At 62.3% G+C, this 52,938-nt stretch carries 67 protein-coding genes and 1 tRNA gene (2 of these 68 running past the window's edge); 26 read left to right on the top strand and 42 right to left on the bottom strand.

Annotated elements, in window-relative coordinates; genetic code table 11:
* The 11 genes from ribD to NKI21_RS25225 all read left to right on the top strand — a co-directional run.
* A protein-coding gene (gene ribD / locus NKI21_RS25275) for a bifunctional diaminohydroxyphosphoribosylaminopyrimidine deaminase/5-amino-6-(5-phosphoribosylamino)uracil reductase RibD (RefSeq protein WP_352611702.1) crosses the window boundary here: on the top strand, positions 1–1,015 show its 3' portion. Its footprint begins 101 nt before the window's first position; 1,015 of the gene's 1,116 nt are visible here — the last part of the coding sequence; its start codon lies off the left edge, out of view; its stop codon occupies positions 1,013–1,015.
* The gene (locus tag NKI21_RS25270) at positions 1,015–1,632 is read left to right on the top strand and encodes a riboflavin synthase (protein ID WP_352611703.1); all 618 of its coding nucleotides are present in this window, start codon (positions 1,015–1,017) and stop codon (positions 1,630–1,632) included. The genes ribD and NKI21_RS25270 overlap by 1 nt, the downstream gene beginning before the upstream one ends.
* Positions 1,632–1,835 (top strand): type II toxin -antitoxin system TacA 1-like antitoxin, encoded by a 204-nt coding sequence (locus NKI21_RS25265; RefSeq protein WP_023810230.1) that lies wholly within the window; start codon positions 1,632–1,634, stop codon positions 1,833–1,835. The genes NKI21_RS25270 and NKI21_RS25265 overlap by 1 nt, the downstream gene beginning before the upstream one ends.
* A 107-nt stretch (positions 1,836–1,942) precedes the next feature.
* Positions 1,943–2,437: a 6,7-dimethyl-8-ribityllumazine synthase gene (gene ribH / locus NKI21_RS25260; protein WP_352611704.1), complete on the top strand. Its 495-nt coding sequence runs from the start codon at positions 1,943–1,945 to the stop codon at positions 2,435–2,437.
* Complete coding sequence (gene nusB / locus NKI21_RS25255) at positions 2,434–2,934, top strand: transcription antitermination factor NusB (protein ID WP_023798402.1); 501 nt, start codon at positions 2,434–2,436, stop codon at positions 2,932–2,934. The genes ribH and nusB overlap by 4 nt, the downstream gene beginning before the upstream one ends.
* On the top strand, positions 2,931–4,148 hold the full coding sequence (locus NKI21_RS25250; RefSeq protein WP_352611705.1) for an MFS transporter: 1,218 nt from the start codon (positions 2,931–2,933) through the stop codon (positions 4,146–4,148). Before nusB ends, NKI21_RS25250 begins: the two co-directional genes overlap by 4 nt.
* Positions 4,149–4,325: 177 nt before the next feature.
* Entirely contained in the window at positions 4,326–5,237 is a 912-nt protein-coding gene (osmF, locus tag NKI21_RS25245; protein WP_352629789.1) for a glycine betaine ABC transporter substrate-binding protein OsmF, read from the top strand.
* Between the two features lie 302 nt (positions 5,238–5,539).
* Positions 5,540–6,703 carry an ABC transporter permease gene (locus tag NKI21_RS25240; protein WP_023810234.1) on the top strand — a complete coding sequence of 388 codons (1,164 nt, stop codon included), beginning with the start codon at positions 5,540–5,542 and terminating at the stop codon, positions 6,701–6,703.
* The gene (locus tag NKI21_RS25235) at positions 6,700–7,638 is read left to right on the top strand and encodes an ABC transporter ATP-binding protein (protein ID WP_352867926.1); all 939 of its coding nucleotides are present in this window, start codon (positions 6,700–6,702) and stop codon (positions 7,636–7,638) included. The genes NKI21_RS25240 and NKI21_RS25235 overlap by 4 nt, the downstream gene beginning before the upstream one ends.
* Positions 7,635–8,384 (top strand): ABC transporter permease, encoded by a 750-nt coding sequence (locus tag NKI21_RS25230; RefSeq protein ID WP_352867924.1) that lies wholly within the window; start codon positions 7,635–7,637, stop codon positions 8,382–8,384. Before NKI21_RS25235 ends, NKI21_RS25230 begins: the two co-directional genes overlap by 4 nt.
* Positions 8,385–8,623: 239 nt before the next feature.
* Entirely contained in the window at positions 8,624–10,765 is a 2,142-nt protein-coding gene (locus NKI21_RS25225; RefSeq protein WP_128305721.1) for a sodium-translocating pyrophosphatase, read from the top strand.
* A gap of 267 nt (positions 10,766–11,032) precedes the next feature.
* Here the strand turns inward: NKI21_RS25225 and NKI21_RS25220 are convergent, their stop codons facing one another.
* Entirely contained in the window at positions 11,033–11,545 is a 513-nt protein-coding gene (locus NKI21_RS25220) for an outer membrane protein assembly factor BamE (RefSeq protein ID WP_023810238.1), read from the bottom strand.
* A gap of 114 nt (positions 11,546–11,659) precedes the next feature.
* Between NKI21_RS25220 and NKI21_RS25215 the strand changes: the two genes are divergently transcribed.
* The 8 genes from NKI21_RS25215 to NKI21_RS25180 all read left to right on the top strand — a co-directional run bounded on the left by NKI21_RS25215 (position 11,660) and on the right by NKI21_RS25180 (position 16,640).
* A complete protein-coding gene (locus NKI21_RS25215; protein WP_127412986.1) occupies positions 11,660–12,208 on the top strand; it encodes a ubiquinol-cytochrome C chaperone family protein in 549 nt (182 codons plus the stop codon).
* Positions 12,205–12,753, top strand: coding sequence for a YceD family protein (locus tag NKI21_RS25210; RefSeq protein WP_023810240.1), 549 nt, complete (start codon positions 12,205–12,207; stop codon positions 12,751–12,753). Before NKI21_RS25215 ends, NKI21_RS25210 begins: the two co-directional genes overlap by 4 nt.
* A gap of 113 nt (positions 12,754–12,866) precedes the next feature.
* Positions 12,867–13,937: a phosphate acyltransferase PlsX gene (plsX, locus tag NKI21_RS25205; protein ID WP_023810241.1), complete on the top strand. Its 1,071-nt coding sequence runs from the start codon at positions 12,867–12,869 to the stop codon at positions 13,935–13,937.
* A gap of 9 nt (positions 13,938–13,946) precedes the next feature.
* Positions 13,947–14,918 (top strand): beta-ketoacyl-ACP synthase III, encoded by a 972-nt coding sequence (locus tag NKI21_RS25200; protein WP_023810242.1) that lies wholly within the window; start codon positions 13,947–13,949, stop codon positions 14,916–14,918.
* A gap of 103 nt (positions 14,919–15,021) precedes the next feature.
* On the top strand, positions 15,022–15,345 hold the full coding sequence (locus tag NKI21_RS25195; RefSeq protein ID WP_013532231.1) for an integration host factor subunit alpha: 324 nt from the start codon (positions 15,022–15,024) through the stop codon (positions 15,343–15,345).
* A 124-nt stretch (positions 15,346–15,469) separates the two neighbouring features.
* On the top strand, positions 15,470–16,009 hold the full coding sequence (locus NKI21_RS25190) for a MerR family transcriptional regulator (protein WP_023810244.1): 540 nt from the start codon (positions 15,470–15,472) through the stop codon (positions 16,007–16,009).
* A gap of 92 nt (positions 16,010–16,101) precedes the next feature.
* Positions 16,102–16,404, top strand: coding sequence for a hypothetical protein (locus tag NKI21_RS25185; RefSeq protein ID WP_352867921.1), 303 nt, complete (start codon positions 16,102–16,104; stop codon positions 16,402–16,404).
* A gap of 86 nt (positions 16,405–16,490) precedes the next feature.
* Positions 16,491–16,640: a hypothetical protein gene (locus NKI21_RS25180; protein WP_164893064.1), complete on the top strand. Its 150-nt coding sequence runs from the start codon at positions 16,491–16,493 to the stop codon at positions 16,638–16,640.
* A gap of 528 nt (positions 16,641–17,168) precedes the next feature.
* On the opposite strand, the gene NKI21_RS25175 is transcribed toward NKI21_RS25180, so the two are convergent.
* The gene (locus NKI21_RS25175; RefSeq protein WP_128305466.1) at positions 17,169–17,783 is read right to left on the bottom strand and encodes a hypothetical protein; all 615 of its coding nucleotides are present in this window, start codon (positions 17,781–17,783) and stop codon (positions 17,169–17,171) included.
* 283 nt (positions 17,784–18,066) lie between these two features.
* On the opposite strand from NKI21_RS25175, the gene NKI21_RS25170 reads away from it, so the two are divergent.
* Positions 18,067–18,351 (top strand): helix-turn-helix domain-containing protein, encoded by a 285-nt coding sequence (locus NKI21_RS25170; RefSeq protein ID WP_127320647.1) that lies wholly within the window; start codon positions 18,067–18,069, stop codon positions 18,349–18,351.
* 178 nt (positions 18,352–18,529) lie between these two features.
* Complete coding sequence (locus NKI21_RS25165; RefSeq protein ID WP_128305465.1) at positions 18,530–18,991, top strand: YbaK/EbsC family protein; 462 nt, start codon at positions 18,530–18,532, stop codon at positions 18,989–18,991.
* Positions 18,992–19,110: 119 nt separating this feature from the next.
* Here the strand turns inward: NKI21_RS25165 and NKI21_RS25160 are convergent.
* Positions 19,111–19,187, bottom strand: a tRNA-Pro gene (locus NKI21_RS25160).
* 279 nt (positions 19,188–19,466) lie between these two features.
* On the opposite strand from NKI21_RS25160, the gene NKI21_RS25155 reads away from it, so the two are divergent.
* Positions 19,467–20,252: a DUF4145 domain-containing protein gene (locus tag NKI21_RS25155; protein ID WP_352867919.1), complete on the top strand. Its 786-nt coding sequence runs from the start codon at positions 19,467–19,469 to the stop codon at positions 20,250–20,252.
* Complete coding sequence (locus NKI21_RS25150) at positions 20,249–20,863, top strand: hypothetical protein (RefSeq protein ID WP_352867916.1); 615 nt, start codon at positions 20,249–20,251, stop codon at positions 20,861–20,863. Before NKI21_RS25155 ends, NKI21_RS25150 begins: the two co-directional genes overlap by 4 nt.
* A 251-nt stretch (positions 20,864–21,114) precedes the next feature.
* Here the strand turns inward: NKI21_RS25150 and NKI21_RS25145 are convergent, their stop codons facing one another.
* The gene (locus NKI21_RS25145; protein ID WP_352867913.1) at positions 21,115–21,393 is read right to left on the bottom strand and encodes a hypothetical protein; all 279 of its coding nucleotides are present in this window, start codon (positions 21,391–21,393) and stop codon (positions 21,115–21,117) included.
* 315 nt (positions 21,394–21,708) lie between these two features.
* On the bottom strand, positions 21,709–22,596 hold the full coding sequence (locus NKI21_RS25140) for an ATP-dependent DNA ligase (RefSeq protein ID WP_352867910.1): 888 nt from the start codon (positions 22,594–22,596) through the stop codon (positions 21,709–21,711).
* A 68-nt stretch (positions 22,597–22,664) separates the two neighbouring features.
* On the opposite strand from NKI21_RS25140, the gene NKI21_RS25135 reads away from it, so the two are divergent.
* Entirely contained in the window at positions 22,665–22,904 is a 240-nt protein-coding gene (locus tag NKI21_RS25135; RefSeq protein WP_352867906.1) for a hypothetical protein, read from the top strand.
* A gap of 71 nt (positions 22,905–22,975) precedes the next feature.
* Here NKI21_RS25135 and NKI21_RS25130 read toward each other — a convergent pair whose 3' ends face one another.
* From NKI21_RS25130 to NKI21_RS25115, 4 genes are read right to left on the bottom strand one after another with little or no spacing between them, the layout of a single operon-like run.
* The gene (locus tag NKI21_RS25130; RefSeq protein ID WP_352867903.1) at positions 22,976–23,374 is read right to left on the bottom strand and encodes a hypothetical protein; all 399 of its coding nucleotides are present in this window, start codon (positions 23,372–23,374) and stop codon (positions 22,976–22,978) included.
* 44 nt (positions 23,375–23,418) lie between these two features.
* Complete coding sequence (locus NKI21_RS25125; protein ID WP_352867900.1) at positions 23,419–23,598, bottom strand: hypothetical protein; 180 nt, start codon at positions 23,596–23,598, stop codon at positions 23,419–23,421.
* Positions 23,570–23,863 carry a hypothetical protein gene (locus tag NKI21_RS25120; protein ID WP_352867898.1) on the bottom strand — a complete coding sequence of 98 codons (294 nt, stop codon included), beginning with the start codon at positions 23,861–23,863 and terminating at the stop codon, positions 23,570–23,572. Before NKI21_RS25120 ends, NKI21_RS25125 begins: the two co-directional genes overlap by 29 nt.
* Positions 23,860–24,711, bottom strand: coding sequence for a glycoside hydrolase family 108 protein (locus NKI21_RS25115; RefSeq protein WP_352867895.1), 852 nt, complete (start codon positions 24,709–24,711; stop codon positions 23,860–23,862). Before NKI21_RS25115 ends, NKI21_RS25120 begins: the two co-directional genes overlap by 4 nt.
* Before the next feature lie 290 nt (positions 24,712–25,001).
* Here NKI21_RS25115 and NKI21_RS25110 point away from each other — a divergent pair, with 290 nt between their 5' ends.
* Complete coding sequence (locus tag NKI21_RS25110; RefSeq protein ID WP_352867894.1) at positions 25,002–26,534, top strand: hypothetical protein; 1,533 nt, start codon at positions 25,002–25,004, stop codon at positions 26,532–26,534.
* A gap of 202 nt (positions 26,535–26,736) precedes the next feature.
* Here the strand turns inward: NKI21_RS25110 and NKI21_RS25105 are convergent, their stop codons facing one another.
* Genes NKI21_RS25105 through NKI21_RS25070 form a run of 8 tightly spaced genes read right to left on the bottom strand, consistent with a single transcriptional unit; the run spans position 26,737 to position 36,106 of the window.
* Positions 26,737–27,069: a hypothetical protein gene (locus NKI21_RS25105; RefSeq protein ID WP_352867891.1), complete on the bottom strand. Its 333-nt coding sequence runs from the start codon at positions 27,067–27,069 to the stop codon at positions 26,737–26,739.
* An 11-nt stretch (positions 27,070–27,080) separates the two neighbouring features.
* On the bottom strand, positions 27,081–28,178 hold the full coding sequence (locus NKI21_RS25100; RefSeq protein ID WP_352867889.1) for a hypothetical protein: 1,098 nt from the start codon (positions 28,176–28,178) through the stop codon (positions 27,081–27,083).
* Between the two features lie 11 nt (positions 28,179–28,189).
* Positions 28,190–29,788 (bottom strand): hypothetical protein, encoded by a 1,599-nt coding sequence (locus NKI21_RS25095; RefSeq protein WP_352867886.1) that lies wholly within the window; start codon positions 29,786–29,788, stop codon positions 28,190–28,192.
* Positions 29,788–32,502 carry a phage tail protein gene (locus tag NKI21_RS25090; protein WP_352867883.1) on the bottom strand — a complete coding sequence of 905 codons (2,715 nt, stop codon included), beginning with the start codon at positions 32,500–32,502 and terminating at the stop codon, positions 29,788–29,790. Before NKI21_RS25090 ends, NKI21_RS25095 begins: the two co-directional genes overlap by 1 nt.
* A 3-nt stretch (positions 32,503–32,505) precedes the next feature.
* The gene (locus NKI21_RS25085; RefSeq protein WP_352867880.1) at positions 32,506–32,928 is read right to left on the bottom strand and encodes a DUF6950 family protein; all 423 of its coding nucleotides are present in this window, start codon (positions 32,926–32,928) and stop codon (positions 32,506–32,508) included.
* Between the two features lie 12 nt (positions 32,929–32,940).
* Positions 32,941–33,507 carry a hypothetical protein gene (locus tag NKI21_RS25080; protein WP_352867878.1) on the bottom strand — a complete coding sequence of 189 codons (567 nt, stop codon included), beginning with the start codon at positions 33,505–33,507 and terminating at the stop codon, positions 32,941–32,943.
* Entirely contained in the window at positions 33,504–34,115 is a 612-nt protein-coding gene (locus tag NKI21_RS25075; RefSeq protein WP_352867875.1) for a hypothetical protein, read from the bottom strand. Before NKI21_RS25075 ends, NKI21_RS25080 begins: the two co-directional genes overlap by 4 nt.
* Positions 34,112–36,106, bottom strand: coding sequence for a phage tail length tape measure family protein (locus tag NKI21_RS25070; protein WP_352867872.1), 1,995 nt, complete (start codon positions 36,104–36,106; stop codon positions 34,112–34,114). Before NKI21_RS25070 ends, NKI21_RS25075 begins: the two co-directional genes overlap by 4 nt.
* Before the next feature lie 11 nt (positions 36,107–36,117).
* Here NKI21_RS25070 and NKI21_RS25065 point away from each other — a divergent pair, with 11 nt between their 5' ends.
* On the top strand, positions 36,118–36,576 hold the full coding sequence (locus tag NKI21_RS25065) for a hypothetical protein (protein WP_352867870.1): 459 nt from the start codon (positions 36,118–36,120) through the stop codon (positions 36,574–36,576).
* A 148-nt stretch (positions 36,577–36,724) separates the two neighbouring features.
* On the opposite strand, the gene NKI21_RS25060 is transcribed toward NKI21_RS25065, so the two are convergent.
* The 25 genes from NKI21_RS25060 to NKI21_RS24940 form a co-directional block, all read right to left on the bottom strand.
* Positions 36,725–37,132 (bottom strand): gene transfer agent family protein, encoded by a 408-nt coding sequence (locus NKI21_RS25060; protein WP_352867867.1) that lies wholly within the window; start codon positions 37,130–37,132, stop codon positions 36,725–36,727.
* Complete coding sequence (locus NKI21_RS25055; protein WP_352867865.1) at positions 37,132–37,566, bottom strand: phage tail tube protein; 435 nt, start codon at positions 37,564–37,566, stop codon at positions 37,132–37,134. The genes NKI21_RS25060 and NKI21_RS25055 overlap by 1 nt, the downstream gene beginning before the upstream one ends.
* A gap of 36 nt (positions 37,567–37,602) precedes the next feature.
* Positions 37,603–37,992, bottom strand: a complete 390-nt coding sequence (locus NKI21_RS25050; protein WP_352867862.1) for a DUF3168 domain-containing protein — start codon at positions 37,990–37,992, stop codon at positions 37,603–37,605.
* Complete coding sequence (locus tag NKI21_RS25045; RefSeq protein ID WP_352867859.1) at positions 37,989–38,414, bottom strand: HK97-gp10 family putative phage morphogenesis protein; 426 nt, start codon at positions 38,412–38,414, stop codon at positions 37,989–37,991. Before NKI21_RS25045 ends, NKI21_RS25050 begins: the two co-directional genes overlap by 4 nt.
* Positions 38,414–38,758: a head-tail adaptor protein gene (locus tag NKI21_RS25040; RefSeq protein WP_352867856.1), complete on the bottom strand. Its 345-nt coding sequence runs from the start codon at positions 38,756–38,758 to the stop codon at positions 38,414–38,416. Before NKI21_RS25040 ends, NKI21_RS25045 begins: the two co-directional genes overlap by 1 nt.
* Positions 38,736–38,945 (bottom strand): hypothetical protein, encoded by a 210-nt coding sequence (locus NKI21_RS25035; protein ID WP_352867853.1) that lies wholly within the window; start codon positions 38,943–38,945, stop codon positions 38,736–38,738. The genes NKI21_RS25040 and NKI21_RS25035 overlap by 23 nt, the downstream gene beginning before the upstream one ends.
* Position 38,946: 1 nt before the next feature.
* Positions 38,947–39,357, bottom strand: coding sequence for a hypothetical protein (locus NKI21_RS25030; RefSeq protein WP_352867849.1), 411 nt, complete (start codon positions 39,355–39,357; stop codon positions 38,947–38,949).
* 25 nt (positions 39,358–39,382) lie between these two features.
* Positions 39,383–39,952: a head-tail connector protein gene (locus NKI21_RS25025; protein WP_352867846.1), complete on the bottom strand. Its 570-nt coding sequence runs from the start codon at positions 39,950–39,952 to the stop codon at positions 39,383–39,385.
* Positions 39,953–39,954: 2 nt separating this feature from the next.
* Complete coding sequence (locus tag NKI21_RS25020) at positions 39,955–40,329, bottom strand: hypothetical protein (protein ID WP_352867843.1); 375 nt, start codon at positions 40,327–40,329, stop codon at positions 39,955–39,957.
* Between the two features lie 48 nt (positions 40,330–40,377).
* Positions 40,378–40,608: a hypothetical protein gene (locus tag NKI21_RS25015; RefSeq protein WP_352867841.1), complete on the bottom strand. Its 231-nt coding sequence runs from the start codon at positions 40,606–40,608 to the stop codon at positions 40,378–40,380.
* A 68-nt stretch (positions 40,609–40,676) separates the two neighbouring features.
* Entirely contained in the window at positions 40,677–41,990 is a 1,314-nt protein-coding gene (locus tag NKI21_RS25010) for a phage major capsid protein (RefSeq protein WP_352867838.1), read from the bottom strand.
* A gap of 27 nt (positions 41,991–42,017) precedes the next feature.
* The gene (locus tag NKI21_RS25005) at positions 42,018–42,686 is read right to left on the bottom strand and encodes an HK97 family phage prohead protease (RefSeq protein ID WP_352867835.1); all 669 of its coding nucleotides are present in this window, start codon (positions 42,684–42,686) and stop codon (positions 42,018–42,020) included.
* Positions 42,683–43,888, bottom strand: a complete 1,206-nt coding sequence (locus NKI21_RS25000; RefSeq protein ID WP_352867832.1) for a phage portal protein — start codon at positions 43,886–43,888, stop codon at positions 42,683–42,685. The genes NKI21_RS25005 and NKI21_RS25000 overlap by 4 nt, the downstream gene beginning before the upstream one ends.
* Before the next feature lie 14 nt (positions 43,889–43,902).
* Positions 43,903–45,612, bottom strand: coding sequence for a terminase TerL endonuclease subunit (locus tag NKI21_RS24995; protein WP_352867828.1), 1,710 nt, complete (start codon positions 45,610–45,612; stop codon positions 43,903–43,905).
* The gene (locus NKI21_RS24990) at positions 45,599–46,084 is read right to left on the bottom strand and encodes an AraC family transcriptional regulator (protein WP_352867825.1); all 486 of its coding nucleotides are present in this window, start codon (positions 46,082–46,084) and stop codon (positions 45,599–45,601) included. Before NKI21_RS24990 ends, NKI21_RS24995 begins: the two co-directional genes overlap by 14 nt.
* 398 nt (positions 46,085–46,482) lie before the next feature.
* Positions 46,483–46,776, bottom strand: a complete 294-nt coding sequence (locus tag NKI21_RS24985) for an HNH endonuclease (RefSeq protein ID WP_352867823.1) — start codon at positions 46,774–46,776, stop codon at positions 46,483–46,485.
* 115 nt (positions 46,777–46,891) lie between these two features.
* A complete protein-coding gene (nusG, locus tag NKI21_RS24980; RefSeq protein ID WP_352867821.1) occupies positions 46,892–47,548 on the bottom strand; it encodes a transcription termination/antitermination protein NusG in 657 nt (218 codons plus the stop codon).
* The gene (locus NKI21_RS24975) at positions 47,517–48,650 is read right to left on the bottom strand and encodes a helix-turn-helix domain-containing protein (RefSeq protein WP_352867819.1); all 1,134 of its coding nucleotides are present in this window, start codon (positions 48,648–48,650) and stop codon (positions 47,517–47,519) included. Before NKI21_RS24975 ends, nusG begins: the two co-directional genes overlap by 32 nt.
* Positions 48,647–50,836 (bottom strand): DNA cytosine methyltransferase, encoded by a 2,190-nt coding sequence (locus tag NKI21_RS24970; protein WP_352867817.1) that lies wholly within the window; start codon positions 50,834–50,836, stop codon positions 48,647–48,649. Before NKI21_RS24970 ends, NKI21_RS24975 begins: the two co-directional genes overlap by 4 nt.
* Positions 50,833–51,387, bottom strand: coding sequence for a hypothetical protein (locus NKI21_RS24965; protein ID WP_352867814.1), 555 nt, complete (start codon positions 51,385–51,387; stop codon positions 50,833–50,835). Before NKI21_RS24965 ends, NKI21_RS24970 begins: the two co-directional genes overlap by 4 nt.
* A complete protein-coding gene (locus NKI21_RS24960) occupies positions 51,384–51,953 on the bottom strand; it encodes a helix-turn-helix domain-containing protein (protein WP_352867811.1) in 570 nt (189 codons plus the stop codon). Before NKI21_RS24960 ends, NKI21_RS24965 begins: the two co-directional genes overlap by 4 nt.
* Positions 51,946–52,242 carry a hypothetical protein gene (locus NKI21_RS24955; protein WP_352867807.1) on the bottom strand — a complete coding sequence of 99 codons (297 nt, stop codon included), beginning with the start codon at positions 52,240–52,242 and terminating at the stop codon, positions 51,946–51,948. Before NKI21_RS24955 ends, NKI21_RS24960 begins: the two co-directional genes overlap by 8 nt.
* Entirely contained in the window at positions 52,239–52,535 is a 297-nt protein-coding gene (locus NKI21_RS24950) for a hypothetical protein (RefSeq protein WP_352867805.1), read from the bottom strand. Before NKI21_RS24950 ends, NKI21_RS24955 begins: the two co-directional genes overlap by 4 nt.
* Before the next feature lies 1 nt (position 52,536).
* Positions 52,537–52,725, bottom strand: coding sequence for a hypothetical protein (locus NKI21_RS24945; RefSeq protein WP_352867802.1), 189 nt, complete (start codon positions 52,723–52,725; stop codon positions 52,537–52,539).
* A protein-coding gene (locus NKI21_RS24940) for a DNA methyltransferase (RefSeq protein WP_352867799.1) crosses the window boundary here: on the bottom strand, positions 52,722–52,938 show its final stretch. The gene runs 2,639 nt beyond the window's last position; 217 of the gene's 2,856 nt are visible here — the last part of the coding sequence; its start codon lies off the right edge, out of view; its stop codon occupies positions 52,722–52,724. Before NKI21_RS24940 ends, NKI21_RS24945 begins: the two co-directional genes overlap by 4 nt.

The following is a 52,938-nucleotide window of genomic DNA, read 5'->3' as shown; positions in this document are numbered from 1 at the left end:
CGGCACGCTGATCGTACGCGATGACGGCAATGGCCCGATGATCGTCGGCACCGGCGTCACCGCTGTCGGCGGCCGCCCGCATGCCGAGACCGAGGCCTTGGCCGAGGCCGGCGACCTCGCGCGCGGCGCCACCGCTTACGTCACGCTGGAGCCTTGCGCCCATCACGGCCGCACGCCGCCTTGCGCCAATGCGCTGGTCAATGCCGGTGTCGCACGCGTCGTCGGTGCGGCCAGCGATCCCGATTCGCGCGTATCCGGCAAGGGCTACGCGATCCTGCGTGCCGCCGGTGTCGAGGTGGTCGAGAAAGTGTTGGCCGAGCAAGCCGCCGAGCAGATGGCCGGCTATTTGATCCGATCATTGAGAAAACGCCCAGAAGTGATTCTCAAGCTTGCGCTTTCCAGCGACGGCAAGATCGGCAGGGAAGGCGGTGGGCAGGTGTCGATCACCGGAGATATCGCGCGCCGCGAAGTGTATCTGATGCGGGCCGAGGCGGATGGCATACTGGTTGGTATCGGGACGGCCCTTGAGGATGATCCGGCCCTGACGGTGCGTTTGCCGGGGCTGGAGAACCGTTCGCCTGCCCGCATCGTGCTCGACCGCCAGATCCGGTTGCCGGAGGCCTCGAAGCTGGTTTCGGGCGTCGACCGGGTGCCGCTCTATGTCGCCGCCTGCCTGGAGGCCGATCCGCTGCGGCGGGCAGCACTCGAACGCGCAGGCGTGCGCTTCATCGGCACTGAAACACATGAGGGCGGCATCGCTCTGCCGGAACTGCTCGAGGATCTGGCCGCGCTCGGCATGGGCAGCGTGCTGGTCGAGGGCGGCGCCAAGGTGGCGAGCGCCTTCCTGGCCGATGGGCTGGTCGACCGCATTGTGCTGTTCCAGGGGCCGGAAGCGATCGGCGACGACGGCATTGCATCGCCGATCGACGCCGACCATATCCCGGCAGGATTTCGCAAACTGCGCGACATGCGTTTCGGCGAAGACAGCTACGCCGAGTGGATAAGGGATATCTGATGTTTACCGGGATTGTCACCGATGTCGGCACTGTCGCTTCCGTCAAGCCGCTCAGGGAAGGGGTGGGGTTGCGCATCGACACCGCCTATGACCCGCAGACCATCGCCATCGGCGCCTCGATCTCCTGCGGCGGTGTTTGCCTGACAGTCACTGCCTTGCCCGACAGCGGCTCGAACGCGCGCTGGTTCGAGGTCGAGGCTTGGGAAGAGGCGCTGAGGCTGACGACGGCCTCGGGCTGGAAATCCGGCACCAAGGTCAATCTGGAGCGGGCGCTGAAGATCGGCGACGAACTCGGCGGCCACATCGTTTCGGGCCATGTCGACGGCATGGCCGAAATCGTCGAGCGCAAGGATGAGGGCGAGGCCGTGCGCTTCACGCTGGAGGCGCCGCGCGACCTGGCGAAGTTCATCGCGCCCAAGGGCTCCGTCGCGCTCGACGGCACCTCGCTCACCGTCAACAAGGTCGAAGGCACGCGCTTCGACGTGCTTTTGATCCACCATTCGCTGACCGTGACCACCTGGGGCGAGCGCAAGGTCGGCGACCGCGTCAACCTCGAGATCGACACCATGGCCCGCTATGCGGCGCGGCTGGTGGAGGCGACGAAAGAGGGGCTTTGATGACCAAGGACAGGGTGAATTCCACGCAGGAAGACAAGTTGATGCGTGAGGTGCAGGCCGATGTGAACACCGAAGAGCACTCGCAACTCGATCTGTCCGTCAACGACAGCAGAGTCTTCGTTGAAGCCTTGATCAATCCTCGATCGGTGAACGATCGTCTGCGCGATACCGTGCGTGGCTACCGTCACAATACAGGCGTATGAGCACTGGAAACCAATAAGTTCTGCGGACCTTCGGCAACGTGGACAATCTTCCGCTTGCGATGAACCCGGCTTCGGCCTAAGTCACCGGCAACTCCCCGGAGACTTTTATGGCTGGTACATCCCAACACGGCAAAGCCTTCATTCGTCCGAAGGCGAAGGCGCATCTGCTTATTGTCGAAGCGCGCTTTCACGACGACCTTGCCGACGCGCTGCTCGATGGCGCGACAAGCGCGCTCGATGAAGCGGGCGCGACTTATGATGTCGTCACCGTCCCAGGTTCGCTCGAAATCCCCGCGGTGATTACCTTCGCGTTGGACGGCGCGACGGAAGGCGGCACGAATTATGACGGCTTTGTTGCGCTCGGCTCCATCATTCGCGGCGACACCTATCATTTCGACATTGTCGCCAATGAATCCAGCCGTGCGCTCATGGATTTGAGCGTGCAGGACTCGGTCTGCATAGGCAATGGCATCCTCACCACCGAGAATGACGCCCAGGCTTGGACTCGCGCCAAGCGCTCGGAAGGCGACAAGGGCGGCTTTGCCGCGCGTGCGGCGCTGACCATGATTGCCCTCAAGGAACAATTGGGAGCGCGATCGTGAGCGAACCCGCTTCGCCCGGCCAGCCTGCGGTGCGCCACGCCAACAAGCGCGGTGCTGCCCGTCTGGCCGCCGTACAGGCGCTCTACCAGATGGATGTGGCCGGTAGCGGCGTCTTCGAGATCACCGCCGAATACGAGGCGTTTCGCCTTGGCAAGGAAGTCGACGGTGCGCTCTACCGCGAGGCCGATGCGCAATGGTTTCGCGCTATTCTGGCGGGTGTCGTCGAGAACCAGAAGACCATCGATCCGATCATCCGCCAGGCGCTGACCGAGGACTGGCCGCTGTCGCGGCTCGATTCGACGCTGCGCGCCATCCTGCGCGCCGGCGTCTACGAACTGATGAAGCGCGAGGATGTCCCCGTCGCCGTCATCGTCTCCGAATATGTCGACATCGCCAAGGCCTTCTACGAGGAAGACGAGCCGAAGCTGGTCAATGCCGTGCTCGACCGTGTGTCACGCCGGGTGCGTGGCGAGGGGCGCGGCAAGGACGCATCATGACGGCCATCGCCCTCGAGGCCGGTCAGGAGGCACGCCGCACGGCGCTGATCCTGGCCGCCTCGCAGGCGATCATCGGCTCGGCGGCCCCCATCGCTATCTCCGTGGGCGCGCTGGCCGGGCAATATCTGCTTGGTCCCGACAAGTCATTGGCGACAGCGCCGATCACCGGCTTCAACATCGGCGTGGCGCTCGGCGCGCTGCCTGCAGCGGCCATTATCCGCAGCATGGGCCAGCGCGGCGGCTTCATGACCGGCACGATCGTCACGGCGCTTGGCGGCCTGATCGCCACGCTTGCGCTTTTTCAAGGCAGCTTCTGGCTGTTTGCCTTCGGCTTGCTCACGATCGGTATCGGCGGCGCCTTCGTCCAGCAGTTCCGCTTTGCCGCCGCCGACAACGCACCGCCTGAATTCAAGGCGCGCGCCATCTCCTTCGTGCTGGCCGGCGGCGTCGTCACCGCCATCCTCGGGCCGCAGATCGTCATCTTCACCCGCGAATTGCTTGCGCCGGTCATGTTTGCCGGTTCGTTCATCTCCATCCTGCCGCTGGCCGCCGTCGGCGCCATCATCCTTTCGTTCCTGCGGCTGCCGGCGAAAGCATCCGGCAAGGTGGAGATCGCCGACAGCGACGCCAGGCCACTGGCTGAGATCGTCACGCAGCCGCGTTTCGTCGCCGCGCTTTTCTGCGCGGTCGGCAGCTATGCGCTGATGAGCTTCGTCATGACGGGCGCACCGCTGGCCATGGTCGGTTGCGGCCTGTCGGAGAACGACGCGACGCTCGGCATCTCCTGGCACGTCATGGCGATGTTCGCGCCAAGCTTCTTCACCGGCTCGCTGATCCATCGCTTCGGCGCCGAACGCATCGTGGCCACCGGCCTGATCCTGCTCATCGGCTGCGCCATTGTCGCTCTGTCGGGCCTGGCGCTGTGGCAGTTCTGGACGTCGCTGATCCTGCTAGGCCTTGGCTGGAACTTCGGCTTCATTGGCGCGACCGCGATGGTGGCCGCCACCTACCGGCCGTCGGAAAAGGGCAAGGTGCAAGGCTTCCACGACTTCGTCCTGTTCGGCTCCGTCGCCTGCGCCTCGCTGATGTCGGGCATGGTCTACAACGCCTGGGGCTGGGAGATGCTGAACTGGATAGTCTTTCCGGTCACCGTCCTGTGCTTCGTGGCGCTCGGCGCGCTCAAGCTGACGAGCCTGCGCAAAGCCGAAGCCTGATCCATCCGCCGTTTCACCTGACACGGCGCTGTCAGCACGATGTCGGTCGAATTTACCGCTCCGGAACAAAAATATTGCGTCTGTACCTATTGTTATGAAACCGTGTGCCCCGACTGGCCGTTGAAGCCATGCTCATATGCGGTCACCGCGTTTCGGTTCATAGCAAGGGGTTTCACAATGTTTTCAGTCAAGTTTCTGGCCAGCGCCGCATTGGCGCTCGGCGTCACGGTGGCTTCCGCCAATGCCCAAGTGGTTGTCTCTTCCAAGATAGACACCGAGGGCGGCGTGCTCGGCAACATCATCCAGCTCGTGCTCAACGCCAACAACATCAAGACATCCGACCGTATCCAGCTCGGTGGCACGCCGGTGGTGCGCAAGGCGATCACCGCCGGCGAGATCGACATCTATCCCGAATACACCGGCAACGCCGCTTTCTTCTTCGAAAAGGCCGACGACCCGGTCTGGAAAGACGCCGCCAAGGCCTATGAAACGGCCAAGAAGCTCGACTACGACGCCAACAAGATCGTCTGGCTGTCGCCGTCGCCCGCCAACAACACCTGGGCGATCGCGCTGCGCAAGGAAGTCGCCGAGACCAACAAACTTGCCACGCTCACCGACTTCGGCAAATATATCGCGGGCGGCGGTCAGGTGGTGCTGGCGGCTTCCGCCGAGTTCGTCAATTCGGCGGCTGCACTTCCGGCTTTCCAGACCACCTATGGCTTCACGCTGAAGCCGGACCAACTGATCACCCTTTCGGGCGGCGACACGGCAGCAACCATCGCCGCGGCCGCCAACCAGACCAACGGCGCCAATGCAGCCATGGTCTACGGCACCGATGGCGGCATCGCACCGTCCGGCCTCGTCGTGCTCGACGACGACAAGGGCGTGCAGCCGGTCTACCAGCCGGCGCCGATCATCCGCGAAGCGGTGCTGAAGGAACATCCCGAGATCGAGACGCTGCTGAAGCCGGTCTTCGCCAAGCTCGACCTCGTCACGCTGCAGGAACTGAACGGTCGCGTGCAGGTCGGCGGCGAGCCGGTCAAGGGCGTCGCCGAGGACTTTTTGAAGAAGAACGGGTTTTTGAAGTAGTCAGTGACACCGGTGCAAGGCACCCCCCTCTGGAAGCTGCTGATCTCCCCCCTTGCGGGGGAGATGTCCGGCAGGACAGAGGGGGGTGCTGTCCCGCCGACCTCCCAACCCGTCAAAGGTGCGTGCCTCGACAGGGTTGCTTCTGAACAAGCCGACACCCGAAAGTTGGCGATCCTTCACACCCCCCTCTGGCCTGCCGGCCATCTCCCCCGCAAGGGGGGAGATCGGATATCGCGTCGGTTTTCGCCAATCCCCAAAGAAAGCTGCGCGATGTGGCAAATCGCCCCTCATGAGGGGCAACCATGACTCCCCGCTTCGACAAGCTCGGCGTGGTCATCGCCGCGATATCAGCCTACGCGGCTTTTGCCGCGCCCTTTGCCACGTTCCGTGCCAACCGCATCGTCCCCGGCCAGGCGCGCTCGATTCTCGAGGCGCTGCCGGCAACGACCGGGACGCTGCTGCTCGCCATCATTGTCGCCGCAGCACTCATCGCGCTGTTCAAGACACCACTTGTGCTGCGCCTTGCCGCCAGCGTGATGGCGCTTGCCGCGCTCGCGCTGCTGATCGGTGTCGCCGGAACATTTCTCACGCCGGCGGGCAACACCTTCGCCAGAGTTTCGCCAGCCTCCGGTTTCTGGATTCTGATCTTTGCCTTCACGCTTTTGCTCGCCGACGTGCTGACAAGGCTGAACCTGTCGCCATTGGCGCGGGTTGGCGTGCTTGTGGTCGCGGCTTTGGCGATCGGGCTGCTGTTGATTTCGGGAAGCTGGGACAATCTGTCGATCCTGAAGGAATATTTCAACCGCGCCGACAGTTTCTGGGCGGAGGGCTCCAAGCATGTGACGCTGGCGCTCGGTTCGCTGGCCGCCGCGGTGATCGTCGGCCTGCCGCTCGGCATCCTGTGCCATCGCGTCGAAAATCTGCGGGCCGGGGTTCTCAACGTGCTCAACATCATCCAGACCATTCCCTCGATCGCGCTGTTCGGCCTGCTGATCGCGCCGCTCGGCTGGGTTGCCGCGCATGTGCCGGGGGCTGCCGCGCTCGGTATTCGCGGCATCGGCACCGCTCCCGCCTTCGTCGCGTTGTTCCTTTACTCGCTGCTACCGGTGGTGGCCAACACGGTGGTCGGTCTCGCCGGCGTGCCGCGCGCGGCCAACGACGCGGCGCGCGGCATGGGCATGACCGACAGGCAGCGCCTGTTCGGCATCGAGTTTCCGCTGGCTTTTCCTGTCATCCTCACCGGCATCCGTATCGTTTTGGTGCAGAACATCGGCCTCGCCACCATTGCCGCGCTGATCGGCGGCGGCGGTTTCGGCGTGTTCGTCTTCCAGGGTGTGGGTCAGACGGCAATGGACCTTGTGCTGCTCGGCGCCGTGCCGACGGTCGCGCTCGCCTTTGCCGCCGCCATCATCCTCGATGCGGTGATCGAAATGACCGCCACCAAGCGCAGGGTTGAAACGGCATGATCGAGATCGAAGGCATCACTAAGCGCTATGACGCGACGACCGTGGTCGATGACGTGTCGATGGTCATCGAGCCGCGCACCATCGCCGTCATTGTCGGCACGTCCGGTTCCGGCAAGACGACGCTGCTGCGCATGATCAACCGGCTGGTCGAGCCGACCTCGGGCATCATCAAGCTCGACGGCGCCGACAATCGTTCGCTGCCCGGTTACGAGCTGCGCCGCAGCATCGGCTACGCCATCCAGGGCCACGGCCTGTTTCCACATCGCACGGTGGCACAGAACATTGCCACCGTGCCGGTGCTGCTTGGCTGGGACAAGGACCGTATCAAGGCCCGGGTCGACGAGCTGATGACGCTCTATCAGCTCGATCCCGAAGCCTTCGGGCCGCGCTATCCGCACGAACTGTCCGGCGGCCAGCAGCAGCGCGTCGGCGTTGCCCGCGCACTCGCCGCCGAGCCCAACGTGCTGTTGATGGACGAACCGTTCGGCGCCCTTGACCCGATCATCCGCACCAAGGCGCAGGAGGATCTGCTGGCGATCCAGAAGCGCTTCGGCACCACCATCATCCTCGTCACCCACGACATGGAAGAGGCCGTGCATATGGGCGACAAGATCGCGGTCATGGATGCCGGCAAGCTGGTGCAATACGCCAAGCCAGCCGAGATCCTGGCAAAGCCGGCAAGCGCCTTCGTCGAGACCCTGGTTGGCGCCAGCGAGAGGCCGTTCCGGTTGCTGTCGCTCGGCCGGGTCCGCGATGCCGTGGAGAAGGGCTCCGCCGAAGGCGAGGCGATCCCCGGCGATGCCAGCCAGCGCGACGCGCTGGCCGAATTGCTGTGGTCGGGCCGGCCGGCGCTGCCGGTCTCAGGCACCGACGGCAAGCCGCTTGGCCGCGTCACCGTCGACGGGCTGGTGAAGCGCGCGGCGAGGCCGGCATGAAGGCCCGGCTTCCATCGCTGCTCAGGCTAGCCCTGGTGGTGCTGCTCGTTGCCTTCGTCACCAATCCCGGCTGGTTCGAGCCGCTACTGAAGCCGCTGACCGAAAACAATGCGCCGGTGATCTACAACCAGGGCAGCCTGCTGACCCTGACATTGCTGCATTTGCGCACGGTTCTGATCGCCACCGTGGCAGCAACCGTCGTCGCGATGGCGCTTGCCATCCTGGTCACCAGGCCGGCCGGCGCCGAATTCCTGCCGCTATCGCGCAGCCTGGTCAACATCGGCCAGACATTTCCGCCGGTGGCGGTGCTGGCGCTTGCGGTGCCGGCCGTCGGCTTCGGCGAGAAGCCGACGCTGATCGCCCTGTTTCTCTACGGCCTGCTGCCGATCTTCGAAAATGCGCTGACCGGCCTGACGACGCTGCCGGCCAATGTCGTCGAGGCGGCGCGCGGCGCCGGCATGACCGGTTGGCAAAGGCTCACCAAGGTTGAGCTGCCGCTCAGCGCCCCGATCATTCTCGGCGGCATCAGGCTGTCGGTGGTGATCAGTCTTGCCACCGCGACCATCGGTTCGACCGTGGCAGCCAAAACGCTGGGCGAAGTGATCATCGCCGGGCTGTTGTCCAACAATCTCGCCTTCGTCCTGCAGGGCGGCCTGATCGTGGCAGCCCTTGCCGTGCTGATCTATGACGGTCTATCGGCGATCGAGCGCTACACGGCGCGCCGCATGGGCCGGGAGACCGAGTAGCCGCGTCTTGCGTCAAGGCCAATTTCAATCGATCTAATAGGAGAGTGCTAACGGCAGCCGCCGCTTGGCCCCAACCATTTAGGCGAAAGCCGGGCAAAAACCGAACAATATCTTGACGTTCGCAGCCCTGTTTCGCATACACCGCTGCGAAGAGGCGGATTCCGTGCACGGAATCCGGTCTTTGTCTCAACGGCCCAGGGAGGGGTTCTTTTGGGCCATCAATCGAGGAAAATCCGGCAATGACAATTATTTCCGCCGTCATCGCCTGCGGCCTGCTTTCAATCCTTTACGCCATCTGGGCGACACGTTCGGTCCTTGCGGCCGATCAGGGCAATGCACGCATGCAGGAAATCTCCGCGGCTATCCGCGAGGGCGCACAGGCCTATCTGGCGCGTCAGTACACCACCATCGCCATCGTTGGCGTCGTCGTCCTCGTGCTCGCCTGGTGGCTGCTGTCCATCACCGCCGCAATCGGCTTCCTGATCGGTGCAGTGCTTTCAGGCGCCGCCGGCTTCATCGGCATGCATGTCTCCGTTCGCGCGAATGTTCGTACGGCGCAGGCCGCATCGAACAGCCTCGCTGCCGGCCTCGACATCGCGTTCAAATCGGGCGCCATCACCGGCATGCTGGTTGCTGGCCTGGCCTTGCTCGGCGTTTCGATCTACTACCTCATCCTGACCCACTTCATGGGCCTCCAGCCCAATGATCGCATCGTCATCGACTCGCTGGTCTCGCTCGGCTTCGGCGCATCGCTGATCTCGATCTTCGCCCGTCTCGGCGGCGGCATCTTCACCAAGGGCGCCGACGTCGGCGGCGATCTCGTCGGCAAGGTCGAAGCCGGTATTCCCGAAGACGATCCGCGCAACCCGGCCACCATCGCCGACAATGTCGGCGACAATGTCGGCGACTGCGCCGGCATGGCCGCTGACCTGTTCGAAACCTATGCGGTGACCGTTGTCGCCACCATGGTTCTGGCTGCCATCTTCTTTGGCGGTACCGCCGTTCTGGGTGCAGCCATGCTTTATCCGCTCGCTATCTGCGGCGCCTGCATCCTGACCTCGATCGTCGGCACCTTCTTCGTCAAGCTCGGTTCCAACGGCTCGATCATGGGCGCACTCTACAAGGGCCTGATCGTCACCGGCCTGCTGTCCATCGTCGGCCTCGGCGTCGCCACCCATGTCACCCTCGGCTGGGGCGAGATCGGCACCGTCGCCGGCATGGTCATCACCGGCAAGAACCTGTTCATATGCGGCCTGGTCGGCCTCGTGGTGACCGGTCTCATCGTGGTCATTACCGAATACTACACCGGCACCAACAAGCGCCCGGTCAACTCTATCGCCCAGGCGTCGGTCACCGGTCACGGCACCAACGTCATCCAGGGCCTTGCGGTCTCGCTGGAATCGACGGCGCTGCCGGCGATCGTCATTGTCGGCGGCATCATCTCGACCTATCAGCTTGCCGGCCTCTTCGGTACGGCGATCGCCGTCACGACGATGCTCGGTCTTGCCGGTATGATCGTTGCGCTCGATGCCTTCGGCCCGGTCACCGACAATGCCGGCGGCATTGCCGAAATGGCCGGCCTGCCCAAGGAAGTGCGCCAGTCCACCGACGCGCTCGACGCGGTCGGCAACACCACCAAGGCGGTGACCAAGGGTTACGCCATCGGTTCGGCCGGTCTCGGCGCACTGGTGCTGTTTGCCGCCTACTCGAACGACCTGAAGTTCTTTGCCGCCAATGGCGACAAATATCCCTACTTCCAGGGCATGGGCGAGATCTCCTTCGATCTCTCCAACCCATACGTCGTCGCTGGCCTGATCTTCGGCGGGCTGATCCCGTATCTGTTCGGCGGCATCGCCATGACGGCCGTCGGCCGCGCGGCGGGCGCCATCGTCGAGGAAGTACGCAAGCAGTTCCGCGAGGATCCGGGCATCATGGCCGGCACCTCGAAGCCGAACTACGCACGCGCGGTCGACCTTCTGACCAAGGCGGCAATCAGGGAAATGATCATCCCGTCGCTGCTGCCGGTGCTGGCGCCGCTCGTGGTCTATTTCGGCGTGCTGCTGATCTCGGGTTCGAAGGCGTCCGCTTTTGCCGCCCTTGGTGCCTCGCTGCTCGGCGTCATCGTCAATGGCTTGTTCGTCGCCATCTCGATGACCTCTGGCGGCGGTGCCTGGGACAACGCCAAGAAGTCCTTCGAAGACGGCTTTGTCGACAAGGACGGCGTCAAGCATCTCAAGGGTTCCGAAGCGCACAAGGCTTCGGTGACCGGCGACACGGTCGGCGACCCCTACAAGGACACCGCCGGTCCGGCCGTCAACCCGGCGATCAAGATCACCAACATCGTGGCGCTCTTGCTGCTGGCCGTGCTCGCGCACGGCTGATCAAAAGCATCCACTCGAAAACAGAACCCGCGGGAGCGATCCCGCGGGTTTTTTGTTGAAGCGATGACAACGTCGACCCTTCAGCGCTTCGCTTCGCCTAGGTCCTCCAGTGCGTGGTGTGCAAGCATCTCATCCAAGCTCGGCTCGCGTTTCCTTGGCCACGGCCACACCGGTGAACGATCCCCATAACAAAAACCCGCAGGATCGCTCCCGCGGGTTTTTGGTCGCCTGAGATGATGAGGCTTCCGAAATGGAAGCCGAAAGGAATTAGACGCCGCCGCCCGGAATGCTGGGTGCCAGCTTGCTGGCACCGTTGATGATCTGGCTGAGGAAGTTCTGGTCCTTGCCGCCGGTCGGTGTGGTGCGCGAGATGAAGTCGAACATCTTGCCGTCCTTCATCCCGTAATTGGCGATCTGGGTGACGCGGCCATCGGCGCCGAAATAGACCGCCAGCACATGCTGGTCAATCAGCCGTGGCTTGTCGAAGGCGACGTAGCGCTTGCGCGTCTGCGAAATGTAATAGAAGGCCTCGTTGTCGAAGGTCGCGGTCGTCGACGGTGTGCCGAGCGCCAGAAGCACCTGCTCGCGGCTCGAACCGACCGGCACCAGGTCGATTGCCTGCTGGTCTATGACGTAACCTTGCGTCAGCGTCTCACTTGGGCTGAGGTCGCCGATCATCTTGGAGGTGTGGCAGGCGGACAGTGCCGAAACGATCATCAGCAGCGAGATCGCGCCGGCGGGCCTGGACGAGAAGGTCGACTTGAAATTCAGCGCGCGCAACAACAACTCCATTAGCTGGCCGCAACTTGCGCTGGGCCGCGAAACCGGTAAACCAGCTTGCTTGCCGATGCAACAAGCCCACTTCAACAAACGGTCCCCAGGAGACCATCCCCAATGTTCCAGCGCTTTTTTGGCCGCGAACGCTACGCCAACCGCGCTATCACCGAGGCGCTTTACGCACAAATCGTGGCGGCGGCGCGGCAGACCGTGTTTTATTCCCACTGGAATGTGCCAGACACGCCGCTTGGCCGTTTCGAGATGCTGTCGCTGCACATGTTCCTGTTCCAGCACAGGTTGCGCGGGGAGGGCGGTGCGGCGCAAGAGGTCGCCCAGGTGCTGATCGACGAGTTCTTCCTCGACGTCGACCATTCGTTGCGGGAATTGGGCATTGGCGACGTGGGCGTGCCCAAACGCATGAAAAAGCTGGCAAAGATGTTTTATGGCCGAACCGCTGCCTATGACGATGCCCTGGAAAGAAACGACCATGAAGGGCTGACCGCGGCTCTTGCCCGCAATGTCCGGCCCGACGCGGGCGCCTGGCTGGAAGCATCGCTGCTGGCCAACTATGTTACCGACGCGCGCAGTCATCTGGCCGCGCAGACATCCGAATCGATTGTCTCCGGCACGCTGACCTTTCCCGCCGCCAAGGAGGTTGAACAATGAAGCATGTTGACCCGCAAAGCCCGGTCTCCTTCCGGGCAAACGTTACGCGCCTGCCGCAGAAGGGCCTGCCGCTGGTTATCGAGGCCGATGCCGCGCAGCGTGCGGCACTGGCCGAGGAGCACGGGCTGATTTCGGTCGAATCCTATCGCGCCGAGCTTCTGGTCGCGTCGTGGAAGCGCAATGGCGTGAAGATAAGCGGTCGCGTCGAAGCCGACATCACCCAGGCCTGCATCGTCACGCTCGAGCCTGTCGAGGCGCATATCGACGAACCGGTCGAAGCGCTGCTGCTGCCCGAGGATTCCAAGCTTGGACGGCAGGGTTTCGATGGTGGCGGCGAGATCCTGCTCGACGCGGAAGGCCCTGACAGTCCAGAGACATTTTCCGGTGACACGATCGATGTCGGGGCAATCGCCGAACAGTATTTCGGGCTCGCCATCGACCCCTATCCGCGCAAGCAGGGCGCATCGCTCAACACCGGCAGCGAGAACGAACCGGCGGAGAATGAATTTCAGCAAAAACTGCGATCCTTGCTGGGAAAATCCTGAAAAGCTCGCCCGCGACGGAAAAGTCGGTTGTGCGGCAGCCCAAAACCGTTATTTTCGCCGAACCTTCGCGGTCGCTAAAGCGACCTGCCGCCTAACCGTGAGATAAATACCGCGTGATCAGGATTTCCATCGATGCCATGGGCGGCGATCACGGACCAGCCGTGGTCATTCCAGCGCTCATGACGGTCGCGACCCGTCGTCCCGACATCCGCTTCGTCATCTTCGGGCGTGAGGAGGTCGTGCGCCCGGAGCTTGCCAAATTTCCCAAGCTCGCCGAGATCAGTGAATTCTTCCATTGCGAAATTGCGGTCAGGATGGACGACAAGCCGAGCCAGGCGCTGCGCCACGGCCGCTGGAAGTCATCAATGTGGAAGGCCGTCGAAGCGGTCAAGGCCGGCACGGCCGACGCCTGCATTTCCGCCGGCAACACCGGCGCGCTGATGGCGATGTCGAAATTTTGCCTGCGCACCATGGCCACCATCGATCGCCCGGCGATCGCAGCCCTTTGGCCGACATTGCGCGGCGAAAGCGTGGTGCTGGACGTCGGCGCGACCATTGGGGCCGATGCGCAACAGCTCATTGATTTTGCCATTCTCGGCACCGGCATGGCGCGCTCGGTCTTCGGCATAGCCCGGCCCAGCGTCGGCCTGCTCAATGTCGGCGTCGAGGAGATCAAGGGCCAGGAAGAGGTCAAGGAGGCCGGGCGCATGCTGCGCGAAGCCAACATGGCCTCGATGAACTATCACGGTTTCGTCGAGGGTGACGATATCGGCAAGGGCGTGGTCGACGTCGTCGTCACCGAAGGCTTTGCCGGCAACATCGCGCTGAAGACGGCGGAAGGCACGGTGCGCCAGATCGGTGGCTATCTGCGCGCCGCGATGAGCCGGACTCTGATGGCCAGGATCGGCTATATCTTCGCCAAGGGCGCCTTCGATCGCCTGCGCGAAAAAATGGATGTCGGCCGCTCCAATGGCGGCGTTTTCCTGGGGCTGAGCGGCATCGTCGTCAAAAGCCATGGCGGTGCTGATTCTGACGGGTTCGCCGCCGCGATCGAACTCGGCTATGACATGGTCCGCAACAACCTACTCGACCGCATCGAGGCCGATCTAGACCTGTTTCATGCGCGCAACCCGCGTGCCCTGTCAGCTAGGAAATCCGACGTCGTCACCGACGCAAAGGAATAGGAAAGAACTTTGATCAGATCAGTCGTGCGCGGCACGGGCGCCGCGCTGCCCCGCCGAATCATGAAGAATGCCGATTTCGAAGGCATGGTCGAGACCTCTGACGAGTGGATCGCCCAGCGTACCGGTATTCGCCAGCGCCATATCGCTGGTGACGACGAGACCACGGCTTCGCTCGGGGAAGCAGCGGCACGTGCCGCACTTGCCAATGCGGGCCTCACGCCCGCCGACATCGATCTGATCGTGCTGGCGACCTCGACGCCAAACAACACATTCCCGGCCACCGCCGTCGAGATCCAGAACCGGCTCGGCATGCATCACGGCTTTGCCTTCGACCTGCAGGCGGTCTGTTCGGGCTTCGTCTATGCCGTGACCACCGCCGATCTCTACATCCGCGGCGGCCTGGCCAAGCGTGTCCTGGTGATCGGTTCGGAAACATTCTCGCGCATCCTCGACTGGAGCGACCGCTCGACCTGTGTGCTGTTCGGCGACGGCGCCGGCGCCATGATTCTGGAAGCAGGCGAGGGGGCGGGCACGATCGCCGACCATGGCGTTCTGGCGGCCAGCCTGCGCTCCGATGGCACGCACAAGGACAAGCTTTTCGTCGACGGCGGGCCGTCGACCACGGGTACGGTTGGCCATCTCCGGATGGAGGGTCGCGAAGTCTTCAAGCATGCGGTCGGCATGATCACCGACGTCATCGAGGCGACGTTCGCGCAAGCCGGTATCTCGGCCGATGATCTCGACTGGTTCGTGCCCCACCAGGCCAATAAACGAATTATTGACGCTTCCGCCAAGAAGCTCGGGATAGCTGAGCAAAAGGTGGTGGTTACGGTCGATTTGCACGGTAACACCTCGGCTGCTTCCGTGCCGTTGGCGCTGTCGGTGGCCGTCGCCGACGGCCGCATCAAGAAGGGCGATCTCGTCCTCCTGGAAGCGATGGGTGGCGGCTTCACCTGGGGCGCTGTCCTGGTTCGCTGGTAAGTGCCGAACGGTCCAGTTTCGGTCCTTGACCTTGACGGATCAATTACTTAGGCTCTGCCGTTGTTGTGCCGAATTTTATGTTTTGAGCTGATGGGACGGTCGCATGGGGGGAAAGACACTTACGCGCGCCGACCTTGCCGAGGCAGTTTACCGGAAGGTCGGCCTGTCGCGCACTGAATCGGCCGAGCTCGTCGAAGCGGTGCTGGATGAAATCTGCGAAGCCATCGTGCGCGGCGAAACGGTGAAGCTGTCGTCCTTCGCGACATTCCACGTCCGCTCCAAGAACGAACGCATCGGCCGCAATCCCAAGACCGGCGAGGAAGTGCCGATCCTGCCGCGTCGGGTGATGACCTTCAAGTCGTCGAATGTGCTGAAGAGCCGTATCTTGCGCTCCCATCAGAGCGGCAAGGCCAAAAGCGGCAAGTAGTCCATTGCGCGGTTGAAAACTGCCGCCGCCATGACGCCGGGCTTGAATATTGCTTCATAAACCGCTGAAATAAGCCCCGATTCGGCAGGTAGGCCGGATCATCGTCCAGCGTGAGGATTCGCCCATGGACAAGAGCCCCGACGCCTTTCGTACCATCAGCGAGGTCGCCGAAGATCTCGATCTGCCGCAGCATGTGCTGCGTTTCTGGGAAACGCGTTTCAACCAGATCAAGCCGATGAAGCGCGGCGGCGGCCGTCGTTACTACCGGCCGCAGGATGTCGAACTGATCAAGGGCATTCGCCACATGCTCTACGACCAGGGCTACACCATCAAGGGCGTGCAGAAGCTGTTGCGCGAGAACGGCAACCATTTCCTGGTTGCCATCGGCAATGGCGACATGGCCGCCGTCGAGGCGATCTCACAGCGAAGGCAGGCTGACCAAGTGCCGCTGACGCCGGCGGCCCAGCCGCGTGGCATGGACGACGAACTGGTCGGCCAGCCGCGGGTGAAGCCCAGCCGCCGCTTTTTCGGCCTGGGCAAGAGCGACGAGGACGGTCCGGTGCAGCCGGATGCATCGAAACTCTCGCGCGATAACAGGGCCTTGCTGCAGGAGGCGCTGTTCGACCTCCTGGAATGCAAGCGCCTGCTTGACCAGGTGCGCTGACCGCAGCCCGACGCGACATCGATAGTTCGAAAACCGGAACCCGTCTTCGGGTGAGGCGTTACGCTTCCTTCTGCAAGTGAAGGAAACATACCATGGCATCATTTTCGACCCTCTCGGACATTGATCTCGACAGGCAGGTCGCGGTTCTCAGCAAGGAACTGGCCAGCTTGAAGAGGGCTGTGGCGAAGCGAGGCGGCGCCTACTACGAGGACGGTCGCGATGCCGAGCTCGACACCTATTCCGATCTTGCCGGGCGCCTGCGCGACGCCATGCCGGCAATCCGCAAACAGGGCAGGGTGATCGAGAGGTCGGCCCGCGACCATCCGGCGGCTGCCGCGGCGGTCGGCCTTGTGGTGCTCGGTCTTGTCGCCAGTCTGCTGTTCAGCCGGCGCTGAATTCTAAAACCCAAATCCCACAGATACGAGCAAGAAGAAGTGACGGCTCGCCCTAAGGTGATCCGTCATTTTCCTTGCGAGCGGCCATGTCTGTTGTCGCTCCGGCATCTGGCGAGGAGCGTGTCGGCATAGAGGCGCCCAACACCTCTGTGTCGCCGGCGCAGGAATGCGGATTGGTCAAGCCGCCAGAGCCGCTCGATTCGCCGGTGAACGCCGGATTGGTGGTGGTGCCATAGCCAGCGCCGGGATGACGATCTCACCGGCGTCGCGCATTGGATTTGCGTGAATTGTCGATCCGCGATCGAGCCTCGCGGGGCGGAGTAGCCGGCCTTGGACAGGAACCCAAGGCCGGTCTTCTCGGTGGCGGTCTGCGGAGCTTAGGCCTTGTTTCCGATCACATGGTGGTGGTGGCGGTGATGATGGTGGTGGCGGACATGGTGGCGATGATGATGGTGGTGACGATGATGCTTTGCCATCGGGGCGGCATCCGCACTCGTCGCACCGATGACGGGCACCGTGAAAGCCAATGCAACTGCAAGCCCGAGGGCCGAGAGGAGGGACTTCTTCATGGATCGTTTCCTTTTGTTTCGCGGGCGTATGGATCGGGGCGATAGCCCGGCCGCCGCGAATGGAATTACGCGCCTGAATTTTTTCGTCAGTATTTCCCGATTGTAGAATTTTGTTTCTGTACTGTTTCTGCCCAATTCAGCCTCCTGCCACCATGCACGGCAAGATCGAGAGGCGGCCATTGGCCGCCCGTCCCACTACATCGGCGGCACGACGCCGTTGTTTCCGACCACGACGCGGCTGGCGCTCAGCGCGCCGTCACTGCCCCGCTCAGCGGTGACAAAGACCGTCGCACCCGGCTTGAGGTCGGTAGGCGTCGCCGGCGCGAAGGTCACGACGGGCGTGGTGTCGGGGATCGAAATCTTCTTGGTCTGGCCATTGTCATAGGTCAGGGTGACGGATCGCCCGCTTATATCGGTAACGTCGGCGACGGTGCCGTTGGTCATCCGGCTGTTTGGCTGCAGGTCCCAGGGACGGTCGCCCTCGCCAGTGCCTTTCAGCGCGGCCGGAAAGACCACCACCTCCAGGGCGCCGCTGCCGCCATCCGCTTTCGAAACGGAGGCAATGCCGAGGAAATCCCCCTGCTTGATGTCCTTTGCCGAGGCGTTGGCGACGCCCGAGATCTTCCAGCCAGCCTTGAGCTTGATCGCGTCGGTATCGCCCTGGCGGGTTTTCACGGTGAGCAGCGTGGGCTCAAAACTGACCACCGTGCCGCGCACACGCAGCGCGTCTGCGGCTTGGGCGGCGCCCGCGCCGGCGACGGAAAGGCTGGAAATCGTGCCGAGCACGACCATGAATGTCTTCAAGTTCATTGCAAAAATCCTTCCGGGAACGAGCTGGCTGGAACCGGATGGTTTCACGCCAGCGACCCGGAGATAACGAACGTGCGCGGCGAAACTGCCGGCAAAAGGCCGATCGGACCTTCAAAACAACTTGATCGCGACGTGTACGCGAGAGGGCCGCGCCAGGCGCCTGGTTCACGATCCCGTGACGGCCCTTTTGGCTCTTGGCAAATCGCCGGCGAGAGGGCATCTTCCCGACCGTCTCAGGCAACACTCCTCATTTGATCAAACTCTTTCAGTCATGGAGTTGCCAATGCCCCATAATGCGAAAAGCGAACCCCACTCCGAACCGGCAACCAACGGGAGCGGGCCAGATTACAACACCCTCAGAGCGATGCGGGAGACCCGCGGTTACAGCGTGGAAGAGCTCTCCCTGACATGCGGCCTGGCGGTGGACGAGATTGAGGATATCGAAAGCGGGAGAGTGACCGACCCGTCGAAGCTGCGTCGTATTGTGTCCGCGCTTCACCTTCCCCAGGAGGCTCTGATCACCCCGGCTGCGCCGACGCCGGCGGCGCAAGGTCGATCGCTGGCGTAGATCCGCACCATGCATTCCAGAGAACCCGCCAAGGCCCCTTGGCGGGTTTCTTTGTACCTGCCGCAGCGCTTTGCTTCAGCCTGGCACTTGCCGATCTGTCTATCGCACGTGCCTATGCGTCTGGCTGCTGGACCGTAATCCGCCGTCCATAACGTTTTTGAACCGTCGGTTTTTCGATATGAGCCTGGAATCCGTTCGTGCCTTCTTCGCCGCCCATGCGCCGGACATCCATGTCATCGTCACGCAGGCGAGCTCGGCGACGGTGGCCCTGGCGGCCGAGGCGCATGGCGTGCTGCCGGCCCAGATCGCCAAGACGATCTGCCTGCGCGTCGGCGACCGCACCATGCTGGTGGTGACCAGCGGCATCGCCAGGCTGGACAACCGCAAGTTCAAGGACCAGTTCGGCGGCAAGCCGCGTATGCTCGACGCCACCGAGGTTGTCGAAGCAACCAGCCATCCGGTCGGCGGCGTCTGCCCGTTCGGCCTGCCGGCGCCGCTGCCGGTCTATTGTGACGTGTCGCTGCGCGAATTCGACGAAGTCGTGCCCGCTGCCGGCGCCACCAATGCGGCCGTGCGGATTGCGCCGCAGCGCATGGTTGAGCTCATTGGGGCTGAATGGGTTGATGTGTGCCAAGGGTAGAGTTGGCGCCCAAGCCGGAGTTCAAATGGGAGAGGACATGGTTGCCCAGATCCGAGATTTGGCCGGGCTGACCGGGGCATCTGGAGGGGCGGACTTCGGGGGCAAGTCCTGCTTTGAATTGGTCGGAGTGGCCGGATTCGAACCGACGACCCCTTGACCCCCAGTCAAGTGCGCTACCGGGCTGCGCTACACTCCGGACCGCGGAAAGCCATATATATTCAAGGGTTGGGGTGCAAGCGTTAAAACGGCGCAGGAGAACAGAAGCCGATCATTCTTGTTCAATACCTTCCCAACCGGACAAGAAGTCCCACGGATAATCCCACGGATGTTCGTTGGGTGTTCCAACGCGCCAACGGACTGATACGTTAGCGCGCCGGCCTTTCAGGCGCAGCTTTTGGGGGAGGATTATTCTCCTCGCTGAGAGAGCCATTAGCGTGCCATGATAGCTCAGAAACGGTCTTTCGCGGGATAGTAAATGAGCAAATTTGGACTTGGCGCATGGGAATGTCGCTTCTGCGGCAAATCCCAAATTGCCACCGAAAATAATTACCACATCCGATACAACTTCTTCTCGATTGGCGAGACAGAACTTGGGCCCATCGGGATGACCCTTTCTGCAATTCGCTGCCTGAACCGTGAATGTAACAAAGCATCAATTTCTTGTGAGCTAAACAAGTCAGTGTTTTCGGATTCACGCGGGCAACACGTTCCAACTGGCACCCCGATCGAAAGTTGGCGGCTTCGTCCCGCATCCTTTGCAACTCAACAGCCGGGTTTCATTCCGGAGCCTTTGAGAAACGATTACTATGAGGCCTGCTTAATACGTGACTTAAGCCCGAAAGCGTCAGCCACGCTCTCCCGCCGCTGTCTGCAGGGCATGATTCGCGACTTTTGCAAAATTTCGAAGGCGCGCTTGATTGATGAGATCAAGGAGTTGCGCAAGCTTGTGGACGAGGATGCGGGGCCAAAGGGCGTTGAGACCGAGACAGTTGATGCGATCGATCATGTGCGCGGCGTCGGCAACATCGGCGCGCATATGGAAAAAGACATCAACAACATTGTCGAAGTAGACCCTGGTGAGGCCCAGGCGCTCATTGAACTCATCGAGATGCTGTTCGCAGAATGGTACGTTGCCCGCGAAAAGCGCCGAGAACGTCTCAGAAAAATCGAGACGATTGCTTTAGACAAGGCGACTCAGATCGCGGATCTGAGGTCGCAAGGCCAAGGGGTCGCACTCTCGAAGGAGCCGGAAAGCAAATGATCGACCCAAAAGTTATTGCGAAACTCGAGGCGGAAGCGGAAGCCGCAGCCAAGAAAATCAAAGGTGTGGTGCACTTAGCGGATATTGCTGCATTTCATGCCGCTAATGGCTTTCACATCGCTGCGATTCGTTGTGGAGAATCGAGAGTCGTTGCGGGTGAAATACAGTCCCCAGTGCAGCCAATGATCGTCAACTACGCTTTCGCAATAGAGCTTTATCTAAAAAGCCTGCTCATCGCGTCGAATGCTGCGCAGCGCGGCCATAAATTGGATGAGCTTTTTGCAAAACTGAGAGTTACTGATCGGGAGGATATAGAAAAGAATTTTGAAATTATTAATGGGCGAAATGCTCAATTGCTGGCTGATGACCTTAGATCTTACGCCAGAGCTTTCGAAGAGTGGCGGTACCTGTTTGAGTCACGTCGGGAAACGCGGATTGCCGTCTATAGCTTGGCGGATCTCGCGCGTGCTTGTTTCTTAACCATCAGTGAGCGTAACGATGGCTGGGCAAATGATTCAGTCAAGAAAACACTTTCCACCGCTGCCGAGAAAGCTGGAGTCACGGTGATCAGCTTGGGCGGCGGAGTGATGGTCCGGGGAAATCTAGGATAAACAACGACCGCTACTCGAAAACGGCTTTCCCGGGCGTTCAAGCTTCTTTCGACCGGATTCCAACGACTCCCATGTAAAACCGGGCAAAACGTGCCTGCTTGATTTCAATGGGTTACGGTCGAAATGTAAAACCGCCCGGGTTAGATATCCGGTGTGACAGGCCAGTGAAAACCACAAGGCCTCCAACGCGAGGTTTCGACTCTCTCCGATGTCGAATTGGCGCAAAAGCGGTCAAAGTTGAAACCGACTGCCTACCGTTCCCCTTTGGCTTTCGCATAGGCATTGGCTGCGGCGTTGCCCATGCCGGGAACCTTGGAGCTGTCCGGCGTGTAGCGAAGCTCCGGCTTGTTCGTCCCGCACTTGGTGCAGACCAGGCGCGGCGCGAGACGCCCGTTCATCGCATTGACATCGCCCCCGTACTTGTCCCGCAGGCCTACGAGGTCGATTACCTTGTAGTGGATGCAGTTGCGGCAATAGGCCGTGACCTGCATGTTTGCATCGATCAGCGATTGAAACGTCCAGTCGCTCATCGAGTTGCCCTCGCGGCGGCAGCGCCGGCATTGCTTGGCATGGTGATGCCGACAGCCACGCGCCTCGAGCCGCAGACGGGGCAGCGCAGTCGGCTGGACAGCATGGCGATCGGGAAGGCCCGGCCACGGGTCCAAAGCAAGGTGTAAACATCCAGTTCGAAACGTGCATTGCAAACCCGGATCGTTTTCAATCCTTCACGATTGCCCCAAACGCACCGTGCGGTGAGCCTCACACCGTGCGTCCAGGCGTCGCCGATCGTCTCTATCTCCATGAGAACGGAATAAGAACAAATTCCCAGGCGCGGTCAAGACCTATCAGCCTTCGTCGAGGAAACCCTGCACGGATGCATGACGCAGCTTTGGCTCGCCGCGCAACGTCCTGACGCTCGCCTTGATGCCGGGCTTGACCCATTCGACGTCAGGCGTGATCTGCGCCGTGGGAACGCCGTTCGGCGGCGCTGCCTTGGCCTTCTGCACGCGTTTCCACAGTCGGTCCTTTATCGCATCAGTTGTGGCGATCACGGCCTTCCCGACATATTTGCCGTCTCGCGCGAACAGCCCCTCGGTCCATTCACCGGTTTTCCGTTTGACGCCGATCAGGTCAAGCTCGGCGATGTCCCAGCATTTGATCTTCAGCCAGGAATCATCCTTGGCGCCGCTGCGGTAGGGGCTTTCCCGGCGCTTGGACACAATCCCCTCGAGGCCCATTCGTTCGGCGGCGTCGAAAAACTCGGCTCCGCCGCCCTCGACGTGCTGGCTGTACTGGATAATCCCTTGCGCCGGCTCGATCAGGTCCCACAGGATTGCCTTGCGCTCGATCGCCGGCCGCGGGCGCAGATCCTCGCCGTTCAGACACAGGATATCGAACGCCACGAAGGCCAGCAGCTCGGCGTTCCATGCCATGCGCGAATGCATGGCGTGGAAGTTCGGCCGTCCGTCCGGCTCGGGCGCAATCACCTCGCCATCCAGGATGAAGGATTTGGCTTTCAGTTGCTCTGCCGCAGTGACGATAGGCCAGTAGCGCTTCGACCAGTCGATGCCAGTGCGAGTGATGGCGCGCGCGCCCGCCCAATCGAGAATGATCTGGGTGCGATAGCCGTCATATTTGATTTCATGGATCCAGTCGTCGCTGACGGGCGGTTCCAGCACCAGGACGGGTTCCTGCGGCTTGATGAACCTCAGCCGGTCTGCGGCGTTACCCATGCACTCGATACTCCAACTGCCTGACAAGGCGCGGTGGACGGTTTGGTTGCATTTTAGCGAAATTGAATGTGGAAATCGTTGATGAAGATCGAAGCGGACGAATGCCGGGCGCGCTGACCCTGATCAGGCGTACGATCGAGGAACACTGCCCGCCCGGCGTGCTGCCCAGTGAAGAGATGGTCAACGGGCTTTATGGCCCGGAGCTGATGGACGAGGCGGGAGCGATCTCCGCTGCGATCGTCGCCACGGTCGAGCGATTGCAGCTGCAGTCAGTGGTGAAGCCGCCGGCGCCTAGCATCAAGGCGTAGCCTGAAACGAAAAACGCACGCCGCACCTTTCGGCACGGCGGGCGATCATATTGCTGGCGTCGGGAAAATGGTCAGCGCGGCGGGGGTGACCGGTTTCGCTCTTCGGCGACCGCCTGAAGCGTCGCTGTCAGGGCAGCAACGGCATTCGACAGGCCGACGATGCTGTCTTGCACGCGATCGAGCCTGGTCAGCGTTCCGCTCTGGAAACGCTCGTTCGCGGCCATGTCCTGCACCTGCTTGGTCTCGACGGCGATCAGCCGATCATTGACTTTTGCCGCTACGTCATTGGCCTTGACCGCTACGGCGTTCGCCTGGTCCGCCGTTTTCGTCACGGCATCGATGCGCCCATCCAGCCATTGTGACCCGAAAAAGACGATCAGCCCAATGGTCGGCAGCGCCAGCGCCATCGACACCCGAGCCACGGCAAGGAGTAGGACATTGTCGGCTATCTTCTCTGAAGCGTTCGGCATCTCGGTTTCCTCGTTCACTGCCCGTGGCCCTTCTGAATGCGCTGCTATTTCAATTCGGCGCGGCGCGCGGCGCTCGCCTTGGTGTGACGGTCGCACTCGGCCGCCGTATAGAGCTTCACGGCGCAGCCCGGCGCCATGGTGCGATCAATCTTGTTTTGATCGGCGACCGTCTTGCCCTGCGCCCCGGCGAGGCTGTTACCGAGGGCCTGTCGTAGCGGCGTCACACCGCTGACGCCGGAAGTCGTACACGCCGCCAGCGTCAAGGCACTCGTCAAGAGACATGCGAGCGTCAATGCCCTTGTGAATCGCATCGGTATTCTCCTTCTCAATCTTGGCGCGGACCTCGTCGGCGCCCCAATGCTTGATGAGTTCGTAGCCGCTGAGGGCGGCGCCGGAGACGGCGACGGCCAGGACGGCCCATGCGATGACGCCGGCCAGCGGGCGGGGGACACCGGCGAAGCCGGCGACGAGGGTGATGAGCCAGGTCATGCCGGCGTCGCGCCAAGCGCTTCTGCAAGCCGCTTTGCCTTGCGGCTGGTGTACCAGCGATAGGCAGCGCCGCCGAAAAGCAGCAGCGCGCTGATCAGTGCCAGGATCACGACAATCCTGGTGATCCACTCGCTGGCATAGGATAGCGGCGAAAGCTGCTCCTGAAGGCCCTGCAGGGTGCCGGAGACGCCGAGGCCGCCGCCGCCGGCGCCGATCGCCGCGTCGGCCGGCGCGGTCGACGGCGCGGCCTTGGCATCCTCGACCAGCGCCTTTGCCTGTCCGCCGTCGGCAAAGCTGGCCGCCCGTGGCGTTTCGCCGGTCGCCCATGCCTTGCCGATCGCCCGAACCTCGGCAACACGCGCCGTCCAGCCTTTGCCGAAGGTCGGGAAGGTGCCGAGATGGCGCAGGAAATTCATGCGCGCATCGCAGATCCTGTCGATCAGCGCATCGTTGTTGTTGATCGCCTTCAGGGCGGCGATCGTGCCTATACCCATGACGCCGTCGATGGCGCCGGTGTAGACGGGCCTGAGCGCCTGCTGCAGCCACATGATCGAGCGGCCGGGGCCGGAGTTCACGCCGCCGTCGAACACAACATAGTCTACGCCGGCCGGCAGCAGATCACCCTTGACCGCGTCCCAATACTGGCGGTCATAGATCTCGCCGACCTCGTCCATGGTGATGTTCTTGACTGAGCGCTTGGGAAGGCTCTTGCCCTTTCGGTAGGCATCGTAAACGCGCTGCGTCACGCCTTTGTTCGTCGGGCCGCCAGGGTCGGACGGATGGTTCACATAGCCGCCTTCGTGCACCAGCACCTTGGCAAGCGATTCCTTTTCGCGTGTAGCGGCCATGGGTCTTCCTTTCGATGGTTGATTGGCTATGGTCGGCACCGGGGAGAGAGCGGGCCGATGGGGAATTTCACAGTCGAATTGATGCGCGACGGCAAAGCCGTGAAGCGCGCCGAGGCTCAGGCAGGCAGCGATGTTGAAGCCGTGAAAGCCTGGGTACCGGTGAAGATACCGCTAGGCCGGGAACCTAAAGAGGGTGAGTGGATACGGGTAACGCATCTGGCTAGTGGGCGGACGAGTTGGTTTCTTCCGGGCGATTGACAAATCTGGTGGCGGCCTTAGACGCACCACCCATGACTGATCCGCGTCCCTCTATTTTCTCCGAACTTCTTATCAAACCTGATGAGCGACGTTCGTTCCTGATCGCTTTGGCGCTCGTGGCGCTGGCCAGGGCTCAGGCAGCGTTCGCGTTTACCTACTCGGTTGATGACTATCGGGTGTTCATTCAGGGCTTCCAGTGGGTCGCGCCAAGGCTGGTGGATGAAGGCCGCTTCGGCACATACTGGCTGTCAAAGGCGTTCGACTTCATAGGCTACGACCCAATGCGGGGGCCGCTAATCACGGTCGTCGCCTCAGTGTTCCTGTCTGTGTGGGCGGCCAACGCTATCCTTAGGCTCTGGAGCAACGATCTCCCGAATGTGATCAGAGCCATGCTGCTGGTCATCATCGCCGCACACCCCTATACGTCCGAAATCATCACCTTCCGCAACATCGCGATATACCACATTCTGGCCTTCGCCTTGGGCGCGGCAGCAATACTGATATCGCAGATCAGCCCTGCAAGACTGCTGGTGTCGGCGCTGGTTTTCTCGGCGGCCCTTATGTTCTATCAGGTGCCCTTGAACTACATTTCGATCTTTATCTGTTTCGACTTGGCTTTGCGGGTCATCCGCGGCCTTCTCAGCAACGATGTGCCGCTCGCCTACTCCCTGCGGGATCGATCCTTCTATGCAAGGATCGTAACGGTCGCGGCCGGTTTTGCCATCTATGTGGTTTGCCTGAAAATCGCCACGCACGGACTGCCACCGCATCCGTTCTCAATCCCGATCTCCCTAGGCGAAGTACCGGAGCGCTTGAGGACATGGGGCGTCAAACTGCTTGTTGGGCACTTCGTGACAGGGACCATCTATGGTAACCAGTTGGTGCCGAAAGCTATCCTGATCATCCCCTGGCTCTTCATCGGCGCTACGGTCTTCGAACTGCTCAGGCGTCCGACAAACCAACTTGGCAACTCTGCCCTTGCCAGCGCGGTGGTCGTGGTCACCCCAACTATCGCGGGGCTTGCCATGCTGGGCATCCCTCTGTTTTTCACCGTTATCTGGTTGCCGTCCCGCGTCATGGCAAGCATTGGCGTGATCTGGGCCGGTGTTGCCGTTGTCGCCCTGCTTGTCCAGAATTTCATTCCGAGGCAGGTCTATGTTTTAGCCCTCGGGCTGATCGTCTTTTCGTTCATCGCCGTGGACAATCAGATATTCATCGATCAGTTGCGGGTCGGGGTAAGGGACCACAACCTGGCGGTTCGCGTGGCTTCCCGGCTGGAGGAACAGCCTAACTTCTCAGATATGAAAACGCTAGCCGGCGAAGGCCGGAGATCAGACGCGGGCGTTCCTATCCCGACCGCAACACATGGATTCAACGATTCTAATTGGGAGTACCAGTGGGCGGTCTCCCCGATGGTTGCCGAACTGACAGGCATTCCCCTACGAGCTCCGTACCAGCCCGAGCTGGACGCCGCTGAAGCCTACTGCAAAGGTCAATCGCCATGGCCGGCGCCTGGGTCTGTGATCATTCGTGGCCCACTTGCGATAGTCTGCCTGGGCTCGTAAAGTGCTAGCTTCATCCGAAGGGAACGCCCAATTGACCTCACCGGCCCGCAACCTGTTATATGTCGCCTTCACGGCCTTGGTGTTCGTTGCGGGCATCGTGATCTTGGGGTCAACGATGCCGAGAGACGATCTCTCTTCGGGCGTCGAGTGGGCGAAGCAGGGCAACTGAGAGCAGGACAAGGGTCTTTTTCCTGAGGGCAGATCAGCCTGACGCCACTTGCGCAGCAAGAGCCGAGCGGTTGGACTTCACCAATTCGCGCCGGGCTTTCACGGCAGGATCGGCGCGATGCAACTTTACAAGTTTTGTCACCATGGCGGTGGCGCTATCAGGCACATGGGGAAACCCCATCTGCTCCAGGTGCGAATTTACCAATGCAACCTGATCATTGACTTCGACCAGCACATCAACAGAGGTGCGATGAGGTTCGGAAAATAGGACGCTTCCGTCATCGTTCAGCACCCGCTTGAACAGCTTAATGCCAACTGATCCGTCAGCGCACAATGTTACTTGGTCGAGCAGAATTTCCTTTTGCATTGTCAATTCCTCTAGGATGCGTTGTAAGTTCCGGAGCCGTAGATTGCCTTTGATGTGCCCGACGGAATGTCAGCCGCCGCCAATTCGCCTCGCGACTGGCCGCTGCCGCAAGCCATTAAGTAGAGTAGTTGCTGACCGTTTGTGCCTGTCTCCAGCAACAGAGTAGTGAAGTTGGCCTTCGTATAGCCCTGCATCAACACGGCGCCGGCACCCACAAAATTTCCCGCTGTGCCGAACGGAAGCCCCGTGATCTGAAGTGCCCCCGCCGCTGTGGTAAACGTGAAAGTGCTGGCAATCAGCAGAAAGCTGAACGAGACCATCTTGCCAACCTTCACATACGTGCCTGTTTGCCCGCCATACGTCACCGCAAGATTACCCTGCGTAACGAACGTGAGAGCCGGCGTCCAAGTCCCTTCCTCGTAATCATCCAACGTGTTGGCGTCAGCGCTTGGGATCTGTGTGGCCGGAAATTTGACACCGCCTCCCGACAATACAGGTATGGCCGAGAAGGTCTGAACCGCAGACCATGTGCTAGGCGTTGCCGGCAGAGTAGAACTGATCACCGGAATGGCCGGGTTCGCATTGTTTATTGCGATGCCAGTGCCCGCCGCAATGCTCGACACGCCACCGGCTGCAACGGCATTAGCAACCGGGAATGGTCCCACCCAAGCCAGCGAAGGCCCGTCCCAGCGGTAGAAGGCAAAGGCGACGCCAATCTCGGCATGCAGGAACAGATAGTTGTCATCGCCTGCGCCAAGGGCCAGCGCGTTGCGCTTGGCCAGCGTTCCAGAGTTGTTCGGCGTGATGCCGGCCAACGACAACTGGACAAGCACGCGGGTCAGCTTGTCGTAAAGGTCGACGATGTTTGCGGCGGCTGAGTCCTCCCGCACGATGGCATAGCTGTACGTGCCGCTGGCGCCGGTCCATTTCACCGCGCCGGTCAGGTGCGTGTTGTCCGTCACCGACAAGATCGGCATTGGATTGCCGGCCGCCTCGATGTTCAGGGTGCCGCCGGTGACCAAGGCAACAGCCCAAGCCGTTCCAGTGCCGACAACCGCGGCGCTGCCATTCGTCACGGTGACCGTGCCGGTGTTGTAGATCGATGTCATGAGTGGTTTCCCTAAAGGCTTGGGGGAAGGCCGAGGATGTAGTAGCGGACCCCTTTTAGGCTCGCATCATAAGACGACGCGCCGCCCACGATCGTGTAGGGATTGCCGTTCGATGCGTAGAGATCGATGCTCGTCGGGGACAGGATATTTGCCCAGATCGAATAGCCCGCGGTCTGCCCCGCCCACGACGCGTCGTTGACGAAAACGGCATGCTCGCCCCAAATGGCGGACGGCTCATTGTAGTCGGATGCGATCGGCAGATTGTAGACCGCGCCGACCTTGGGGAATAACAAGAGACCGTCCGGATTGGGAACGGTGATGTTGCCCATGCGGACGCCTTTGAAGCGGTTACTGCCCGACATCACATTGGGAAAATCCGACGTCCAGTTCAAAAAGCCTTCTGCCAGGATCGGCAGATAGGTCAGGCGAGTGTCGACCATGATGTCGTTGAGATTGGGCGCCAGGTCTGAAGAGCCCGGCCGTTTGATCTGGATGAAATCGCCTATGCCGTCATTGCTCTTGAGAAAGATTTTCTTGCCGCCGGTGGTGTGCGCGTCCCCGGTGTCGGCATAGACGACGTAGATGATGTCCATCGAGACATCGCAGTTGCTGACGATCGTCAGTGTCGAGCCTGACATCGTATAAGTGAAATCATTGCCGTGAGCGCTGATGCTGTCGATGTAGGGCGGATGCCAGAACGTCGCCTCGCTCGTCTTCTTCGAGATGAAATCCATATAGGTGACGTCGCTCAACGGCATGCGGGTGGTGATGTTGACGGTCGCGAAAGCGCCGACCGTAACCTGCCCGGTCGCCATGACCTTCGCCGGGATCCTGTTCTCGTGCAGGATGAAGTGGTTCGGGTCGGGGTCGGTGACTGTGCGGCCGGGCAGCGCGACGCGCGCGATCCCCGAAGATTGCTTGTCGATGCGGACGACTTCCTGCCCAGAGACGGGAGCGGCTGAATTGTCCGGTATCGCGTCGTCTCGCATAGGCAGATCAAAGACGGTGACGAGGACCCTCTTGATCGGGTCGGACTCACCCGAGTTGTTCGTCAGAGACGGCGTCGTAATACAGGGGCGATTGCGAGCCGCGGGACCGCCGAAGCCGGAATCGATCTCAATCATCGCCCGGCTGGTAGAACCTATGTAGGAATACACCTGCCCCTTGTCTGTGGTTGAGCCGGTGAAGAGATCGACCCAAGGGCCACGGTACTTGGTCGTGGTGTAGTCCAGCGCCGCCCTGGTTTCGACGAGGGGAAAGAACGCAATCCCGTATTGGGCGGTGAAGAACTCCTGGAAATAGAGCCGTCGCTGGAAATTATGGCCGGCGTTTTGCCAGCTCTTGATCATGATCTGGCAGGTGTTCTTGTTCGATCCTGACGGGATGAAGTAGAAATTGGGCGACAGGCCCGTTCCGCCAGAAGGGCTGTAGGTCACAAAATCAGGTTCTACGGCGAAGATGTCCCTGATGTAGCCGACCTTCTGGTTTTCCGAATTGAAGTAGAATTTCCCGGTATCCGTGTTGGGCACGGTCAGAGGGTCGTCGCTGTTGCTCTTCATGATCTTGGCGAAGGGGACGCTGCCGCGGCGGCCGATGGCTAGCTTTGGCATCAGGGCACCGAGATCGAGAAAACGCCAGCATTGAGGTCGAGTTTGACCGATCCGTCAGCGCTCTGAAGCAGGCCGGCCGTGACTGTGCCCAGATTGGCGATCAGCGACTTCAAAGCGCCGCCCTCGATCGTGATCGGGGTTGCCGATGTCGTGCCGTCGGTGAACAGGATCTGATTGGCCTTCAGCATGATCCGAGAGAATGGCGCCAGCGGATTGCCGCCTGTGAAGCCGGCCTCCATGTAGAAGCCGCTGGAAACCCAGACGTCGCCGACTGTCGCCCTGATCTCTTGGACCAGCCTGACCACGACATCGCCGCTGCCAACCTCCGCCCGTATCCTGAACAGGCCTCCAGCCGACAAGTCGCCCACGGATGCCTGCACACCCAGAATCGCTGAGGCCTGAGCCGACAAGACCCCGTCGATATCGTCGATAGTGGCGTCGAGTTCGAGGAATGCGGCCGCGCTTGCGTCACGGAAACGGCGCGCCACAGCGTTGTCGGCGACGGTCCGGCCGGCAGCATCCATCGCAGCAGCCGCCAGTTGGGCGAGCTTGTCGCGATCCTCCTGAAGGCTCGCCGACATGCTTGTGAGGAACGCAATCGTGTCAGCCTGCAACTGAGCGAGGCCGACCGATACGTCGATCACCTCGCCCGGCGTCGACACCTGCGCCCAGGCCGTGAAGAAGGTGGCGCGCGGCGGGTTGGCGATGATCCGGTGACGGTAGTCGTAGGTCTTGTTCGGCAGCACGCCTTCCGTCGTCGTGAGCGTCTGGACCGGCATCTCGGCGCGCTTGACGATGCTGTTGACGTAGCCGCCATGGATGCCTGATTGCGCGCCCGTGGTGATGATCGCCGCGCCACCCGGCGTCAGCGATGCGGTGAACGTGCCCGGCGTCAGCACCGTCTTGACGTACATCGGGCTGTCGGCCGTCATCCCCGTGGGCAGGGCGCCCGTCGTGGCGATGTAGAAGATGTCGTTGGCCGAAAGATTGTGGTTCGGCCAGGTGATGACGGCCGGGTTGGCGATCGACACCGTGACGCCGACGGCTTCGGGCCGATATTCGATATCGATCGACGCGACCGTGTTGTCGTCGAAGGCGTCCCAGATGAACTGGATACCTGTCTTGCGCTCGTCGGAACCCTGAACCTGGATCTGGATGCCGACGGCAATGAAGTTGCTGGCGGAAACGGCATAGTCGGGATCGCCAGGCGCCACCGGAACGACAGGGACTGTGACATAGGCGGTCGGGTCGAAGATGGTGTCATCGACTTCCTGCAGCGACAGATAGATGTTCCTGGCCGCCTTTTCGCCGAGAGGTCCGAGCCTCTTGTCCAGCATCGCAAACTTGCGCGGACCATGTTCAACAGAATCCCAAAGTGCCCAGCGCCCAACCTTGGCCTCATCCAGGTATTTGGGATGAATGCAGATTTCGCCGTTGCCCTGAAACCGGCTCGCCTTGAAGGCGATGTCGGCCAGGCGATCGGCGACTTCGGTGCGGTTGACGGCACTATAGGGCACCGACACCGCCAGGCGCTCGCCATCCTCAGCAACGGCAGGCCCATCAACGCGGATGGCCATCGGCGTCTGCTCATAGAAATTGTCCGGCTCGAGATAGGTGCCGGCCAGCGTGTTGATCAGCTCCGACTTGGTGCGCTTGGTCGAGAAACGGAAGGTCTCGTCGACCATGATGTCGTCGTCGGTGAAGGTCATGACGATCGACTGCGCAGCGCCGGCGATAGGGAACTCACCCGAGGCATCCTCGACCCAGGTCGACGCACTCGCCTCGAGCAGCGGCTGCAGGTTCTGGTCGTGGGTGACGCCGGATCCGGCAGCCGCGATCAGGCCCGCCGTGTAGCGCTTGCCCGCGCCGACCGTTTCGTCGCTGATGTTCGCGGCGAGGGTCCACATGTCGAGCGGCAGGCGCGAAGCCGGCGCACCCTTGCCGACCATCATTTCCGTGCCGTTGAAGATGCCGCGCTCCAATGCATAGGCCATCACATGCGGATTTTCAGTGAACTCCCATGTGTCCTGGTTATTCCACCGGTGCGAGCCGGAGCCGCCGACCGTCGTATCCTTACGCCAGTCATAAAGCGGGGCGCCCTCTATTTCGAAGAACGCATCCCACGGCTGCTGAAGGTGCTCGCGGTCGAGGATGCTGGTGACGACCGCATAAGCGATGCCCGCGCCACGGTGATCCGACGTCCAGCGGCCGAGCGGGTTGGATTTTGCGATCAGGCCGGCATCGGCCGTCTGTGTCATGGTGCCGATGTAAAGCTTGACCCAGACCTCAGCGTCGATGCTCTGGATGCGAAACCCCTTGGTCGCATCCTCGGTGCCGCCGAGCGTCTTCCATTCACCCTTGTAGCGCACCCGGGTGATGCCGGTGATGCGGAAGTGCGAGAGGATCCGGACGTCCTGAACGCGCCGGTTGCCGGAGCTGTAGGCGTTTCGATAGACCAGTTGGCCGGCCGTGCCGACCTTGCCCATGGCAACGGACCGCGCCAGATCCTCGCCGTACGTGGTGTCGAGCTGCGAAGCTTGCGCCTGCGTCTGCTGACCGCCGCCGAAAATCGAACCCAGGGCGTATTTCGCCGCGAGCCCGAGGCCAAAGCGCGCCAGGCCGGCAAGCAGCGTCGAGCCGCCAAGCCACGAAGCGGCGCCACCAAGGCCGACCGCGCCGAGAACGGTCGTGAAGAGCGGGACAAGGAAGCCCACGGTCTAGCCGACCTTGAAGGCGGTCTTGATGGCCGACTGCGGCAGGATGATGCGGCCGGTTTCGGTGCGGGCCAGAAAGCCGAGGTCGCACATGAAGCCGGCGCAGATCATACCACCCTGGTCGACCACGCCGACATCGCCACGCTGCGCCATCAGCCGGCCGATCTCGGGAAAGCCGAAGAAGTCGCGGAAGACCGCCTCGACGTCAGTGCAGCCTTCCTTACGCATCAGCTTGGCAGCGCCGGCGGCGCTCTTGTAGCGGCCGCGCCACGGAGCCATGATGTCGATACCCGTGACGGCCTCGACGCCGGCGGCGGCCGTCAGCAAACAGTCTGACTGCCCCCAGACGCCGGGCGTGGCGGCGATCCCCGGAACCAGGCGCGCAAGGCGGCGGTCCCAGTCTGGCAACCGGGTCAATGACAGCATGTGGGGATTGCCTCAGTCGAACTTGATGTCGAAGGTCTCGTGCTTCACCTTGGAGGCGTACTGAAAGAACATGTCGCCGGGTGAAACGAGCTGCTGGTCTTCGTGGCTGGCGGTGCGGTAGCCGTCGCGATGATTGGCGATGGCGCCGGAGCGGACATTGGCGATCAGCTTCTTTTCGCCATTGTCACGGGAATGGTCGATCGTGTCGATGAAGCCGTAAGCGCCGGGCTCCGCATGCAGGAACGAACGGTCGTCGGGATCGAAGTAGAAGTCGAACACGGTGACCGGCGCATCCTTGTAGCCTTCGCTCTCGATCAGCAGCAGCTTGTCGGGCGTCAGGCCGGAATCGCGCTTGGCGATCAGTTCGACGGTGAAGGTCGATGCGGCAGTGCCAAGGCCATAGACCGGCTCGGAGACGCTGATCAGCGCGTTCGGCCAATAGACCAGCCCGGCGACCGTGATGTCGCCCTTGCCGTTCCAGAAGCCATAGGTGCCCGTCGTGCACACGATCTTGATGCCTGAGCGGATGACGGCGCGGCCTTCGGAAAGGACCGTCTGCAGACGCGTGGGGAAGCTCATTTCGGAATCTCGACCAGGGTGAAGGTCGCGACAGGCTTCGGTTCGTCGGGGATCGAGAACGACCCCGGCATGACGCGCATGTTGGCGACAGGGTTCTTGAAGGTCATCACAGCGCCGGCCGTGATGTAGGCCGGCACGCTCGGCTCGACGGTGACGGTGATCGCGTTGCCCGCGGCTACACCGCCGGTCTGGATGCGAAACAGCGCGTTGTAATCCCCCGTCGTCGCCGAGATCAGATCGCCGGCGCCAAGCGTCAGGCCATTGTCGACGCTGTTGATGACCAGCGAGTTGCCGGTGATCGAGACCAGGTTGCCGGCATTCGCCAGAGCGGCAGCTCCCGCATTGCCCCAATAGGCGCGCGGGATGCACATATGCTTGGGCGTGTAGAGCACCGTCTGCAACCCGCCGCGGCTGGCATCCTTGAAGGCCTCGACCAGCAGCCGTTCCGAAGCCTTCAGCGGCTTCGTGCGCATCTGGATGGTCCAGTAGCTGTCCGCATACTCGACAAACGCCATGGCGCGCGTGCCGGAGCGCGAAACCGAGACCGATTCCACGAGTTGCGGATAGGCGTGCTGGAAGCCTACGGCGGGCAGGGCGATGGCTGTCATTTCATCAGACCCGTCGTCTTCGCCTCGCGGATGGCCTTCACCACGCGGCCGGTGAATTCCTTTTCGAATTTCTTCAGCGCGGATGTGACCTGTTCACCCGAATCGCCCTGGCCGCCGTCCATATGGATGGTCGGCGCGAAGACCGGGCTGATGACGGAAGCGCCACCGGCGCCGGCCGACTGAACGGAAGGAACGCTCGCATGGATCATGCCCGACTGGCCGGGGATGAACACTTCGGGCCTCTTCTCGCCGACGATATAGGCCTTGCCCGCCTGCACTGGCCCGCCGCCGGCGCGGAACGTGTCATCGGCCCACGGAATGCCGCCACCGCCGCTGGAGCCGCTACCGCCAAGCCCAATGGCGCCGAGCAGGCTGCCGAGAATGCCGACGCTGCCGCCGCTGCTCGCCGCGCCGTTGGCCTGCAGGATGGCATCGATCAAATCGTTCTCGATCTTGTCGATGATGCGGTCGAGCGCATTGATGGCGATGTCGCCAAGGTCTTTCCACTCCAGCTTGCCATCGTCGAGCGCCGAACGCAGGTCGCTGAAGGCGCCCTGCAGGACATCGCGCTGCAAGGCCTGTTCCTCACGGGCATCCTTCAGCTGCTGCGCCTGCTGGGCATAGGCTTCGGCAACCGCATTGATCGAGGCAACCTGCTGCGGCGAAAGCTGGATCGCCGAAACGTCGGTCTGGCCCTTTTTCAGCGCCTCCTCGCGCAGCTGCTTCAGCGCCGTCTGCTCGAGGTCGAGCGCGACCTTGCGCTTCTGCTGCTCTTCGAAGGAAAGGCCGATCATCGACGCTTCCTGCTGAAGTGCCGCGGTGCGGTCGCGGATTGCCTGGATATCCTCGTCGATCTTGTCGTCTGCGGTCAGGCGCTGGCGGGCGGGGCTGCGCGCGGCCCGCGCGGCCTTTTCCTGTTCGATCTGGAACTGCGACTTGGCCGCGTTGGCGCGGTCGTTCTGGACCTGGCTCTCATCCTGAAATGCGCCGCCGCCGCTGAAGACCGGCGGAACGGTGCCGAGCGGCGAAAGCACCTGCGCGGCCTGCGCCGCGTCGACGCGCGCCTTTTCGGCCGCGGCGGATGCGGTGCCGATCGCCACGGCCAGATTGCCGAACGCTTCGGCGAGGGCATTGGCCGCAGGAATGCCGGTGCTGACCTGAATGTCGGCCAGGGCGGCTTGAACCACCTTGGCATCTTCGGCGGTCGCGGTCTGGTCGGCAACCTTGCCGTCCAGAATGGTAAACGCCGCCTGCAGCTTGCCGACGTCGGCTTCCTTGCCGCCCATCGTGGTGAGATCGTCGATCAGTTGTCCGAGATCGGAGCGGACGTCGTTAATCCCTTTCCTTGCCCCTTCGAAAGAGCCTTCGATCACCGCCTGTGCGGCAAACTGCACATTGGCCTGAGCGGCGAGCCGCGCCCGCTCTTCGGCATAGGCCTTGATGCCGGGAAGCGCATCGCCCCACTTGGCCGCCACCTCTTGAATGAGGCTCGCTTCTTTCTGCAGCGTCTCGGCCGATTTCTCGCCGCCGGAAAACACGCTGGCAAAATACTGGATGGCCGCGCCGCCCAAGGTGATGATGGCGATCGTAGCCAGCCCGACAGGATTGATCAGAGAAGCGAAGGCGCCACCAAGAGCGGTGACGGCGCCCCTAGCGCCGGCCGAACCGAGCGCCTGGTTGATCTGGGTTCCCTGCTGGATGGCGATCAGGAACGGCGACTGGCCGCCGGCCAGCTGCACGCCGATATCATTCAGCTGGGCTGCCAGGTTGCTGGTCTGGAGGCGGGTGTTCTGGATGGATTTTGCCGCACGGTCGATGCCGGGCGTTCCGCGCGCTCCGATCCGAGACAATGCATTCTCGACACGCGTGCCATCGGCTTCGATGCCGGCGAACGACACGCCTGCATTCGCTCGCGACTTGGCCAAGGCCTTGTCAAGCGCATCGAACTTCGCTTCAAAGATCGCGAGCAACCGCTCGGCTTCGATCGCCATAGGAGTTCACCGTGCCCAAATCTGTTATTTGGTTAATCTGCGCTGCAGCAATTTTGCCAAGCCCGGCAATGGCACAATTCAAATTCGATACGACTGAATTGGAGTTGCGCACCGCAGCGGGCTTGAGAGCGATCAGCAATCTGAAGCCCGGCGAAACTGCCCATGCAAGCTTCATCATTCTCTGTAGTGAAGCAGAGAACCTCTACGTCTCTAAGACTCAGCTACTTGACGATAAACCGAGCGGCTATTCTGATTATAGGGTGACACTTGTCGACAATGACCACGTTTCTCTCTTTATAGGGGAGCAGAAGCCGGGCGAGCTTCTGTCGAACATGGCTAAAACTTTGCGTGGCGCGCGTCTGAGGTCATGCTCTACGGCTGGATGGGACATCAGCGACCTATACCAAGTGACCGAGATCAACACCTATACTTCGGCCAGCCAGCTTTTTGAAGCGCTCAAGAAACCCTAGTGAAGCGCTCTGGCCCTCGAAACCGCCATTTCAAACTCTTTGACTGACGGCGGGGCAACGGCATCAGCCGGTGCATGGGCTTCGTTCCACAGCCTGACAACGGCAACCCACTGGCCGATCGACAGATCGCCGACATTGCCGACGTTCATCAGGACGGCATTGCCACGGATGGCGCCGAAGTCGAGGCGTTTGACTTCGGCGCCTGCTGTTCCCCCGGTTCGTCATCCTCCAGGGTCGCCGAATGCACCCGCTCCATCGCGGCGCGCAGAATGACCTGGCCGAGCGCGACGCTTTCGCCCAACGGCCGCTCGTCGACATAGCGCCTGACCAGAACCCGCGCCTCGATCGGCTTCATGCCGCCACCCATCAAGCCGAGCCGGATGGTCTCGGAGTAATGCTTGACGCGCGCGAATGGCAAATCCGCGCTCATGGCCGCATGGAGCACGAAGATCGACATGTCGACGGCTGCTTCCAGTTCCTCGATCTGGTCGAGGCCGAGGCGGAAGGTGTGTGATCCACCCGCCCATTCGATGTCGATGGCGCCGTGGCGGTTCATCAGGCGGCGGTCCAGGCGACCGCGCCGTCCGACACCATCGTTACCGTGGAGGTGGCGGTGTCCTTGTTGCCGTCGGCGGTCACTTCGAACTGGGTGAGCTTGAACGCGCCCTGCCAGTAGCCGGCGGTCGTCACGTTGAAGCGGACGTTCTTGGAATCGTCGCTGTTGTACCAGTCCCACCATTCGCCGAGCGAGGCGGCGTAGAGCATGCCGGCGCCGGAGATTGTGGCCTGCAATCCATCCTTCGACACCGACTTCCACGCCGGATCCTCGGGATTGTCGCAATCCGGCATGATGGTGTCCGTCGTTTCGGAACTGAACTGCACACCACGCTTGGTGTTGATCAGGCAGTCGTGGTCGAAAACTTCGGGGTCAGCGCCGTTGCCGATCTGGACGAGCAGCTTCGACCCGGTAACGCGAGGCACAGCGGTCATGATGGTTCTCCTTGGTTGATTGCCCGTCCGGGCCGGTTAGGCCGGGTCGATAAGAGCCCGGAAGGAAACGACGGCGTGTTCGGTGAGGCCGTCCGGATCGCGGAACACGCGTGTGGTCTGATGCTCGATCGACACCAGCGAGAAGCCGGCAATCGCGGCTATCGACCGAACGGCGGTGACAACTTCGCCGGCGAGCGTCTTGACCTCGACTTTCGAACCGGCATCCGGCCGCGACCAGCAATGGACGTCCGAAAATACCTCCCATCCGTCCTGGCAGGTGTTGCCGTCGTCAAGTACCTGCTCATCGCCAATCGTGATGCGCGGGAATGGATCGCTCGACGGCACCTGGTCGAAGACGTTGGCGCCGGCCAGCGTGGCGCCGTTCAGTGCGGCGAAGATGGCCTTCTGGACTTCGGCGCCGATCATTTGTTGAAGGCCTTTTTCGCGCCGTTGCGAATGGCGCGGCCAAGCCTTGCCTTGGCGCGGTTTTTGCCGAAGCGAAAACCGGGATAGAAGAACGGGTTGGCTGACATCTTGACGGTGCCAAACTCTTGGAAGCGGGCGTAAAACGCCTCGCCGCCGCCTGCATACATGGTGACGGAGAGCCCCGTTTCAGACTTAGCCGCGCGCGCGTTGGCTGCGGTGCTGAGTGAAGTGCCTTTCGGCGCCTCGCCGAAGGCGTAGCCGATGGACGCGGCGAGCCGGCCGGAACGCTTCGGTGCGAAGCGCTTCATGAGATCCGTCGTCTCTTCCGCCGAAATGGTCAGCGCCTTGGTGATTTCTTCGCGCATCGCCTGCGGCAGCGCCGCGATCTGCGCCAGGAACTTATCCTTGCCCTTGATCTGCATCAGACCGCCACACCCTTCTGGCACAGGAAATCGATGAACAGCCGATCGAGCCCGGGCGTGATGTCACGGATGTTGAAGACAGCGCCGGAGCGCACATCCCGGATTCGCCAATCGGTGGTGACGCCGCGTGTCAGCAGCGATGAGCGCACCTGAATGACTTGCGGATGCTGTCCCTGAAGGCGCGCTGCCTGGACACCCTCGCCACCGCGCAGATGGATGTAGCCGGCGCGGCACTGGAACTGCTCGGTGAACGCTGTCGTGGTCCCGCCGGCGCCATCCTGAGCCGTACCCTTCAGATCGAACGCCACGCGTTCGATGAGCTTACCGCCTGTCGGCTTCGGCATCGGCCTGCTCCACGAACGGCGCGCCCTTGCGCGGCTTCCTGCCCCTGACAGCCTTGCCCTTGGCGACAGCCAGGTCGGCGCATTCGCGGGTGACGTTCAACTCCATCCCGGCGCGATAGGCCGTGGTCGACCGGCCGCCGAGCGCGGCCGGCGAAAAGTCGAAGTCACCCGTGAAGCGCACCCACATGTCAGTTCGCGACGTTGGGGAACTGGTAGTCGAGCGTCAGCACCGAGGCCGATTTTGCGATGCCGACCATGCAGACATACTCGCCCGAACCGACATCGGCGATCGGACAGATGCCGCCCGGCGTATCGGAAAGAAAATATGGCACGCCAGGCGTCAAGGCGGCACCGATGACGAGATCGCCAGCCTTCTGATACTTGATCGGCTGATCGAGCGCGCCGCCGTTCAGCGCCGTTCCGATTGCCTTGCGTGCTTCGACAGTCGCCGAGTTGGAATCGGCCAGCATCAGCTTTTTCGTGGTGCTGGAGAGGTAAATCTCTTTACCCGCGGCGATAGCTTCGCCAGCGGTGCCGGTGTCGGTGACGGCGTTCGCGCCTGCGACAACCAGCGTCGCGGTGATGGCAAGGTCGGTCATGAGAGGTCTCCGGGTGAGAGGGTTGTCACACGCCAGGCTTTTTGAAGAGCCATAGAAGCGTTTCGTAGCCAAGCGGCAGGAAATTCGAGGCGGCGTCGACCGTGACGGCTTCGCGGTTCTGATAGAGGTGCCCGACATGCAGGAGGATTGCTGCCTTGAGGGCCGGCGGAACTTCGTCCACGGCCGTCCCTGCGATGAAGGACACCGAAACGGCATCCAGGCGATTGTAAACAGCAGGCCAGTTTTGGCCGGGCTCTACCGCAACATAAGGGCCGAGGCTGTCGACGAGCAGACGATAGGATGAACCAGGAAGGGTTTGCGGCCGGTTTTCCGTGTCCCGATATTCGACAATCAAACCATCTTCCTGCACAGGATCCTTCGGCAGCCGCAGACAGCTGAAGCTGCCGAAATCCTGACGCCAGGACTGGGTAATGACGGCGATGTCGAGCACCTTTTCGAGATGCGCCGTGGCCGCACCGATAAACGCCTCCAGAAGGACGTCGTCATCATCGAAGTCGACGCGACAATGCAGCTTCACCTCGTCGAGCGAGACGGGCGTTTCTTGCGGAGCTTCGGTGCGGACAGGCGCGAGCATAATCAGTCAACCAGGACGTGGAAGACGCCGACCTTCGTTGCGCCGCCCTGCGCAATGCTGATCTTGACGCGGTCATTCGCCACGCCGGGCCGTGCCTGAACCGCGGTGCCGGCCGCAGCGTATAATGCGGCCACCCCAGCCGTGGAATGGGTCGGGACACGAGTCGCGCGAGACGCCGATGCGTTGACGTCGGCCTCTGCCCAGAGTGTCTTGCCTGTCGCTTCCGAGGTAATCGTGAAATCGACGCCGTTGGCGAACGGATTGGCGCCTCCATCTTTGATGTATTCGATCTCGTGGATTTCGCCGGAAAGGCGAGGCGTATAGGCGATGGCGTTGCCGGCGCCGTCGGTGGTGACCGATACTTTGTAACGCTTCATGATAGTGCTCTCCTGTGATGGCGCGCGCGCCGTTGGTGGCCGTCGGGATCAGGCTTTCGCCTTGGCCTTCTTGCCGGTTGCGGCCTTGTTCGCCGGGGCGGCGGCTTCGGCCTTATTTTTGGGACATGGCTCGGACTTCGTGGGCGGCGCGTTTGCCGGGCCAATTGGGGCCAGGGACTTTCCGACCAGGTGTGCGACGGAGGCCTCGTCGGCCTCCCGGATATCGCCTTCAGCGAAGGCACCGTGTTCGCGGATGACGCGGTATTTCATGATGGACATTGCTTGCTCTCCTTCGGTTCGGAGGGCGGGCGGCAACGATGCCGCCCGCCTTACTGAGCCGAACGCCGTCAGGCAGCGAGCGCGGTGTCGAAGTCGCCGTAGATGAAGGCCTCGGGCCGATAAACGGCCAACGCCAGACGCTCTTCGGCAAGCACCGTCACCAGGTTCTTGATGAAGTCGTCATTGACGTAACCCGTCTCGACGCGCGCATCCCAGCGGTCGAACACCTGGGCGCCGAGCTTGAAGGCGCCGGTCAGGAACTTGCGAACCGTCATGGCCTGCGTCGCCACCACAGGCAGGCCCCAGAGGGTCGGTCCGGTCGTACCCTGCGGGTTGCCGATGATGTAGCGGCCCTGGCTATCCTTCAGCGTCTCGATGCCGGCCCAGTCGGTCGGGTGCATGACGTGACCGGTGGCCGGATACTCGGCGAGAGCCGCTTGCAGCATCGCCAGCCGAAGCACATCCATGATGTTGATGTCAGCGAGCGAGATCGGCGCCGCGTAGGCGGTGGCCTGCGGGATGATGCCGTTGAGGTTCTGGCCGGTGCCGTCGCCCTTCAGCAACTGCGCTTCCTCGACATAGGCCAGGCCGTAGAGCAGCCGCTGGTCGATCAACGAGCGCAGCTGGCTGATGTCGGAGAGCACCTGCTTGGATGCCTTGGTCCAATGGGCGATGACCTTGGCCGAGGTCGTGAGCAGGTCGAACTGGATATCCGATTCCGGCTTGCTCGCAGCTTCAGCGACCGGAGCGGCATTGTTGGTGAAGCCGGTTTCCTTGACATACTCCAGCGTGTTCCCGTCCATGCGGCCTTCGGAGAGAAGATCACGGACAGTCAGCCGGCGCTGCGGCAGCGGCAGGATGCCAGGCAGGCGCGTACTGTCGATGGCATCGCCCACGGAACCGGCAGCATTCGTCGTCGCCGACGTCAAAGTGGTCTTGATGCGAATGTCGGCGCCGCGGCCGCTCTTGGAGAAGCCGCTTTCCTGCCATGCCTTGTAGTCTTCGCTCTCGGTCAGCATCTCGCCGATCGTCTTCTTCGGCTCGTCGTCCTTGCCGCCCTTCGATCGCGCCAGCTTCTGTTCGATCTCGGTGACTTGAGCCTGCAGTCCGTTCATTTTGGTCAGCGTCTCGTCAGCCTTGGCCTTTTCGGCCTCGGTCATGTCGATGCCCTTTTTGGCGTCGGCGACCGCCTTTTCGGCGATGGCCTTGACGTCGTCGAAAGACTTCTGGAATTTTGCGGTGACGTCCTTGGCCAAGGCCTCGATGTCAACGCCGCCGTCGTTGGGCTTGTCGAATGCGATGCGCGGAGCGAAGCGGGAGTAGGCCATGCCGGCAACAAGCGCGGCGATGCCACCCGCCACAATGCGGTGGTTGATGTTCATATCGGTCTCCTGTGGAGGTTAAGGGCTTCAGCCGAGCTTCAGCATTTGCAGGAACCGCTCGGCCTGGTCGTTCGCCTTCTCGCCCTCGGACTCACTCCGAATGGCCTTTGCATAACCGACAGAGGCGATCTGTACAGCCATGGCCTTCGGGACCCCTGCCTCGCGCAGGAGATCCTCGAATTCTTTGATGGGCGGAGGCTCGCCATCGCGGATGCGACGGGCGAACTCCTCCATGCGCTCAGACTTAACGGATTCGATCCGGGCCCGCCGGTTCGCGGGGAACGTCACGGGGCTGATCTCGTAGAGGTCGAGCTTCTTGAGAAGCCTAACCGCGCCATCCTGGTCGGTGTCGGTCTCGCGGTAGCCGATCGACAGGCCGCCGATCGCCTTGGCCTTTGCAAGCGTATGGACCTCGCGTGCCTTCTGGATGTCTAGCAGAAAGCGCCCCTTGCCCCACAAACCCTTGGCGTCCTCGGCAAGATCGTCCCAGACGCCGATCGGCTGATAGGAATCGTGGTTCCACAGCATGAGGACACTCGATCCCTCGCGCTTGTGGCGCGCCAGGCTCTCGACGAACGCACCCGGCATGACCTTTTCGCCGTAGACATCGACGTTGCCGAACACTGAGCCGTAGCCCTCGAAAGTGCCGTCCTCGGACAGATCCTTCACCTGCAGGGCGAAATCCTTGGTTTTCATTTCGGACCTCCGATCAGGGGCTTTTCGTCTGGCGTTGCGGTGATGGGCACGTTCTGCATCTGCATTCGCGGCACATCGCCGCCCTCAACCTTCGGCAGGTTTTCCAGCCCCCGGACCTCGTTGATGGTCATGGCACCGATCGACGTCATCTCGCGGTAGAAGGCCGAGCGACCGGCGCTGTCGGCGCGCAAAAGGCCTTCGATGCTGAATTCAATCGTCACGCCCGCGGCGCGGTCCTGCGGCGTCAGCAATTGTTGCTCCAATGCCTGCTCAATGCGCTTGAGACGGCGGCGCAGCGTGAATTTCTGCAGGATCAGGCCCTGCTGCTCCACACCTGTCGGCCAGCTGGTGGTTTTCGACGTGTGACCGATCATGACCGGTGGAACGCCGAAGAAACGGCAGATTTCCTCGACCGAAAACCCGCGCGATTCTAGCATCTGCGCGTCTTCCGGGTTGAGAGTGAATTGCACCCAGTCTGTACCGCCTTCGAGGATCAGCGGTTTTCCAGCGTTGTCGGAGCCGATCTTGTCGGCCAGCTTCTCTTCGGCGATCTTGCGCTGCGGGTCGGTCAGCCATTTATCGAACTTGAGGCCGCCGGAGGGTCGCAGGCCGTTGGCAAACGTCTTTCCGGCAGCCTTGTCGGTCGCCCTTGCAAGCGAGAAGGCATGCCGACCGAAGTGCAGCGTCGACATGCCGCCAAGCGGATCGCCGCCAGGTCCGCGAATGTGCAGCATCGTCTGATCCGTCTCAACGAAAGCGTTGCCTTCAAAGGACCATCTGTATTCGAGCGTGCCATTGGCGAGCCGGCGAACAGAGACGAGGTCTGGGCGGATCGGCACGATCGACACGATCCTGGCACCCTCACGGACGACGCGCGCGTAACCATTGCCCCACAGTTCGACGGAAGCCGCGATGAAATCCCAGAAGTCGACGGCTGTCTGATCGAAATTCGGACTGTCGTGCAAGATCCGGTAAAGCGGATGATCCTTCGCTACGGTCCGCGTGCCGCCTGCGCTGGTCCGATAGACCATGAGCGGCAAGGAGGAGATCGTGCCGGAGAGGAGATTGACGCAAGCCCAGACGGCCGAGAGCGCGAGCGCGCTGTTTCCCGTCACGGGCTCGCCGGCATCGCCGATCTGGCCAGTAGGATACCATCCGTCAGGTGCCCGCACCGTGAGCGAGCGCACAACGATATCGGCCATCTTGCGAAGTATATTCAAGCGGCACCTGCCAGGGATTTGAAGTAGTCGCCCATGTTGCCGTCTGGCGACGCCTCGGGGTTCCAGCTCATCAGGATCGCTGCGCAAAGCATGGCGATCACCGGGTCGATCTTGGTCCGGCCGGCGGCCTGTTTGGTCGCCATGTTGCCGTTGCCCTTAACCTCGATCTTCACGTTGCCCACCGACCAAGCCATCATTGCCGAGCCGTCGTGGCTGATCGTGTTGTCGCTGAGTTTGTGTTCAAGGCCCCAGAGAGCGGGCGAGAGTGCCGGACCCTGACGAAGGCGATGCAGCATCAGGCCAATGATCTGCTTAAGGGCAAGCGCGTCGACGAAGGCGGCGATGTTGTTGGGGTCGAAGCCGACGGCATTCTTTTCCGGCATCAGGCCTGCGTCGCGCACCCGGGCGGCGATCTCGGCGATCTTTTCGATGTACTCAGAGACCTCACAGAGGGTCAGCGAGCCCTCTGCCTTGAAATCCAGAAGCCGAGGCGCAATCTCCTTGCGGATCTTCAGCACGTTCGGATGTGCGAAAGCATGCGTCCAGACCAGCCAGCGGCGCGTGACCTTCTCGCGACCGATAACGCAGATGCCGAAAAGGTCGTCAAGGCCGCCGCCGTCGGCGCCCACGACTGCCACTTCGGAACGCGCGAGCAGCGATTCTAGAGTCAGCGTCTCGTCGGCGCACTGCTCCCAATACTCAGCACCGCGCCAGCCGTCACCAGCGAGGCCAACACCGATCTCGATGTTGAGATGCTGGCTGGCCCATATCTGCTCGGTTTCCGCCGTCGCCGAGCCGTTGTTCTCATAGTCCGCGATCAGACGTTGTGGGTCGATCGAGCGGCCGATGTTCGGCAACAGGTATTTCCAGTGGCGCTGGTTGCGCCAGAAGCCTTGGTCGCGCTGCTGCTCGGGCGGGAATTCGTAGAGGACAGGAAGCAGGATAGGTTCGCTGCCGCCTTTCCCGTCCCTGATCTTGCGCGCCTTGTCGAGTTCCGTTTTCCAGATGCCGGCCGGCTGCTCATCCGACTGTGTGGTGATCATCAGCAACTGGCCGCCCTGCATGGTGATGCCGCCGCCACGGATCTGCTGCATGACGGCGGCAGCCTTGGCTTTCTTGCCCAGTTCATGAACCTCATCGATGATCGTCAGGATCGGGATTTCGCCCGTGATGATCGATGTATCGAAGGTCTTGACGTTGAGTTGCGTGCCGGTCTTGCGGCGCTCGATACATTTCAGGTGATCCTGCACCTTGAAAATGGCGTCTAGCCGCGCGTCCAGCCTGATCATGCCCTGCGCCTGTTCGAAGCATCTCTCCGAAATATTCTGGCTTGGCGCTACGATCAGCATCTGCCGGTTCGGCGCTTCCTCCATGAACAGCGCTGTCAGGCCGAGCGCAGCGACATAGGTCGTCTTCGAATTCTTCTTGGGAACCATGCAAAGCAGTTCCCACACCAGACGCCGCTTGGTCTCCGGATCCTCGCTTGCCAGGAATGCGCACAGGATCTCGCGGAACCATTCGCCGCAGGCCTCCGACAGCGGCGGATTGCCAGGCACGTCCGGCAGCTTGAGCCGGTTGAAGAAAGCCAGCGCCTTCGCGGCCTTCTCCTGGTTGAGCGGGACATCGGCCATCGGCGTCTGCCCGGCCTTGATGCGCTCCCACCAGTCGGGGCATGCGAACCGCGGCAGCGCCTCAGTGTCGAGCATTCTGGGCGGCCGCTTCGCTTTCGAGCTCGGCCATCAGATCGGCATCGGCGGCGTGGGCGCGCTGCTCGTCGATCATCTTCTTTCCTACTTTCTCGCTCGATGTCGGCGGCGCGTCGCTGCCTTTGCCCATCGACGTTTCGATCGTCATGCGGTCGTTCCGATCGATCATGGCGCCGAGTTCCCGCAGCGCCGTGACGTTGCCCGCATTGGCCTGTTCGAGGGCGATCTCAAACCGCCTGGCATCGAGCCGATCTCGCATCGCATCGCGCTCTTTCATGTCGGCTCTAAAATACCGCTTCAACGTCGCCGGCGAGACGCCGATCGCGTTGGCGATCCGGCTGTTGACCCAGCCAAGCGCCATCAAGAGCTTGACTTTGTTGCGATCTTTTTCGGTCGGCTCATACGGCGGACGGCCGCGGTTACCGAAGCCCTCACGAACCGGCTGACCGAACAGGTCAAAATTCGGCTCCATCAGAAAAAAATCTCCGAATGTGGGGGACGCGGGTCCAGCGGGGAGGGGCTTCCAGACTTTCGACCCACCCCCCGGTCCATGCGACATCGGGGCGGCATGCGCTTTGCACACCAACCTATGGGCGATCGTCGAACTTGATTGATGTCAGTTAGGACTTCGAGGCAACGCGCTCACAAACGAGGATGCATCGAAACTCTTCCGGTTCATGCGTGACGTGATCGACAACCCAATGCTGACTAACGACGTTTGCATTGTACCGGTCTCCGGTGTTGGGACCGAGAGAGATCACAGCTCCAATCGCTGGTACGGTGTAGGTGCGCACATACTCCACCTGTTTGCCGTCAACCTCGATCTCAACGACTGTCGGTCTCACCAATGGCATTGCCGTGATCCTTGTGTCAGTGCCAGACGCCGCGTTGGTCGAGGGTGGATTGCTCGGCCTTCTGCGCTTCGCTGTCGTGCCATTCCTTGGACACGGCCATTAAGTTGTCTTCATCCCAGAACAACACCTCGTCGCCACGATGTTCCTTGTCGTGGTGGATGACTGGGCTGTTCGGGGCAGGGTGCTTGCCGATCAGCAGCACGCCAGTCTTGCGGCATGTGTACAAGTCGCGAAGCAGGATGCGCTCACGCACCCGCTGCCATTCAGCGGTCTTGTACCAGCGCCGCCAAGGCGCTGTGTTGCTGCTCATTTGTTCGGAATCTTTTCCATTGCGGTGAAGCTGGGGTGCTTCACCTGGGTCCTGCTGGCGCTGCCACCGTGATCGGTGTGCGACTCTGTCAGGGCGTCCTGGGTGGGATTCGCTACTACCCTTTATCGATCTGATCAAGCCCGAGCGTAACAGGCACGGCACGCCCGAAGATCATCACCTCGACGCGCGCTCGACCATCGTCACACAGTTCGCTGACCGTGCCAGGGAAGCTGGCGAATGGACCCTGGTTCACTCTCACCAGCTCGCCCACCTTCAGCCCCTTAGCGATCTCACCGATGGCGATCACGTTGCCTTCGAGGAAAACCTTTAATTGCAAGACTTTCTCGTGCTTTACGGGGAATGGCTTCTCATCTGCACCGAGCACACCGAGGATGCCTTTGACAGTCCGCAAACCAGCCCACGCTTCGGGCGAGGGCACCACGCGGACGAACATGTAACCCGGCCACGCAAGCACCTCGAGCGGCTCACGACAGGCCCGTTTACGCCCGCCGCGACGACGATCCGCCACCTTCATGAACGGTAACCAGTGCTCGACATTGGCTGAGGTGAGCAGGTTATCCACAGCCATTTCGGCGTGCGCGTCAGTCCTGATCACATACCAATGCAGCGCTGATTCGCTTTGACCGGCCGCCGCAAGCAGCGCCTGGCTGCGACGCGACGTTGCACGCACCTTGTCGATCACAGCCGTATGCCGATCGGTCGGGCCGATCACTTCCGCATCACTCAGCCGCTTCACGTCCGCCCGCATCATGGTTCCCTCGCAATGCCTGTTCGAATTCCGCCAGTCCTGCCGGCCCGCCAGCCGGGAAGTAGGCCACGCGTCCCGGATCCGGCAGCCAAGGCCAGCCTTGCCTTGCGAAGTGGTCGCGCCATTCGATCCACTGCGGCGTGCCGACCGGCACCGCCACCATCGTGCCCTTCAGCGCATGCCAGCGCTCGCCGAAGCGGAAGCCCGTTCCGTTGCGCGCCGCCCGGTAGAGCGCGTCGACCTTCGGCCAGCGTTCGTTCTGTGTGGCCCCGCTGGGGTTCTCCGGCCCGCCCATGACGGCAGCGATGATCCAAGCCATCCACACCGGCCCGAAGGGCGGCGCATAGTCGTCGGCGCGCCCGGCGACCTCGACCTTCGGCGGCAGCTTCTCCCAGCGCTTTTCGGCGAGGTAGACGGCAAAGGTGCAGATCACGGTGCGCCCGCCGACCTTGGCGCTGGCGACGTATTCCGCCATGCGGTCGGCCGCGATCTCGCGTTCGTCGGTCGTCAGCGCCATTGCCGCCGATACTGCCTTCGGAACGCTGTCGCTGATGTAGCTCGGCCAGCCCGGATGCGTTTTCTTCACCCAGCGCTCGACTGCTTTTTGATCATCCTCGCGTCCGCGCTCTTTCTCGACATTAAGAGGGGTCGTTAGAGAAGTGTCGTTAATAGGTGCCGACCCTGGACCGGCAGGGGGTGCCGGTTCTGGACCGGCAGGGGGTGCCGATATACCGGCAGGGGTGCCGACCTGTCGGCAGGGTATTTCGACGGTGGGATCGGCCTGTTCTTCGGCCACCTTCACCGCCGCGAGGTTCGGGTGCACAGGGTCGAGAATGACCCGATACCAGTGCGCGGCGTCGCGCCCGGATTCCGCCTCGACGACATGACGTTCGAGGTAGCCGGCCTTCACCAGCCGCTCGATCGCCTCGAACACGGTCGAGCGCGCGCAACCCATTTCGTCGGACATCTTCACCTGGCTGCGCCGGCACCAGCCCAGCTCGTCGGTGTGGCGCCCGAGCACGCAAAGCACCTGCAGGTCGCGCGGCTTCAGCGCCCGGTCCGTGGCCGCGCGTGCGGGGATGATGGAGAGGCGAGGCCCTGTCACTCCGCTGCCTCCTGGAAGCGCATCAAGTGGCCGCAGTTCGCCGCCACCAGTGCCGCCGCCATCGGTGGCGAGACGCTGTTGCCGCAGCAGGCGATCTGGTCGCTTTTCGGCAGCGGTTTGCCCTTGAATTCCAATTCGATGACGTAGTCGGGCGGGAAGCCCTGTGCCGAGAACAGCTCGCGCGGCGTCAGCATGCGCATGCCGATATCGACGATGGTAAAGAGATCGCCCGAGATCTCGACTGTGACGAACTCGCGATCGTCCCAGAAGCCATGCGCGCGCATGAAGTCGGCGACTTGCCTGGCGCGCGCCGCCTGCTCTTCGGTGAAGGGAGGCCAACCGATTTCACCCTCGACAAAGCCGAAGCGGTCTTTCGTGGTCACCGAGTGGCAGGGATCGTCGAGGCGCGCCCCATCGGCGGTGCCGTAGTATTTCTGCATGAACGGCGCGACGACACTGATGCCGGCGCCCCCGGCGGTGATCGTATGCGTCGGCTCGTCGGCGCCGTTGAACGGTTTTCCCGCATTGCGCATGGTCATTAGGTGCGGCGCGATGACCGCCGAGTGGCCGCCACCGGCCAGCACGGTCGGGTGCGGCGCATCAGCTTCGCTATCGCGCCTATCGCTGCCCTTCATGCTCATCAGCGAAGCAGCCACGACGCTTTGCGTGCTGCCCTTCTGCACGATGGTCGACAATGGCTCGCGGGCATCGTGGCCCGGCTCCTGGTAGTTGTTCTGGGCAAGGAAGGCCGCTGCGACGCAGACGTCAGCCTTGGCGGTCTGTGTGGCCATCGGCTCGTCGCCGCCACGGGCGCGGCTCTGGCCGGCCCTGCCGCCGCATCCGACGAGCGTCGGAACGACAACGGCGTTCTGGTCTTTCTTGCTGGCCGTGATCGTATGTGCCGGATCCTCCACGCTACGGTTGGCGCCGCCCTGCTGGCCGTAGGTGAGAACAGGCGCAATCACCGCATGCCGGTTTTCGGTGACGACAGTGTTGATCGGCTTTTCGACCGATGCGGAACGGTCGTCCGATCCTTCGCCCTTGCCGTAATAAGACGACAGCACCGGCGCGATGACGCCGAGCGGCGCAGCGCCGCCCGGGCGCTTCTTGAAGCTGTTGGCCGTCACCGTGGCCAGCGGCTCACGGGCATCGTGGCCGGTGGCGCCAGTGTTGAAGCGGATGACAGATGGCGCCACGACGGCGTGGTTGATGCCGCCGGCGGTGACCACCGAGAGCGGATCGTCAATCGAGCGAAAACCGTTGCCCCAGCGTTTGACGCCAGACGGCGAAACCTCGCCATGCGCCACGTCGACCAGAAATGGCCGCTTGGCCTTCAGCACGTAGCGATCGACGCCACGCGCCACCCTCGACATCGTGGCATCGGCGAGTGGCCGCACGGCGCGCAGGCCAAGCTTTTCCATGATCTCGGCGCCGGTGTCGAAGATCGACGGGCACGGCAGCGACCAGTCGATGATTTCCGCCGCGGTGCGCCATGGCAATTTGCGCCCGGCGATGACATCGGCATCGTCCGGCTTGCCATGCGTCGGCTTCGGCCAGACGATCTTCTGCCCATCGAAGCGCACGATGACGAACAGCCGCTTGCGGATCGTCGGCGCGCCATAGTCGCAGGCACGCAATTCGCGATGCTCGATCTTGCCGCCGAGCCGACGCAGCGCCTTGCACCACTTCTGGAACGTCTCGCCGCGCGCGTCCGGATCAGGCATCAGGCCACGTTCGGTGTCGAGCAATGGCCCCCAGGTCTGAAACTCTTCGACGTTTTCGAGGATGACGACGTCAATGCCGCCGCCGCTGGCCTGGATGCGCTCGACCCAGCCGGGAATGATCCAGGCGAGATCGCGGATGTTGCGCTCGACCGGCTTGCCGCCCTTGGCCTTGGAGAAATGCTTGCAGTCGGGCGAGAACCACGCCAGCCCGATATGCTTGCCGGCGACATGGTCGAGTGGATCGACCTTGTAGACGTTTTCAGACAGGTGCAGCGTCTCAGGGTGATTGACAGCGTGCAGCGCCAGCGCCGCCGGATTGTGGTTGATGGCAATGTCGGGCGAGCGGCCAAGCGCCATCTCGATGCCGGTCGAGGCGCCGCCGCCGCCGGCAAAGCTGTCCATGATCAGCGGCGGAGAGTCGGCCTGTGCCGAGAATGGCGCTTCGAAGTTCAACAGTGTCATCGTCCCGCCTTCTTCCAATCGGCAAAGCTCCCGCGCAGCGCTTTCCACGCGTCGCTGGCCCGTCCGCCATCGTTGAGTTGTTTTCGTGAAGTCACGCCGAGCAGCGAGCGCACCTTTTGCGCCACGCGTTCCGGCGTCAGCGGGCGTTCAAGCCCGTGCCGCTCTTCGAGGAACACCATGAACGCCGCATCCCCGCAGCGCATGCCGCACTCGGCGGCGAAGTTCTTGACGTCGCTCGCCGCCGGCTCGCCGGCGGGTGCATTGCGATGCGGCGGCAGGCCTTTCAGGTCCCGTATGGTGTCGAACGCGTTCGTCAGCAGCCGCAACAGAAACCGCACGGTGTCGGGCGCGTTGCAGACGAAGTCGATCTCGTCGACGGTCGCTTCATCGAATCGCGCGAGCACGGGCAGTTCGCCCATCTCCCCGCGCGCCTCGAGGAAGGCCCCGGCATCTCCATGCACGCGCGTCCACACCGCCGGCTCGATCGCCGTCAGCGCCGCGCGGATATCGCGCAGCTTCGTCGCGTCCCGAGAGAGAACGGCGGCGTTCATCCAGTTGCCGCCTTTCTCGCGCCCCGGTAGACGCCGGCCTTGCGCACGGCATGGAGGATGGTGGTGTGGTCCCGGCCGAACAGGCGTCCAAGCGCCGGCAGCGAAAGGTCAGGCCGGGCGACATAGGCCGTTGCCATGGCGTCGAAGCGTGCCTCGACCAGTTGCTTGTTCATGCCACGGCCGAGCAGCCGCCGTGCAGAGATACCGTGGCGCTCGGCAGCCTGACGGATGATGTCGGCGACCAGCACGCGATCGGTCGGCAGGTATTCGCCCGGCTGCTCTTCGGCGATATGGCGGCACGCCTCGGCGGCCATGGTCGCGACCTGGTGGCGCGCCTCGGCAAGTGCAGCGCTGATGATCGACGCCGCCTCGGCGCGTGCCTCGGCGATGATTGCATCGGCAGCGCTGCGGATCTCGGCCAGAGCCGCACGCCTGGCCTGCGCAACATCCGTCAGCGTGACCGGCTTGGGCTCTGCCTTCTTTCGCTGCCGCACGGTCAGCGCCGGGCTGAGCATCCGAATGCGTGGCATATCGCGGTCGAGCTGGCGCAGGGCGGCTTCAGCCATGGGAAACCTCCGCCGCGAATTCGGCCAGACCGACACGGAACAATTCAACGCTAGCGGCCAGGTCGGATGGCGGCAGGCCTGCGCCGTCGCGCACAGCGAGGCCGAGCGACACCCGCAAGGCGACGAAGTTCCAGCCGGCCTCGAAACCGGCACGGCGACAGGCGGTGTCGATCACCCGATGGAATTTCAGGATCACCGAATCCGGCATTCGCAGCAGCGTGTCAGCCCTCGCGCGGTCGCCATCGGCATCGTGCAGCTGGCGCAGGATGGGGAGCATGGAATCGGTCATCTGGCAGACTCTGTTTCACGTGTGGCTAGTGGTGTAACCAATTGTTCTGCAATGGTTTTCAGCGTTATGCGGCGGTGCGGCGGGCGCGCCAGATAGGCGTAGGGATCAAGCCCGGCCATGTCGCAAAGCAGCAGGTAATTGCCGGCCGACAGCGTCTTGCCGTTGATGGCGCGCGACAGCATGGCGCGGTCGGTGTCGGGCCATTGGTCCTCGGCCCGGCGCAGCGAATAGCCGAGCTCGTTGAGCCGGTCCTGAAAGGCGTTTGCGAAGCGCAGAAAGGCGATGTCAGCCATATCAGGCCTCCCGCAGCTTGCGGTCGAGCGCACGCTTCAGCCGCTTCAACTGACGATCGGTCTCAGGATCCGGCGCGCGTTCCGGCGCCGAGGGATAGTGCTTGTCACCGCGCAGTCGCTTGGCTTCGATCGCAGCGGCGTAGCAGCCGGCTGAATTCTTGTCGGGATCGTATCTCTTGCGCGCGGTCACTCTGCCGCCTCCGCCGTTCGCGAAAAATCAGGCTCGATGACTATTGCGGGCGCGCCGGCCTTGGGATGACCTTCTGGAAAGTTGGCGTACAGGCTGCCGTCGTCCCAGCCGCCCCATTCCCGCGCCAATTCGTCAGCCGGCAGACGTGAGAGCAGGTCTCTAAGCTCAGCAAGGGTCATCCTATCCTGCGCCGACACAGCGACAGGACGCGGC

The organism is Mesorhizobium sp. M0715 (assembly GCF_040320355.1).
Classification (GTDB): domain Bacteria; phylum Pseudomonadota; class Alphaproteobacteria; order Rhizobiales; family Rhizobiaceae; genus Mesorhizobium.
The sequence above is the reverse complement of the archived record's forward strand: the minus strand, read 5'-3'. Positions and strand labels throughout refer to the sequence as shown.

What these genes read in the sequence shown, in the direction of transcription:
- NKI21_RS25270 (WP_352611703.1), top strand. Translation starts at nt 1,015, where the DNA reads ATGTTTACCGGGATTGTCACCGATGTCGGCACTGTCGCTTCCGTCAAG.
- NKI21_RS25265 (WP_023810230.1), top strand. Translation starts at nt 1,632, where the DNA reads ATGACCAAGGACAGGGTGAATTCCACGCAGGAAGACAAGTTGATGCGT.
- ribH (WP_352611704.1), top strand. Translation starts at nt 1,943, where the DNA reads ATGGCTGGTACATCCCAACACGGCAAAGCCTTCATTCGTCCGAAGGCG.
- NKI21_RS25250 (WP_352611705.1), top strand. Translation starts at nt 2,931, where the DNA reads ATGACGGCCATCGCCCTCGAGGCCGGTCAGGAGGCACGCCGCACGGCG.
- osmF (WP_352629789.1), top strand. Translation starts at nt 4,326, where the DNA reads ATGTTTTCAGTCAAGTTTCTGGCCAGCGCCGCATTGGCGCTCGGCGTC.
- NKI21_RS25240 (WP_023810234.1), top strand. Translation starts at nt 5,540, where the DNA reads ATGACTCCCCGCTTCGACAAGCTCGGCGTGGTCATCGCCGCGATATCA.
- NKI21_RS25235 (WP_352867926.1), top strand. Translation starts at nt 6,700, where the DNA reads ATGATCGAGATCGAAGGCATCACTAAGCGCTATGACGCGACGACCGTG.
- NKI21_RS25230 (WP_352867924.1), top strand. Translation starts at nt 7,635, where the DNA reads ATGAAGGCCCGGCTTCCATCGCTGCTCAGGCTAGCCCTGGTGGTGCTG.
- NKI21_RS25225 (WP_128305721.1), top strand. Translation starts at nt 8,624, where the DNA reads ATGACAATTATTTCCGCCGTCATCGCCTGCGGCCTGCTTTCAATCCTT.
- NKI21_RS25215 (WP_127412986.1), top strand. Translation starts at nt 11,660, where the DNA reads ATGTTCCAGCGCTTTTTTGGCCGCGAACGCTACGCCAACCGCGCTATC.
- NKI21_RS25210 (WP_023810240.1), top strand. Translation starts at nt 12,205, where the DNA reads ATGAAGCATGTTGACCCGCAAAGCCCGGTCTCCTTCCGGGCAAACGTT.
- NKI21_RS25195 (WP_013532231.1), top strand. Translation starts at nt 15,022, where the DNA reads ATGGGGGGAAAGACACTTACGCGCGCCGACCTTGCCGAGGCAGTTTAC.
- NKI21_RS25190 (WP_023810244.1), top strand. Translation starts at nt 15,470, where the DNA reads ATGGACAAGAGCCCCGACGCCTTTCGTACCATCAGCGAGGTCGCCGAA.
- NKI21_RS25185 (WP_352867921.1), top strand. Translation starts at nt 16,102, where the DNA reads ATGGCATCATTTTCGACCCTCTCGGACATTGATCTCGACAGGCAGGTC.
- NKI21_RS25180 (WP_164893064.1), top strand. Translation starts at nt 16,491, where the DNA reads ATGTCTGTTGTCGCTCCGGCATCTGGCGAGGAGCGTGTCGGCATAGAG.
- NKI21_RS25175 (WP_128305466.1), bottom strand. Translation starts at nt 17,783, where the DNA reads ATGAACTTGAAGACATTCATGGTCGTGCTCGGCACGATTTCCAGCCTT.
- NKI21_RS25170 (WP_127320647.1), top strand. Translation starts at nt 18,067, where the DNA reads ATGCCCCATAATGCGAAAAGCGAACCCCACTCCGAACCGGCAACCAAC.
- NKI21_RS25165 (WP_128305465.1), top strand. Translation starts at nt 18,530, where the DNA reads ATGAGCCTGGAATCCGTTCGTGCCTTCTTCGCCGCCCATGCGCCGGAC.
- NKI21_RS25155 (WP_352867919.1), top strand. Translation starts at nt 19,467, where the DNA reads ATGAGCAAATTTGGACTTGGCGCATGGGAATGTCGCTTCTGCGGCAAA.
- NKI21_RS25150 (WP_352867916.1), top strand. Translation starts at nt 20,249, where the DNA reads ATGATCGACCCAAAAGTTATTGCGAAACTCGAGGCGGAAGCGGAAGCC.
- NKI21_RS25145 (WP_352867913.1), bottom strand. Translation starts at nt 21,393, where the DNA reads ATGAGCGACTGGACGTTTCAATCGCTGATCGATGCAAACATGCAGGTC.
- NKI21_RS25140 (WP_352867910.1), bottom strand. Translation starts at nt 22,596, where the DNA reads ATGGGTAACGCCGCAGACCGGCTGAGGTTCATCAAGCCGCAGGAACCC.
- NKI21_RS25130 (WP_352867903.1), bottom strand. Translation starts at nt 23,374, where the DNA reads ATGCCGAACGCTTCAGAGAAGATAGCCGACAATGTCCTACTCCTTGCC.
- NKI21_RS25120 (WP_352867898.1), bottom strand. Translation starts at nt 23,863, where the DNA reads ATGACCTGGCTCATCACCCTCGTCGCCGGCTTCGCCGGTGTCCCCCGC.
- NKI21_RS25115 (WP_352867895.1), bottom strand. Translation starts at nt 24,711, where the DNA reads ATGGCCGCTACACGCGAAAAGGAATCGCTTGCCAAGGTGCTGGTGCAC.
- NKI21_RS25110 (WP_352867894.1), top strand. Translation starts at nt 25,002, where the DNA reads ATGACTGATCCGCGTCCCTCTATTTTCTCCGAACTTCTTATCAAACCT.
- NKI21_RS25105 (WP_352867891.1), bottom strand. Translation starts at nt 27,069, where the DNA reads ATGCAAAAGGAAATTCTGCTCGACCAAGTAACATTGTGCGCTGACGGA.
- NKI21_RS25100 (WP_352867889.1), bottom strand. Translation starts at nt 28,178, where the DNA reads ATGACATCGATCTACAACACCGGCACGGTCACCGTGACGAATGGCAGC.
- NKI21_RS25095 (WP_352867886.1), bottom strand. Translation starts at nt 29,788, where the DNA reads ATGCCAAAGCTAGCCATCGGCCGCCGCGGCAGCGTCCCCTTCGCCAAG.
- NKI21_RS25085 (WP_352867880.1), bottom strand. Translation starts at nt 32,928, where the DNA reads ATGCTGTCATTGACCCGGTTGCCAGACTGGGACCGCCGCCTTGCGCGC.
- NKI21_RS25080 (WP_352867878.1), bottom strand. Translation starts at nt 33,507, where the DNA reads ATGAGCTTCCCCACGCGTCTGCAGACGGTCCTTTCCGAAGGCCGCGCC.
- NKI21_RS25075 (WP_352867875.1), bottom strand. Translation starts at nt 34,115, where the DNA reads ATGACAGCCATCGCCCTGCCCGCCGTAGGCTTCCAGCACGCCTATCCG.
- NKI21_RS25070 (WP_352867872.1), bottom strand. Translation starts at nt 36,106, where the DNA reads ATGGCGATCGAAGCCGAGCGGTTGCTCGCGATCTTTGAAGCGAAGTTC.
- NKI21_RS25060 (WP_352867867.1), bottom strand. Translation starts at nt 37,132, where the DNA reads ATGAACCGCCACGGCGCCATCGACATCGAATGGGCGGGTGGATCACAC.
- NKI21_RS25055 (WP_352867865.1), bottom strand. Translation starts at nt 37,566, where the DNA reads ATGACCGCTGTGCCTCGCGTTACCGGGTCGAAGCTGCTCGTCCAGATC.
- NKI21_RS25050 (WP_352867862.1), bottom strand. Translation starts at nt 37,992, where the DNA reads ATGATCGGCGCCGAAGTCCAGAAGGCCATCTTCGCCGCACTGAACGGC.
- NKI21_RS25045 (WP_352867859.1), bottom strand. Translation starts at nt 38,414, where the DNA reads ATGCAGATCAAGGGCAAGGATAAGTTCCTGGCGCAGATCGCGGCGCTG.
- NKI21_RS25040 (WP_352867856.1), bottom strand. Translation starts at nt 38,758, where the DNA reads ATGCCGAAGCCGACAGGCGGTAAGCTCATCGAACGCGTGGCGTTCGAT.
- NKI21_RS25035 (WP_352867853.1), bottom strand. Translation starts at nt 38,945, where the DNA reads ATGTGGGTGCGCTTCACGGGTGACTTCGACTTTTCGCCGGCCGCGCTC.
- NKI21_RS25030 (WP_352867849.1), bottom strand. Translation starts at nt 39,357, where the DNA reads ATGACCGACCTTGCCATCACCGCGACGCTGGTTGTCGCAGGCGCGAAC.
- NKI21_RS25025 (WP_352867846.1), bottom strand. Translation starts at nt 39,952, where the DNA reads ATGCTCGCGCCTGTCCGCACCGAAGCTCCGCAAGAAACGCCCGTCTCG.
- NKI21_RS25020 (WP_352867843.1), bottom strand. Translation starts at nt 40,329, where the DNA reads ATGAAGCGTTACAAAGTATCGGTCACCACCGACGGCGCCGGCAACGCC.
- NKI21_RS25015 (WP_352867841.1), bottom strand. Translation starts at nt 40,608, where the DNA reads ATGTCCATCATGAAATACCGCGTCATCCGCGAACACGGTGCCTTCGCT.
- NKI21_RS25010 (WP_352867838.1), bottom strand. Translation starts at nt 41,990, where the DNA reads ATGAACATCAACCACCGCATTGTGGCGGGTGGCATCGCCGCGCTTGTT.
- NKI21_RS25005 (WP_352867835.1), bottom strand. Translation starts at nt 42,686, where the DNA reads ATGAAAACCAAGGATTTCGCCCTGCAGGTGAAGGATCTGTCCGAGGAC.
- NKI21_RS25000 (WP_352867832.1), bottom strand. Translation starts at nt 43,888, where the DNA reads ATGGCCGATATCGTTGTGCGCTCGCTCACGGTGCGGGCACCTGACGGA.
- NKI21_RS24995 (WP_352867828.1), bottom strand. Translation starts at nt 45,612, where the DNA reads ATGCTCGACACTGAGGCGCTGCCGCGGTTCGCATGCCCCGACTGGTGG.
- NKI21_RS24990 (WP_352867825.1), bottom strand. Translation starts at nt 46,084, where the DNA reads ATGGAGCCGAATTTTGACCTGTTCGGTCAGCCGGTTCGTGAGGGCTTC.
- NKI21_RS24985 (WP_352867823.1), bottom strand. Translation starts at nt 46,776, where the DNA reads ATGAGCAGCAACACAGCGCCTTGGCGGCGCTGGTACAAGACCGCTGAA.
- nusG (WP_352867821.1), bottom strand. Translation starts at nt 47,548, where the DNA reads ATGATGCGGGCGGACGTGAAGCGGCTGAGTGATGCGGAAGTGATCGGC.
- NKI21_RS24970 (WP_352867817.1), bottom strand. Translation starts at nt 50,836, where the DNA reads ATGACACTGTTGAACTTCGAAGCGCCATTCTCGGCACAGGCCGACTCT.
- NKI21_RS24965 (WP_352867814.1), bottom strand. Translation starts at nt 51,387, where the DNA reads ATGAACGCCGCCGTTCTCTCTCGGGACGCGACGAAGCTGCGCGATATC.
- NKI21_RS24960 (WP_352867811.1), bottom strand. Translation starts at nt 51,953, where the DNA reads ATGGCTGAAGCCGCCCTGCGCCAGCTCGACCGCGATATGCCACGCATT.
- NKI21_RS24955 (WP_352867807.1), bottom strand. Translation starts at nt 52,242, where the DNA reads ATGACCGATTCCATGCTCCCCATCCTGCGCCAGCTGCACGATGCCGAT.
- NKI21_RS24950 (WP_352867805.1), bottom strand. Translation starts at nt 52,535, where the DNA reads ATGGCTGACATCGCCTTTCTGCGCTTCGCAAACGCCTTTCAGGACCGG.